This window comes from Paenibacillus sp. GCM10027628 (assembly GCF_042676385.1).
In the GTDB taxonomy this organism is placed as follows: Bacteria; Bacillota; Bacilli; order Paenibacillales; family NBRC-103111; genus Paenibacillus_E.
On the sequence record NZ_JBHTHA010000025.1, the window covers coordinates 1 to 46,726 of the forward strand.

A 46,726-nucleotide genomic window follows, 5' to 3' on the forward strand; every position below is an offset into this window, starting at 1 on the left:
ACGGCAGACTGTAAATCTGCTCTCTCCGAGTTCGGTGGTTCGAATCCATCAGCCTCCATTTCATCCATAGGGGCATAGTTTAAAGGTAGAACAAAGGTCTCCAAAACCTTTGGTGTGGGTTCGATTCCTGCTGCCCCTGCCAATTAACTACTGCGGCGGTCGTGGCGAAGGGGTTAACGCACTGGTCTGTGGCTCCAGCATTCGTGGGTTCAAGTCCCATCGATCGCCCCATTNGATATATAATGGGGATTAGCCAAGCGGTAAGGCAACGGACTTTGACTCCGTCATGCCAAGGTTCGAATCCTTGATCCCCAGTATAAATTTAATATGCGGAAGTGGCTCAGGGGTAGAGCATCGCCTTGCCAAGGCGAGGGTCGCGGGTTCGAATCCCGTCTTCCGCTCCATTTATGAATATGGCGCCATAGCCAAGTGGTAAGGCAGAGCTCTGCAAAAGCTTTACCCCCAGTTCGAGTCTGGGTGGCGCCTCCACTAATAAGCCGGAGTGGCGGAATCGGCAGACGCACAGGACTTAAAATCCTGCGGTAGGTGACTACCGTACCAGTTCAAGTCTGGTCTTCGGCACCATTGTTTTTAACTTCATATGCCGGCGTGGCGGAATGGCAGACGCGCTCGACTCAAAATCGAGTGGGAAACCGTGGAGGTTCGAGTCCTCTCGCCGGTATAAAAAAGAGTTCATGAAATCTAATGATTTCATGAACTCTTTTTTTAATGCAATATTTCTTAAGTATAATAATTGATTGCGACTCCGAGTGAGACATAAGATTGTTTTTCATCGCTACATACGAATGAGGTGTGTGAAATCGTGTCCATAATAGTGCTGAGTCAAGTTTAGGGTGAGGCATGCTAATTAGGTATGGTGATCAAATCTGTAAGAACTATAACAAATTGCTCGTTCAGTATGTGTTAGATACGTAATAGAGTCGCTGATTAACCACGAATAAATAGATTATGTAGAAGGAGCCGGAGTCAAGCGAACCCCAGCTCCTTATTTTTTGCGTTAAGCCTTAAATGAGCGCAATTAATAAGCGAACATTGTCATGCTCACGATCACAAGCAGAATGAACAGGACGAGAACAGCCGCAGAGGAAGTTCCATGACCATAACCACCAACAGCACCAGCAGCACCAGCAGCAACACCCATTTATGTCACCCCCCATCTCAAAAAATGCTCTCTGCTGAAACGGATGAGAGACGATATTATCCTATGGGGCGAGTGTGTATTTTGATTGGGTATTTCGCCTAAATACTTAGAAATAATAAACTTTAGGCACCTGCCTTTTTTCTGAATATCCGCGCATGCCCTGAACAAGAGACAATTACCCTCCATATGGTAGAAATGAGGTTGATTTGTCATATGGAGGTGCAGGGGCTATCGAGTACTTAGATATGTTGGCGAAGCTTGGGGTGGGAAATGCGCATCCTGGAGGATTCGGGGAAACGATTGAACAACTGCGCAAGTACCCGATTGATCAAGGACAGCGTGTACTGGAGGTTGGTTGTGGAACTGGAAGGACGGCCTGTTTTTTGGCTGAGCAAGGGATTGAAGTAACAGCCGTCGATATACGTCCGGAAATGATTGCGAAAGCAAGGATAAGAGCAGAGAAATTAAATGTACAGGTAACCTTCATAGAAGGTGATGCCTGTCAGTTGCCATTTGACGATAACAGTTTTGATGTCGTTATGGTGGAGTCTGTAACTAATTTTGCTGACGCTAGTAAGGCTATGGCTGAATATTACAGGGTGCTAAAACCGGAAGGGAAGCTGTACGATCGGGAAGTAATAAGAATCAAGGACATGAAGCCGGAGATACACAGTGCATTATGCGGCTTTTATGGCGTAACGAAACTTTATAGTATGAAGGAATGGCAGGAGTTGCTGGAAAACAGTAAATTCACGCAAATCAATTTCTCCGGGGTTCATCCATTCCCTCTCACGATGTTTGAAGACAAGGTCCAACACCCGGATCCTGTACATTTATCAGATAAACAATCGTTCCTAGATCCGCAAATTTGGCAGATAACTGCACAGTACGATGAGTTAGTCGATAAGTATCATAGCTATTTAGGCTATACGTTGATGATAGGTTCGAAGTAGAGAAGCAAAGACAGGCAGGAGTTTGCTCCCTTTATGCCGAATTTTTGGTGAACATGATCATTGGGGGCTGCTTCTTTTGGACTTAGCTGCTATAACAGAACGCATTCCGAACCGGAAAGCGAAGGAAATTTATGAACGGATCTGCCGGCAAACGACGATATCGAAGACGGAGCTTCTCGAACAGAGCGGCATGACGGTTAGTACGCTGACGCGATTATTAGATGAACTGACGAGTCAAGGACTTATATTGGAGTCTGGATTTGGCGCCTCCACAGGCGGTCGCAGACCCATTTTGTATGAGAAGAACCCGCGGTATGCATACGTATTCGGATTGGAAATATCCAGAACATTGTCGAAGCTCGTTCTTGTTGATTTGGGCATGAATAAGCTGGATTCCCAAATTTGGAACATGACGGTTGAGATGACGCCTGATGTTCTTATTCAATGCATCGCAGATGCAGTAAAGCGAATGCTCAGAGATCATATGCTGGATAAAGCGGATGTGCTTGGGATAGGCATTGGCGCGGTTGGACCCGTAGACCGCCAAACAGGCGCGATTTTAGAGCCTTCTTATTTCCCGGCAAGCGGGTGGCGAAATATTGAAATTTGCCGCTTCCTCACAGAGCGGCTTGGCATTCCTGCGATGCTCGATAATGGAGCCAACACGGCCATATTAGCCGAGTCATGGGCTCAGCGCTCACAAAGCTTCAAACATCTGCTTTATATACATGCCGGGGTTGGTTTGCGTTCCTCCATGGTCTCGGAAGGCAAATTGATCTATGGCGCCGTCGATATGGAAGGCTCTGTCGGACAGATGATTATCCAGACCGACGGCGTCGCACATCGGGATGCTTCCGGCAATTATGGGGCGCTGGAGTCGTATGCGTCTCTATATGCAATAGAAAAGGCGGCGCGCTCTGCGCTAAAGAAAGGCAGGGCCACCGTCTTAACCCATTTCGTGGACGATCCGGAGCATTTGACCTATGCGCATGTGCTTGAGGCGCTAAAAAAAAATGATCCCCTTGTCGTGGAGATCATGACGGAAGCAGCGACTTATTTTGGCATAGGGCTCGCCAATTTGTTAAATATTTTGCACCCTGAGAAGGTTATCCTGGGTGGGCCGCTCATCGCGGGGGGAGATTTGTTTTTCCAGACGGCTACACAGGTGGCGATTAGAAAAACGTACTATTACCCTGCGTATCAGGTCGTATTTAGCAAGGGCCAGCTAGGCGAAGAGGCGCTTGCGATAGGGGCAGCCGTGATGGTCATGGACCAACTGGTTAGGCTGTAACGGTTTGCAGAAATTCCAGAAGCAGTTTGTTAAAGGCTTCTGGCTTTTCTTGCGGCGTCAAATGAGAAGCAGCCGGTATCACGTGATAACTGGCACCTTTGATTTGATCAGCCATCTTTTTCATGACGTCGGGCGGCGTAATTGGATCCTGCTCACCGGCAATGACAAGCGTGGGAACCGCGATGGAAGCAAGCAAGTCGACGGAGTCGTCGCGGAAAGCCATCGCCAAGCTGGCATGGATGAGCCCCTCAGGCGGCATGGAGCCCATGATCTCACTAAGCTCTCCAGCCAGTTGCGGCTGTTCTTGCTTGGTTTGCTCCGTGATCAGTTTGGGGAGCATCGCATCTCTTGCTGCGGCAGCGCCTTTGTCATAAAGCGAGACGGCCATATTCATCCGATTTTTGCGGGCTTCCTGGCCATCAGCTTCAGGGCGCGTATTCGCCAGCACTAAGCCAAGGAAGCGTTCCGGAGCTTTGCGAAGCAGAGCAAATGCAATATAACCTCCCATTGAAAAGCCGCCTAGTGCGGCTTTCTGTATGTTCATTTTATCCATAAGGGCTAGAATATCATCGGCATATTGATCCAATGCAATATTCGTCACTGGTATATCTGACTGTCCCATACCCCTCAGGTCCGGCGTAATGACTCGATAGCCGTTCGATAAAGCCTCCGCCTGCAGGCGCCACATCCGGTGATCCAGCGGAAAGCCGTGCAGCAGGATTAGCGGTGTTCCTTGGCCTTTTTCCTCCACAAATAAATGTATCCCGTTTATGTTCACTTTCATCGCGAGTACGCTCCTTTTTTCATATGTTCAACTTTCCCTCTATCCTACAACAAACCATCCATGGTTTCCAATCTATTATCAGTATTTCATCTCCGGATCTGAAATATTTGTAGAACTATATCGAAATAGTTATGTCATAACAATTTCATTACGGTTAACACATACTTCCCTAACAATTGTTTGTTATTCTCAAACTATCTCGAAACTTCCTTATCTTTTACGGCAATTTTGTCACATACAGATATATGAAATGGGGTTGTTAAGATGACAAAAAAACCATGGTCTACACAAGAACTGGACAAATTAATCCGCCTTTCAAGAGAATGCCCGCCTGTCGTCATTGCCCGAGAGTTGTCTCGCCCAGTTACATCGGTGAGGAAGAAAATGCGTGAGATCGGTGTGAGTTATGTAACCGGTGAACAGTGGAAAAAACGACAAATCCAATATTTGATTTCCGATGAAGGCGGAGATTACAAAAACAACTTAAAGCACAACTCTAAAGATACGGATTTCGAATCTCCAGTACTGGATGAGTTCTGGACTACATTAGTGAAAATGGCAAGAGTTGCGAAAAAAAGAGGCAAACGAGTTGATGTGCTCTCTTTTATCGATACTTATCGCAAAATCCGAATCGGCGGTTAAAATTATAATTTCTAATCCTAAAAGGTGAAATCTATTATACTGAGATTTTACCTTTTTCTTTTGTCCGGCAGCCACTAAAATGGAAAGATCATCAAAGACTGGGGAGGCCGCATGGATAAAATGCCATTCGTTTCATTTATACGTAAATATGACACGGCGATTTGGGTAAGAGTGATCGGTACGATTTTAACCTCACTAGCCGGATTTATGATGAGGCCATATTTGGTTTATTATTTATATGATAAACTGGATGGCTCCATTGTCTTATCTATGCTGCTTGTCGGACTGCAACCGCTGGTCGGTATTTTTGTTAATTTGTATGCGGGAGGATTAAGCGACCGTTATGGGCGCAAGCCGATGATATTGGCCGCACTCGTCATTCAGGCTGTTGCCATCGGCGGTTACATGTTTGCCGGCAATGTTTGGGAGTTTGCAGCCATTTCGATCGTAAATGGAATCGGACATGCGATGTTTATGCCGGCGGCCAATGCACAAATCTCCGACGTGGTTCCGCTGGAGAAGCGAGCAGAAGTTTTTGCGCTGCTGCACACGGCTTTGAACATGGGCTCGGCGTTCGGGCCGCTGATAGGGTTGCTGCTATTTACATGGAATCCAACCGTAATCTTTCTGCTATGCTCGGTTGCGCTTATCGCTTATGCGGGGCTGGTCGTTTGGAAGGTGCCGGAGACAGTGCCGGTTAAGAACGCCAGCGAACAAGCGGAATCAAGAATAAAACCAAAAGTGAGATGGTTGGATCACAAGCCGCTGCTTTGGATTACACTACTTGGTTTGCCTGTTACGTTGCTGTATGCGCAAGTAGAATCCACGTTTCCTTTGCATTTGCAAAATCATTTTGAGAATTATAAATCGGTGTTTGCTACTATCGTTACATTTAATGGCTGTGTAGTTGCCGTGTTGCAATTGTGGGTCGCTAAACGAACGGAGCAAGTTTCCGCTTTTTTGGTCATCGCCGTATCGTATCTACTCTTTGCCATTGTTGCGCTTGGTTATGGGTTTGTTCCCATGCTCGCTATTTTGCTTATTGTTGAGTTTTTATTTACCGTTGGTGAAATGTTGTACGGTCCGCATATGCAGAAAGTCATTTCGGTCATCGCACCTATGGAGCAAAGAGGTTGGTATTTCTCCGTGTATGGGTTGAATTGGCAAGTATCACGCGCAGCAGGGCCGGTTCTGGGCGGATTGATTTTCAGCCATTTCGGCGGGGAATTTATGTTCTCGGCGCTCAGCGCGCTGATTGTGATTACAGGCATCGCGCAGACGATGTATATCCGCAATTTGCACCAGAGACAAGCAAAGTCTGCCGCTGAAGCGGTGCTGCAAGCATAAGTTAGGCATAAAGGCAGCGAGCTCCTCCACAAGTTGGGGGAGCTTTATGCTTTTGTAAGACATCCGTAAGCTTTATCCTGGTATTCTGCGGTATAATGGGACCAACATTGCGAGGAGGTTGCCTCTATGAGTTCACTCGTTCTTGTTGTTGACGACGAAACGAATATTATAGACGTATGCACGGTCTATTTGGAGCGGGAAGGCTACCGGGTGCTGTCGGCCACGAACGGCGAAGAAGCTCTTCGATTATGGCGTCAGCATAGTCCGCAGCTGATTGTACTGGATCTCATGATGCCGGGTAAAAACGGCTGGCAAGTATGCGAAGAAATTCGCAACGAGCAGGACGTGCCCATCATCATGCTGACGGCGCGAGGCGATGAGATGGATCGGCTCATGGGTTTAACCATGGGCGCAGACGACTACTTGACGAAGCCCTTTAGTCCCCGCGAGCTAGTGCTGCGAGCGAAAGCGATTTTACGCCGATCGCAGCGAAACGAAACGGAGCCGGGAACTACGGCTGCAGGTGTCAAGCCTGCGCATATCATAAAATTTCCGGGGCTGGAGATCAATGTGCTGCACCGCAGTGTTTTGGTAGACGGGAGGTCTGTAGAGCTAACCGTGAAGGAGTTTGAGCTTCTACAACTGTTCGCCGGGCATCCGGAGCAAGTTTTTTCACGAAATCAACTGTTGAACAAGATTTGGGACATCGATTTCTATGGTGATACGACGACGGTAACCGTGCATATCCGCAGACTAAGGGAGAAGATCGAACCGAGCCCGTCACAGCCGCGATTCATTAAGACGGTATGGGGGATCGGTTATAAGTTTGAAGGCAGGGAACGATCATGAAACTTCGGGTATATTTACTTATTGCAAGCGGTGTAAGCACAGGGATTATCTTGCTGTCACTATTCATTTGCTATCGATATATGCTGCTGAAATGGAAAGACGTGGAACTGCTCTCCATGGTTACCTTGGCAGCCGCAGGCGTCTCGATGCTGCTTCATTTTTTTATGACACGTCCTTTGGAGAAAGCAATCCGTGCTATTGCACAGGAAACGACGCATATTGCAGCAGGCCACTTTCAAGGACAAGTGCCTAAGATTGGTCCGGCAGAATTTCAAATGCTCGCCACACAATTCAACACGATGACAAGCAAATTGAATGAAAGTTTTCAACGGTTGAAATCGGCAGAAGCGTCCCGTAAGGAGCTTGTGGCGAATGTCTCCCACGATTTGCGGACACCAATGGCATCTATTCAGGCATTCGTGGAAGCGCTCCAGGACGATGTCATTCAAGACAGGGACACCTTCAATCGGTATTTGCAGACCATTCGCCTTGAAACGGGACGTTTGGATGGACTTATTCAAGAACTATTTAAGCTTTCGCAACTGGATGCGGGAGGGACGGAATTTACCCCCGAACTATACCATGTAGATCATCTACTATTGGATGGACTGCAGAGTCTGGCCTTTCATCTCGAAGAAAAGCAGCTGCAGGTTGATGTAGATTTGCCCGATCGTTTGCCGCCGGTAGCTGTTATGCCGGAAGAAATGAAGAGGGTGTTGTCTAACATTCTCCATAACGCCATTCGTTACTCACCGACAGGTGGGACGATCGTCATAAAAGCAGAGCAAATATCGAATCTCTTCGTGCGTCTTCAAATTGAGGATCAAGGAGAAGGCATCGAGGAACAGGACATAAACCGCATCTTCGATCGTTTTTATCGTGCCGATCCATCTCGCAACCGTGTGAGCGGGGGAGCCGGACTTGGGCTTGCTATCGCCAAATCCATCATCGAGCTGCATGGCGGAGAAATTGGTGTAGAAAGCAAAAGAAGCCAAGGCAGTCGATTCTGCTTCACGATGCCGATTTATCGCGAATGGCCGCATGAGGAGAATCTGACTTAGGTCATCATTGCAAAGTGACCTTGCTCACCTTCCATGCCTTCTTTCCCCATTTACAATGGAAACAGGAAGAATGATAAAGGAGTGGGTGAGAATGCTGTTATTTTTGCATGTCTTGGGTGCTGTTTTATTTTTGGGAAATATTATAACGGGAGCGTTCTGGAAAGTACGTGCTCACTATGGGAAACAAGACTTGCAGACCATTCATCTTACGGTTAAAAATATTATGTTGGCCGATTACGTGTTCACTGTGCCAGGCATTCTCTTGCTGCTGATACCGGGCCATTTGATGGCGTTTCGGTTAGGTTATTCGCTGATGGAATGGAACTGGGTTTCCGTCGCGCTCCTTTTGTTCTCCATTTCGGGAATCTTGTGGCTGTTCATCTTACTGCCGCTTCAGAGAAAAATGATCCGATTCAGCGAAGAGTCGCTTCGATTCGGTAAGCAAACGGAAGCATATCGAAAAGTTTCGAAAAAATGGGACGTTTATGGAACAATCGCAACGATTATCCCTCTTATAACGCTTGTTTTGATGATATGGAAGCCTGGCACTTAATGTGTCGGGCTTTTGGCATTTTGAGCGAATTCGACCCTAAAGGACGCTGAGCGAAGCTGGAAAGATGTTATTCAGCGTTAGAGACGTAAAAGTAAATGGCAACGAGTGAGTAGCGATATTTTCCATCGTTCCAGAGTAGAAAAAGGCAGTATGGTGAGTCAGAGCGAAGCAATAGCGATGTTTTGCATCGTTACAGACGTAAGAGAAAATGGAATCGAGCCCATAATGATGTTTTCTATCGTTACAGATTTGAAGCGGGCAGATGCCATACCTCATTTCCTCCTAATTCACAAACGTATGGATTTGCACATAAAAGCACCGTCTTTGAAAACGACGTCAGACATTTTCAGTGGCCTCGGAAGGCCCTTGCGGTTTTTCCTTGTAAGGGTTTGTTAATCTTTGCGTTAGTCTTTCTTAAGCTTGATAAAGTACCTTAGGAAATGTGAAGACCAAACAAAACCTTGGGAGGAAATGAAGATGAGAACTTGGAAAAAGATGATGGTTGTTACGATGGTGGCTTGTACCTTGGCGATCCCTGCTTGGGCAAACGCGGAAGAAATGATGGCGCCTAAGTTCAATTACAGCGGTATCGAGACGATGAATAAGGATGGCGTAGAACTGGTTCCTCTTCGCCAAGTGGCGGAAGCGCTAGGTTATAAGGTAATGTGGAACGGGGAGAATCGTTCCGTCATGTTGACGAAGATGAGGATGGAAGACGGTAAAACGATGGATGATAAGAAGATGGAAGACAAAAAAATGGACGATATGACGATGAAGGACGGCTCGATGTCAATGATGGACAGCATTGCAATACAAATTGACAGTAAGACGATAATGATCGGAAAAATGGAAGCCATGCTAATGTCTGCTCCCACAATTATGAACGATAAAACGTATGTGTCGAAGGAGTTCGTCGACATGTACCTGGTTAAGGAAGTGAAGATGCCGATGTAGTAAAAACAAAAGAGATTACTGGAGGAAGTAAGTTAAAAAGTTTAGTTGATTTGTAAGCCTTTTTTAACATTTATCCGTTATGCTTAGAGAATAAAACGCGAATTAAAAAGGAAGTGACGGCATGCATTCAAAAAGAAGCTGGTTGAAGCAATCTTTAGGTAAACGATTGAATGCCATCCATAGCTGGAATGCGTGGATTCTTCTCTTGCTAACGATTACAGGTATCGTGCTGAGTATTGGTGCTATAAGGGGGGATTTGGGCGGCTTTCGAGTAACGCTTAAGCAGCTTCACATCTATCTTGGCGTTGTTTCGATCTTGCTCATCGTCCTTTACGCGCCGATGCTGCGAAAACATTGGCACCAAATTCGGGCGCAGCGCAGCAGACGCGCGAATTTGGTGTTCGTGCTCGCGCTCCTGGTCGGATGGAGCGCGTCCGGGGTAATCTTGTGGCAGTTCCGCCATCTGCCGCCGGCCTGGAACAATACGGCACTCCTCATCCATGACCTGCTAACCTGGGTCGGAGTGCCGTATGCCGTGTACCACGCCATCTCGCGCAGCCGATGGCTGAAGCGCCAGCAGCGGCTGGATCAGGCCGCTGCCGCAGCTGCTGCAAGGCCGCCGGCTCAGCAGGCGGCCGCAACACCCGCCGCCAGCGCTCCTGCGGCGGCACAGCCCGAACCCGCGGCGGGCACAGACGCCGCGGGAGCGCGCTCGGCAGCGCAGGCGGTTATCGCCGCGCTGAAGGAGTCGCCGATCACACGCGCATCGTTCCTGCGGCTTGCCGCAGGACTGCTGCTCGTGATCGCGGTCGGTCCCGCCTTTTACCGCTGGGTAAAAGGCGCGTTCGACACCGGCGGCAATACGGCCGCCGAGGTTGCCGCATTGGACGGCAACCGGATGCTTCCGCCGCCGGCGCCATTGCCCGACTCCGCCGCTGTGATCGGCGGCGGGGCGCAGGGGAATTTCCGGATCTATACCGTTACGGAAATTCCCGCCTTCACCTCGGATACGTGGCAGTTCGCCGTATCCGGATTGGTGGATCATCCCAGCGTGTGGAGCTGGGAGCAGTTCCTCAAGCTAAAGCGAACCGTGCAGGTGAGCGATTTCCATTGTGTGACCGGTTGGTCGGTCTATAAATGCACTTGGGAGGGCATCCCCTTGAAGCAAATGATGGCAGAGGCAGGCGTTCAATCGACTGCGAAATATGTAAAGTTTTACTCGGGAGATAAAGTGTATACAGATGCCCTTTCATTAGATCAGGCAGAGATGGACGATGTCCTGGTTGCTGTTCTGATGGACGGCAAACCGATCCCGCAGCAGCTAGGGGGGCCGGTCCGGCTCATCGTACCGAAGATGTACGCTTACAAATCGGTCAAATGGCTGCAAGGTATCGAACTGATCGATAAGCCGCATATGGGATACTGGGAAGTGAGAGGCTACAATAACGATGCTTGGGTGAATCGGGCCTAACCGAAGTACTGGAAATACCTGACTTTCGCCGCGGTTTTTGGTATAGTAAGTGCTAATATACTGCTGGGGAAAGAGGGATTCACGGATGGAAATCGTATCAGTTAACGTAGGCTTACCGCAAACGATCATTTATCAAGGCAGAGAGCTGGTAACGGGGATCTATAAATCTCCGATCAGCTCTCCTTTGCATGTTTCGAAAGTGCAATTGGATGGAGACGGCCAAGCGGATCTGGTCTATCATGGCGGTGCAGATAAAGCGCTGTGCGTATACTGTGAAGAGCATTATGCATATTGGGAGCGCAAGTTAGACAGGAAGCTTTCATGGGGAGCATTCGGTGAGAATTTAACCGTTCGCGGACTGCTCGAGCATGATGTTTGTATCGGGGATATTTACCAAATAGGCGAGGCGATTGTACAGGTCTCACAACCTCGGCAGCCATGCCATAAGCTCGCAAAACGTCATGATGTCGTGGATTTGGCGGTTCAAGTTCAGGATACCGGCTTAACCGGATACTATTTCAGGGTGCTCCGAGAAGGTATGATCCCGGTCGAGCCAAACATTACGCTTGTGACCAAACACGATGCTGGCGTTACAGTTGCTTTTGCCAATGAAATCAAGTACCAAGATAAAGCCAATCTCAATGGCGTGGAACGAATTTTGGCAGTTGAAGCTTTATCCGCAAGCTGGAGGGAGTCATTCGACAAACGTTTGGCTGAGCTGCAAGCAAGATGACGGGAGTCATTTTGGCAGGTGGTTTGAATCGCCGAATGGGTGGGCGGCTGAAGGCGCTTCTTCTGATCGACGGAAAGCCGCTGATTCTTCGGCAGATAGCGGAAATGGCTTTATGCTGCAGGGAAGTACTTGTCGTAACAAATACTCCTGAAGCACTGTCGTCTTTAATGGCTACCGTTACCGACGTAGAGGTGCGTTTGATCCCTGACCGTTTTGTTCAAACCGGACCGCTTGGGGGTCTTCATGCGGCTTGTTTGGAAGCATCGGAGCCGCTATTTTGGGTTGTCGGCTGCGATATGCCGTACCTATCTGCGGCAGCTGCTAGAGCGATGTACGAGTTATGTACGGATGAAGGCTGCGATGCCGTCATACCCGTTATTGACGGGCGGGTTCATCCGCTTCACGGTATTTATTCGCGGCGAGTCGGTATTGAGGCCGATGCTTTGCTGGCGCATAAGCAATATCGTTTGATGGGCTTGCTTGATCGTATTGAGTGGCAGGCGGCCGAGTCAGACTTTTTTATGGAAAAAGGAATTTCCACGCAGTTCGTCATTAATTTAAACACACCCGAAGATTATGAGGATGTGCTAGGTTTTTGTTAGGAAATATGCCATAATGGACGTAGAGAGAGGGTGAACTCCTATGCCAAAATTGTTAGTTGATCGATTCGGACGCATGCACGATTACTTGCGAATCTCAGTAACGGATCGTTGTAATTTGCGCTGTGTATACTGCATGCCTGAAGAGGGAATGGAATTTGAGCCCGAAGAAAGACTGTTGTCTTTTGAGGAAATAACCGAAGTTGTCCGTGTGTTGGCAGGGCTTGGCGTACGTAAGCTAAGATTGACCGGCGGGGAGCCTCTGGTACGTAAAAATCTGGAGCAGCTCATCGGCATGCTCTCGCAAATTCCTGGTATTGAAGATATTGCTTTAACGACCAACGGCATTTATTTTGCTTCCCGGGCTGAAAAGCTCCGCGCCGCAGGATTGACCCGTGTGAATATAAGTTTGGATTCTTTAAAAGCGGACCGCTTTTCGCTCATTACTAGAGGGGGCGACATTCGTCGGGTGCTTGAAAGCATCGAGGCCGCCTATCGTGTAGGCATCGCCCCGATCAAGCTGAATGTAGTGCTGATGAAAGGCATGAACGATGATGAAATCGAAGATTTCCTGCAAATGACAATCGATCGTCCGATACAGGTGCGATTTATTGAATATATGCCTATCGGCCATCAAGACGACAGTTGGAAAAATCGTTATATACCGCTAACTACCGTGCTGGAACGTTGCGTGGCTAAAGGATGGAATGCTGTTCCTTCCGAAGCGGTCTACGGAAATGGCCCGTCACAAAACTACCGGATTGATGGAGCGCTGGGGTCTTTTGGCCTTATTCATCCTATCAGCGACCATTTCTGTGAAACTTGCAATCGGCTGCGCATCACGGCTGACGGCAATGTAAAGCCTTGTTTATATTGGTCCGATGAATTTAATGTTCGAAAATATATCGGCAATGATGCAGCGGTTGAAGATCTGTTCTTCCGCGCCCTGGACATCAAACCGCAAAATCATGAAATGGTGCAAGCGCTGATGAATGGGGAGCAGTCGCATACGCCGACACTGCGCCGGATGTCGCAAATCGGCGGTTAGGCCATGGGAGGAACAGAAGGCTTGTGAACATTGATACGAATCTTAAATTCAAGAGAACCGTGATATCTGTCGAGGAAGCCCGCGCTTCCCTCCGTGAACACATCACGCCTATGGAAATAGAAAACATCCCGTTAGGTTCCGCGTTTGGCAGAAGGCTGGCTGTAGATGTATGTGCAGATCATCCCGTGCCGCATTTTCGGCGATCTGGCGTCGATGGATACGCGGTCCGTTCGGTTGATATCAGCGAAGCTTCGCCCGAATCTCCAACGCAGCTCAAGGTTATTGAGCGTATCCCCAGCGGCACGATGCCTCAGTTACGGATTCAGGCCGACATGGCTTCGCGAATTATGACCGGAGCGCCTGTGCCGGAGGGCTCAGATTGCGTTGTCATGCTGGAGATGACGGATTCCTTGCAGGATGATATAGAAGCCGAATGGGTACGGGTCAAAAAAAATGTTCCCGCAGGAAGCAACATAACCCCCATCGCCGGTGAGATCGGTTTGGGGGACTTTTTGCTTCCTATAGGGACCCATATCGGTCCTGGGGAAGCCGCAATACTTGCAACTTTTGGATACAGCGAGGTTCCAGTATTCCGCAAGCCCAAGGTGGCCATCTTTTCTACGGGTTCAGAATTATTGAATGTAAATGCCCGCTTGGAACCTGGTCGCATTCGCAATAGCAACAGCTACATGCTGGCTGCACAAGTAGAGGCTGCAGGCGGCCTGCCGTTAATCATGCCTGCGTTGCTCGACGATGCGCACCAGGTGCAAGCCGCGGTGGAGCATGCTTTGACGCAAACGGATCTTGTCGTCACTTCCGGCGGTGTCTCCGTCGGTGATTACGATGTGCTCGTTGAACTGTTTGGCCGGTGGGCCGGCAAGCTAATGTTTAACAAAGTGGCGATGCGGCCGGGTACGCCAACAAGCGCAGCTGTTTGGAGCGGCAAGCTGTTGCTGGCTTTATCCGGTAATCCGGGTGCGTCGTATGTAGGCTTTGAACTGTTCGTTGGTCCGCTGATCAAGGCGATGCAGGGATGCAAGCATCCTTACCCGGAACCGATGACCGCAAAACTCGAAATTGACTATGGCAAAGCTTCCGCGTTTCCGCGTTATGTGAGGGGAACGACCCACGTCGAAAACAGTTGTCTATGGGTGAGACCCGCAGGAATCGATAAATCCAGCATCATGGTGTCCATTAAAGATGCGGATTGCTTGATAGAACTGCCTGCCGGCGGGCAAGGATTCCACAGAGGCGACCAAGTCGTCGTGTATCGAACAGGTGTTGTATAACAATGAAAAAAGCCAGCCTTTAGCGCTTCTGAAGAAGCTTAAAGGGCTGGCCCAATGTTGTTATCACGATGGGAGATGATACATTAGATGAACGTGCGAAGAATGATAACTAGTAAGACGTAAAGTACCAGGATCGTACCTGCTGAAGTCCAAAGTCCGCCGCCTACAGGAGTCCCGCAACCGCAACCATAGCCTGCTGCATATGACAAAAGTGTTCCCTCCCTTTATTCGTTTTTTTCGATGAGGGTTTTTACTATTAGTAAGGGAAAATTCCGCGTGTGATAATGACCAACAAAATAAACAGAACAAGAATGGCACCTGCAGATGTCATGCCGTATCCAACTGCTCCACTCATGGGTCATCCCCCTTTCCGAGAGTTCTAATACAGCATATGTCTAGGTGACATTCGCTGATTGGACGTTTGCCCTTCCCTGCAGATTTAACAATCCTGTTTGGAAAAAATTGAGTTATTGAAGAAGAGGTGACATGAATGAACGAAATTCGTAGATTACGGCAGGAGGAGCTCTCGGAGAGCTTCTCGCTGTCCGAATTTGCTTTTCAATTTGAGTTGACACCCGAGGAAAAGGCTGAACGGATTGGCTGGACGGATCCGAACCAAGTCTGGGGATATTTTGTCGATGGCGCTTTGGCTGCCAAACTAACGATTCTTCCTTTCCATACCTGGCTTGGCGGCAAGAGCTTCGCTATGGGCGGCATTGCCGGTGTGGCTACATGGCCTGAGTACCGCAGGAATGGCATGGTTGGCCAGCTTTTGAGTCAATCGCTGAAAACAATGAAAGAAGCGGGTCAAACGGTGTCTTTCCTGGCGCCTTTCAAGTTTGAGTTTTATCGCAAATACGGGTGGGAAGTGTATGTAGAATATTTGAAGTACGAGATTCCCTCGGATAAACTGCCTGAGTTCCAAGCGGCGGAAGGCAGCCGAATAGTACGCGTCGCTAAAGACTGGGAGCTTCTTCATCCGATATACGAAGCGTATGCGATCCGCTTCAACGGGATGTTGGTGCGGGATGAATTTTGGTGGAAAGAGCGCTACTTCAGGTTCAAAAAGGGGACGGTTGCCATCTACTGCAACCCGCAGGGGGAGCATAAAGGCTATGTTTTCTATCAGGTCAAAGACAAAGTGGCGACGATTCACGAAATGGTGTTTTTGGACGAGGAAGCGAGGCGCGGTTTGTGGAAATTCATTGCAGATCATGATTCTATGATCGACAAGGTAGAGTTGAATGCACCAATTGACGACGCACTGCCCTTCCTGACGCATGATCCGAAGTTCAAGCAGGAGAAGATTACATATTTTTCGGCTCGAATTGTAGATGTGGAAAAGTTTCTATCGCAATATTCGTTTAAAGTCCGAGAATCAGCAGAACCCTTGTGCTTGCGCATATCGGATTCTCATGCGGATTGGAATCATGGCGTATTTCGTTTGGAATTTGCTGAAAAAGGCAAGACAGCACGTGTTAGGAAGCTTGCCGAAGGAGAGATACCTTCTGAAACTGAGATTCTCAGCTGCTCCATTCAAACCCTGACCACACTCCTGATGGGTTATCAGAAAGCAAGCTTTTTAGCCCAGGTCGATCGGTTAGAAGGGGCTCCTGAGCTTATTCATATGTTGGAAAAGGCTGTTCCGAATAGGACTACTTATCTGGCTGACTTCTTTTAAGATACGGAAGTAAGTGGTATTGTTTGAGAAACGGCTTCAGGTTATGGCTGAAATGGAAGTGGGAAAAGGATAGAGGCGGCTTCAGTGGGACATGGACCACAAGGCCGTCTTTTGGCGGTTCAATTGTAAACCGGCCTGATAGCGAAGTGATTGACTTGAGCCAAGCTGTCGTCTCATGCCGGACCTGCTCCGTGCAGGGGAAACGCAAGATGACGCGTTCGGTGGACGGTTGGAAAACTTCAACATATGACAACTCCGTAATCGGTCTTTCCGGCTGGATTGAGCTATACATCCATTGGAAGAAAGCGAATAAGGCGATTGTTCCTATTTTGAGCACTGTCATTCTGTTACTTGTTCATCCTCGAAATCAAATCCGTCACGGTCAGAAATTGATAGCCTAGTTTCTTAAGTTCAGGCAGTACGATTTTCAAGGCTTCCACAGTCTGCGTACAATCTCCCTCTAAATCATGGAACAAAATGATGTCGCCGTTGTGAATGTTGTTCAAGACGGATTGGACGATTTTTTGAACTCCCGGCTTCTTCCAGTCTTTGGTGTCTTGGTACCATGACCACATGACCACTGTGAAACGATCCTGCTTGGCCAGCTCCAAAAGCGATTGGTTGTAGAAACCTCCAGGCGGACGGAACACATGGGGCGTTTGTTCGGTAATGTCAAAAATGATCTCCTGCGTCTGTTCAATTTCTTCCTTCAGCTTTTCCGGGCTGACGTGTTTGAGAAAATGATGGTCATACGTATGGTTGGCAATCTCATGGCCTTCGTTCACTTCGCGAATCGCAATTTGAGGGTACATCTGCACACGTTTGCCCAGCACGAAAAATGTTGCTTTGGCATCGTACTGCTTAAGCACGTCAAGCACTTGAGGGGTGTAGACGGGATTCGGGCCGTCATCAAAAGTTAGAGCGACAAGTTTTTGGTTCGTTGCCACATTCCAAACAACTTTGCTTTGGGGAACAGGCATGGCTGCTGTTGAAAATAGAAGGAGAACAACGAGTTGAATGAAAGTCAAAAACTTGGATACCGGTTTGCGCATGGGTTCCGTACCTCCAGAAATCGTGCAGATAAAGGCTAGTTTCTGGATTGCAAATGAAACCTATACGCAGGCGGAGAATGTTAAATATGGGAAGGTTTCAAAAGTTCATATGAGAAAAACCTGGCTAATAGCCAGGTCGTCTTTGTCAATCCGCCATCTTCTCGTCTGGAAAGATGAAAAATATAAAAAATTGGACCCATGATCCTTGGGAGCAACGTTTCAGTACGTTTGTCTCCATTTTTTAAGCATGCCCAGAATTTCATAGAAAGGGTATTCCTAACGTTTTTGTTCTGTAAAGGATTTAAACATTAACTAGTAAAAAAAGCTGAGCGTTGAAGAGTGAAATCTCCAGCGTTCAGCTTTTTTTGCATGGAACCTTTAGTTCGATACCCGATAGACCTTAATGGATTGAATGCCAAATTGTTTCAAGGATTCCTTGGAACCGGGAATGAAAATGTCAAGATGATTCCCTTTTACAGAACCGCCTATATCCGTGGCGTAAGCATACATTCCGCCAGCTGGCAGACCGTTAAAGCTATAGCCTTCGATATAAAGCTTGGAACCGAGCGGGATTACGTTAGGATCAACCGCAACCGTGCCAAGCGCTAGAGGATTACCAAGATAGTCCACAGCGCCAAAACCGCCGTTTTCGGAAGGATCAGCTGAATAGGCAGTCGCATCAAACTGTTCGTAGTCGGGAGCGTGATGATTGCCGTCTTTGCTCAAGATAGCAAGCTTACTGCCGGAGTCCCACTGAACAGGAATACTGGAAGCTTCGGATATAAAGCGAAGTGGCACATATACGCGGCCGTCCTGGTATTCAGCGTGAGATTCCATCTCCACAGAGGCATTATCAATTTTTGCTTCTTTTTGTCCTGAAGTCAACGTGATCGTGTGTTTCTCATTATTCAAAGTGACCTTGATCTGGTCTCCTTCTTTTTGCCACTGAAGGGCATATCCAAGTTTCTCGGTTACAAAGCGAATCGGGACCTGCGTTGTGTGATTCGTATCGATAAAAGGCTGTGCATCCGGAAAATGGATAAGATCATCGTTAACTTGAACTTTCACGTCCATTTCAGCCGCATGTGCCGAAAATGGTGAAATAAAGCCTCCTACCAAGACTGTGGCGAACACAGCAAGGCTCGTTAGCCCTTTGGCTACTCTATTCAATTGGTATTCCTCCTTCATGAGCCTCCGAGGTTAGTTGACGGGTTCGGGAAGAAGGTTCTCCCTAGTCTGCTTCAAGAATCAGCAAATATTCACCCCAAGTAAATCGTCCCCCGTACCGGCACTTTGTCTGTGCGCCGGACTCGGCTTCAAATAGTTTAGCACTATCGGCTTCAATGAAACAACGACCAAAATGTGGGAACCCAGAGTGGATACTGGACCTTGGTCTAGGTTGAAAAACAGTCGCGGGTCCGTTTTGACCTCGTTGGCTTTGGTTTACGATAGTAGCATGAAGGAAGCAAAGGTCGGCAGCGAGAGTGGAGTCAACGGCAATTACTCATTCGCAAGGCAACGATTTTAAAATAAATGGAACATGGGGTGCGGTAGATGAAAGTGTTGAATCGGATCGGGAAAATGGCGGAGGCTGCTTGGAACGAAGCGGAAGAGCGTTTGGATATGCATGAGCGCAACGGCGGAGCTGCAGGCACATCGTCATCGAAGGTAGCAGTCTTGGAGGAGCGCTATCAGGATGCGCTGCAGCGGGCGTTCGAGCTGCGCCGGCAAAGCGTGACCGCAGACGAGATGGCGCAACTGCGCAGCGAGCAGGCCGAGCTGGCGATGCGTGCCGGCGAGGAGGAGCTCGCACGGCTCGCGCTGCAAGAGAAGCTGCGCGAGGAAGCGGCGTGCGAGCACTACCGCGCGCAATACGCGAGCTGCCAGGACGAAGTCCTCGCGCTCGCGGAGGAGCTGCGGCTGCTGCGTGCTTCGCTTGCAGCAGAAGCGTCGCGCGGCGGCGGGGCCGCGCCGCACAGTGACGGCGTGCAGCCGCCGGGCGGGCCGCACGAGCAGGGCGCTCGCGACACGCTGCGCGAGCTGGAAGTCGCCGGCCGCGAGCTCGGCCGCGAAGCGCTGCAGGGGCTCCGCGAAGCGGGCCGCCTGTCGCGGGATACGCTGAAGGAGGCCGGCGGCAACCTTCAGCAGGAATGGCACGCACTGCGCGGCAAGCTGCAGCATGACTGGCAGCATCGCCGCGGTAATGAGCGCGACGAAGTGAACAAGCGCGGCAGGAAGTAGTTCTTTCTGCGGATTTTACAGTGACTCGCAACTGAAGCAAACAGGTGCACTTCTCAGTTCAAACGACCTTCATTTCGATGCTCAAGCCTTGCGGCGCAAGCATTTGCTTCTTGGAGGTCGTCCATTCTTATGGTATGCTAGGAAAGATGCAAAACGGGCTCATTTTGTGTAAGAAGTATAAATGGTTTCTTAAAAAGAATCATGAAAGATAAACGGCAGCCAGAGGAGGTGCAACGATGGGAGAAGAAACCAAAAACAACCGTAACCGGAATACAGCGCTAGTGCTGATTGGAGCCGGTCTTTTTTTGCTTCTGGATCATACGATTGGCTTTTTTCCCATTCTTGCGGTTGTCCTCATTCTGCTAGGCATTCATCGACTCCGCTCGCGCAGGGAACGCAAAGGCTACGTATTGATAGGCGTGGGGGCCGTTATTTTATTTGGCAATCATATCACGATTGTTTTATCCGTTGTCTTGATTTCGCTCGGTTTGTTCTTCATTCGTTCCAAGCAGGTGCATAGGGATGATTCGTACATCCAAAAGCAGAAGCTGGTGGATAGCGTCCGTCTAGGCAGGGAGCCTTGGATTTTACGCAACAGCAGTATATGGTACATTCTCGGGGAAACTTATATCGACCTGTCCCTGGCCATCCTGGAGCAAAAGGAAACGACGGTAATTCTACAAGGCGTTGTCGGCGATGTGGACATAAAAGTGCCGGATGATATCGGTGTTACCGTGACAGCCTCTGTGACCCTTGGTCAAATACAAATTGCAAGCGAGCGAGAAAGCGGCGTGTTGAATAAGCTCATGTGGCAGTCCGCCAATTATGACAATTGTGATCATCGGGTGAAACTTGTTCTGTCTTACATCGTAGGAGATATCAATATCAAAGTGTTATAGGAGGGTCATCGCGCTTTGGACGGCTATAAACGGAAATTAACGAATATGATATGGCGCAGCATGGGCGAATCGATCCTCTTCAGCTTGATTGTTTTTGGCGTCATTATTTATTTTCTCAATTCACGTGGCATGATCGAGCCTTTTCGAAACTGGCAGGAGGGCGTAACGTTCTCACTTATGGTGATTGGCGTTGTTATCGGCATCGGAGCCATCCACGGATTCTGGAGCAGCAATCGCATTACGCGTAGGCTGGAACCTTTGATGGAGACGATGATTTTACTTGAAAAAGGAACGTTCACCCGCAGCGGCTTTCAAAACGGTGAAGACGAGATCGGGCGGCTGGGGGAACAGCTTGGCCGTATTATGAAAAGGTGGGAGGAACAAGTAACCTCCCTTCAACGGCTTTCTAACGACAATGCCGAGCTCGCAGAAAAAGCGAAATTCTCGGCTGTTATTGAGGAACGACAGCGCCTGGCGCGGGAACTCCACGATGCTGTAAGCCAGCAGCTGTTTGCGATTTCGATGACAGCGACGGCAGTCGGGCGAACGCTGGACAAAGATTTCGAGAAAGCGCAGCGGCAAATCCACCTCATTGAGGAGATGGCTTCTGTGGCGCAATCCGAGATGAGGGCGCTGCTGCTGCACTTACGGCCGGTACATCTGGAGGGCAAGCGGCTCTCCGAAGGCCTTGTTGAGCTTCTGAAGGAGCTGGCGGCCAAGGTGCCGATGGCGATTTCATGGGATATGGACGATGAAATTCGTCTGCCTAAGGGAATCGAAGATCACTTGTTCCGTATTGTTCAGGAGGCGCTTTCCAATGCGCTGCGCCACTCCAAAGCGAACAAGTTGGAAGTGAAGCTGCTGCATCGCCCCGACGGCATCCGTCTGGCGATTCGCGATGACGGTGTCGGTTTTGAACTGGATGCGAAAAAGCATACATCCTATGGAATAGTTTCCATGAAAGAGCGCGTCAGTGAAATCGGCGGTTCTTTACATATTATCACTGCGCCGGACCGGGGAACACGCATCGAAATTCGTGTGCCGATTCTCGGCAACGATTATGCTAACGATGCAAGCTTTCCTACAGAAAACTCTTAGGAGGAGATACAATTGGATGCGAATATTAAGGTGCTGCTGGTCGATGACCACGAGATGGTGCGAATTGGACTAGCGGCCGTTTTAGGGACGGAAGACGGTATCGAGGTTGTCGGCGAAGCGAGTAATGGACAAGAAGGTATCCGTCTTGCCCAAGAATATCGGCCTGATGTTGTGTTAATGGATCTCGTCATGGAAGGGATGGACGGTATTGAGACGACGCGTAAGCTGCTGCAGCTTTATCCGGAGTGTAAGGTAATCGTCCTCACCAGCTTTTTGGATGATGAAAAAATGTACCCCGTGATCGAAGCGGGCGCTTTCAGTTATTTGCTCAAAACGTCACGGGCATCCGAAATTGCCCAGGCAATAAGAGCCGCAGCGAAAGGTCAGTCGATTCTTGAGTCGCAAGTCGCCTCCAAAATCATGAATCGCTTCCGTCAGCCGAAGGCAGCGGCGGAGCCTCATGAGGAGTTGACAGAGCGCGAGATGGAAGTTCTTCGCTTAATCGCGAAAGGCAAATCTAATCAAGAACTTGCCGACGAGTTGTTTATCGGCGTGAAAACCGTCAAATTTCATGTGACGAATGTACTTGCCAAGTTGGGCGTAGAAGATCGGACCCAAGCGGCTATATATGCGTTCAAGCATGGCTTGGCCGAATAAAGCCTAAGGCATAAAGGAGCGAGAACGATGAATCTGTTAAAGCAAATATGGAGCTGGTTCGGGTCCATTGCCATTTCATTTGTATTGGTTGTCTTTCTGGGTGTGTTCGTGTTTCAATCTACCAAGGTAATGGGTCATTCTATGGACCCTACCTTGCACGATCAGCAACGCGTATACGTGTCCAAGCTGTCGCATACGTTTAAATATGAGCCGAATTACGGCGATATTGTCATTATCGACAGCCGCGTCGATATGAAGCGTACGTTCAAGAACGATTTGCTGGACAGTCCGCTGCTTAGCTTGTTTACCCGAGGCGACGATAAGCATGTATGGATCAAGCGGGTAATCGGCAAAGCGGGAGATGAGCTGGAACTTAAAGATCATAAAATGTACCGCAATGGCGTAGCGCTAGATGAGCCGTACCTCAATGAACAAATGAGGGAAGTGGCGGATACAAAGTGGAAGGTTCCAGACGATCATGTTTTCGTTATGGGAGATAATCGCAACAACAGTATGGACAGTAGAGTGATTGGATTTATTCCGCTGGATCATGTGTTGGGGAAAAAGTTATTTTAAGCAGTCTTAACAGGGGCGTGTTCTTGGTAGTAGGGTCCATAATGGACCTTGCTGTTGGGAACTCGCTCCTTTTCGCGTCTGTAGCGGCAGAAAAGGGCGTTAAAGCGTTGACGATGATCAAAAAGTTGAACATCATTCCCCCACATGTTAATGTGAGTATTACCTACTATTTCAATGGGAATATACCAGTTACAATTGGAGGGATAAGCGATGAGGAAGATGAACATTGCTCAGAATTTAACCGAGTTGATCGGGAACACGCCCATGCTTGCGCTTGGCTCCTACGGTGCCAGCCATGAGCTCGAAGCGGAGTTGATTGGAAAGCTGGAGAATTTTAATCCGGCAGGAAGTGTAAAAGACCGAATCGGTAATGCGATTATCCAGGATGCCGAGGAGAAAGGCTTGCTTCACAAGGATTCGGTTATTATTGAGGCGACAAGCGGCAATACGGGCATCGCGCTTGCTTTTGTAGCTGCTGCAAAAGGCTATCGGCTCATTATTGTACTGCCGGAATCGTTCAGCATCGAGCGAAGGAACCTATTGCAAGCGCTTGGCGCCGAATTGGTGCTTACTCCTGGTACGGAAGGAATGCTGGGCGCGCTCCGCAAAGCCGAAGAGCTTGCCGCTCAAATTCCGCATGCTTTCGTTGCTCACCAGTTCGATAATCCGGCGAACCCTGCCATTCACCGTCATACAACAGCGGAAGAGATCTGGAGAGATACGGGGGGCGATGTCGATATATTCGTGAGCGGTGTCGGAACCGGGGGAACGATTACGGGCGTTGGCGAAGTGTTGAAACAGCGCAAGCCGTCGGTTCAGATCATTGCCGTTGAGCCATTTGAGTCGCCGGTTTTATCGGGCGGCAGTCGAGGCGTTCACCAAATTCAGGGACTCGGGCCCGGCTTCGTGCCCAGTATTTTTAATAGAGCGATCGTGGATGAGATTTATTTGGTCAAAAATGAGGAAGCGTTCGAGGCGACGCGTCAATTGGCGCGAACGGAAGGGTTGTTGGTCGGGGTCTCCTCTGGAGCTGCCATCTATGCTGCGACACAAATCGCGAGAAGACCCGAGAACAAAGGTAAACGAATTGTCACGCTGCTGCCGGATACGGGAGAAAGATATTTGTCCACGCCTTTGTTTCAATTTGGGGAGTAAATTTACATGCGCCGATCAAGCAGTAGGCCGCTCATGGGAACCGGTAAATATGCTTGAAGCTTTGAGCGGTATTGACCGTAAGGCTTGAGAGGCGAACGATTCATTTGAAATAAGGCTTCGGTCGGCAACTGTTCTAATCGCTCAAGCTGGCCAGACAAGGACTCTGCAAAATTGGCAATGCTTCCAAGGCTTTTATTCGCAAGATCATTGCGCTGTGTGACCTGTTTCTTGAGTTCATCCATCTGAACTTCTAGCCTGCCGTCGGCAAGCTCGGAAATGCCTGACCCTTCCAGTGCATGGGGCTGAGCTGCTTGCACCTGTCCATTAAGAATAGAACGCTTCAAGTAGTCTGGGGAATCGCGCAGTTGATCTTGAAACGCGTTATAGGCATCGACAAAAGCCTGAATTGGTTTGGTAATGGTCTTGGTCTCGGGCTGAGTGAGCGGAAGTCGAGATTCGGCCATTGCTCGTACGGACTGTTTGACGTTCTGAGCGGATTGGACGAGCCCTGCCAGCTCTTGTGCCGTACGCTGAGCCAATCGTTTATAGGCCGATCGATCGTAGGGTAAATCCAAGGGTTGACGAGAAGTGCTAGTCCTGCTACCTGCAACGCTTCGCACCGCGCTGACCCGGTAGTAGTCTTTATGCGTTTGATAGCTCTGTATAGCTGTAATCGGATAGGCGTTGATCATCGGAATCACCTCGTTTTCGCTTACTCCTACTATATCATTCGCAGAGATTGGGGTAAATTGGTACTTGCCGTTGAAGATTTCATTAGGTTATATAGGGAACCGGCGGAGTCAAGTGCGGAACCTTCCACATAAGATAGCATTATTGCTTTAAAAGTGGAGGCGGTGCCGTGTGATACGCAAACGTTTGGCTTCCGTTGACGATCCGGTGATTCATCGATTAATCGTGGAACAATTAGTGCCTTTCTCAAGAAAATATGACGCTAGCGCTTCGGCTACTTTCACTGCAATACGCAAGCGGTTAAACCGGAATGTGACGTATGTCGCAGCCAATGGCGTAAGGAGACCCTTCGGGTTTATTACAGTTCTCCGCAAATCACGGGTCCTTTATGTGGATATGCTTGCAGTTGACCCCCGGGAACAAAGCAGAGGCTGGGGACAAAAGCTTATGGATATTGCCGAAACCTACGGGAAGGCAGAGCGTTGCCGAACCGTAGAGCTGCTGGTTGATGACAGCAATGAAAGAGCATTCCGGTTTTATGTAACCAGGGGATATACGGCGACACAATATGTGCCGGAACTAGCCTGCTATAAGATGACGAAATCAATCCGTTGACAAATAATCAGGGCGGTGGAAGCACGTTTCCACAGCCCTGTTTAATACTCAAATAGGAAATACGAATAATGCGGCAATGGCGGTTAATTCAATGACCAAAGCGGCGCCGAAGCCCAATCCTTCGAAAGGCGGGAAACCGTAAAGGCCGTCTCCATCTCCGTAAGGAACACCGAGGGGGCCCGAAGCCTGGGGCGTGGCTGTATCTTGCTTGATTTTTGTTTTGAAGGTTTTGCCTTTCGGCTTTTTCTTTGATGAGCCGGATACCTCAGCCACCTTATCGTTCAAAATAAGACGGCCGTTTTCCACTCGACTCAAGACTCCATAAATTTCCGATCCGTCGTACAAATAGATCAAGACCGGCTTGCCATAATGAGCCTTACAGGTTTGTTCAGTAACTGGAAATATGCGCTCCATGCTTTTCCTTGCACCTCCGCGTTTGTAGACTACTGTTAGCCTATTCCGCTCCGTGCGTTTCGGTATAGACGGAAGTCTAATTTTGCATAAGAAAAAGTTATCAGATAAATTGCCTGGAAAAGTTGAATACCAAGCCCATTTTAGGTATGCTAAGCATATTACCAATTCCAATAGAGAAAGAATGATGCATAGATGAGTGGAGCTGTGTTTTATATTTTCGGAGCAACAGGGGATCTGGCAAAAAGAAAGTTATTTCCGGCTTTTTATAGTTTATACCGGGAAGGAAAATTGGGCGAAAACTTTGCTGTGGTGGGGTTGGCCCGCAGACCGCGGACGAATCAGCAGTTTCGCGATGACGTCAAGCAGTCCATCGGCGATTTTGCACGGTACAAAATTACGGATGAAGCGGAATTTGCGAATTTCGCGCAGCATTTTGAATATATGTCACTGGATATTAATAACGTGGCTGGCTTCCATGAGCTGAACGCGCTGACAGCCAGACTGGACGAACAGTTCCAAACGGGCGGCAACCGGTTATTTTATCTCGCGCTTGCACCGGAATTGTTCGGCAATGTATCTTACAACTTGCGTGAAGGCGGCTTGCTGGAGACGCAAGGCTATCACCGTCTTGTCATCGAGAAGCCTTTTGGTTATGACCTGCCATCGGCGGAGCGTTTAAACAGTCAACTGCGCCAAGTATTTGAGGAAAAAGATATTTACCGCATCGACCACTACCTGGGCAAAGAAATGGTGCAGAACATCGAATTCGTGCGGTTCGCTAACGCTTTTTTCGAGCCGCTTTGGAACAATAAATACATAGCTAATATTCAAATTACACTTAGCGAGACGGTCGGCGTTGAAGAACGCGGCGGCTATTATGACCATTCCGGCGCGCTGCGCGATATGGGTCAAAACCATATGCTGCAAATGCTCATGATGATGGCGATGGAACCGCCTAGCCGCCTGCATCCGGAAGATATTCGCGATGAGAAGGTGAAGGTGCTCCGGTCCCTCCGTCTGTTCGAGAACAGCGATGATGTGCGGGCCAATGTCGTTCGCGGCCAATACACGAATGGCACGGCGAAGGGCAAAGAGCTTCCGGCTTATCGCGAAGAAGACTCCGTGAACCCGCAATCGATGACGGAGACATATTTTGCAGCCCGCGTCCACGTCGATAATTTCCGTTGGGCCGGAGTTCCTTTCTATATTCGAACGGGAAAAAGATTGCCTGTCAAAACGACGGAAGTTGTCGTTGAGTTCAAAAATATTCCTAACAATGTGTATTTGGCGAAAAAACACGATCTGCAGCCGAACCTGCTCGTGTTCCGCGTCAATCCGATGGAAGGCATCTATTTGAAAATGAATGCCAAACAACCGGGCTCGGAAGGCGTAATCGTTCCGGTGGCCATGGATTTCTGCCAAAGCTGCCAAATCGGCATCAATACGCCGGAAGCTTATGAGCGTTTGCTGCATGATGCAACGCGCGGCGACTCCACCTATTTCACCCGTTGGGACGAAGTGGCGTTGGCGTGGTCCTATGTTGACCGCATTGCAGCCGCTTGGGCTGAAAGCTCTGCGGATCTGAAGCCGTATCCGGCGGGATCATGGGGACCGGAGGAAGCGACTCAGATGTTGACGCAAGACGGCTTCAAATGGTGGCCGATCAACGGTCAAAACGAAGGCGAAGTGGATTGGGAAACGGAGTCTCCGAAGGCTTCGGTACTGACCAAATAAGTATACAAAAGAGGCCAACGGGCATCCTTGCCCGTTGGTTTTATTATGCTTTCCGGGGGCTCCCCCAAAAGTAATGGGAATAAGCTTCGGATCGGATGCTTTCTTCTCTTTTGGGGAACCAGTTTCCGGGGGCTCGGGGTATCTGTTATAATAGAGGTTACCGAGTCATCGTCATAACAACTATTTTGAGGTGCAGCATGTCGCGAAGAGCTTTTATTAGATGGCTGATGTTGATTGGAGCAGCATTAGTCGGATTCAGCGCGTTTTTTAGCCAGCTGGTCAAGAAAAAATTTATGTCCGAAGAAGAGGCAGCTGTATCCTCGATCAAGCCGGAGCCGGCTCTTGCAGTAGCTGAGTCAACTGCTGAAACGTTGTCAACGGAGCCGCTCATGTCGTATTTTATATTGAGCGATCTTCATGTCAGCAGCGGCGACCCGCAAACCGTGAAAAAGCTGAGGCAAGCACTTGATGACATTAAGCATTTTGACGCCCCGGTCGACGCTATTATGATGACCGGCGATTTGACCGATACGGGTACGGAACGCGATTATAAGGAGCTGCATACCATTGTAAGCGAATATAAACTTCCGCCTATTCATGCGAATATGGGCAATCACGACTATTACTCGATCTGGATCAACAAAGCGAATAACTGGGATCAGGGTGCCGTTCCGAATGGGAAGACGGACGCGATGTCCAGGGAACAATTTAAGAAGTTTTTTGGCTATGAGAAGCCCTATAACGAATATAGCACGAAGGGGCACTCGATTCTTTTGCTGTCTCAAGAGGCCTATGTGCAGGAAAAGCCGGAGGTTGGAGAAGGGGCTTGGTACTCCGATGAACAGATGGCCTGGTTTAAAGAACGGCTCAAAGCGCTCTATAAGCCGGGGAGGCCATTGTTCGTAATGACCCATCAGCCGCTGCCGGCTAGTGGAACGGATGGAGGCTCCCATCAATTAATTCGGGCTATTAAGTTCCGGGAGACGCTCAAGCCTTATAAGAATGTATTCGTATTTTGCGGGCACCGCCATCAGGATTTCCAGAACGGGACTCCCCATTATGTGAAAGAAACGTTCCATTATTTTCATAACTCCTCAGTAGGAAGGCCGTTGAATCGTGCCTATCAGCAGGAAGCCAAGAGTAAAGCACAAGGACTGTATGTGCAGGTGTACGCGAATAAGGTTGTAATCCGAGGGAGAGAGTTTAGCAACCGCTCTTTTATCGCGGAAGCGAATTGGAGCATTGACCTGCAAAAAACATAGAATGAAATCAACTTGCAAGAAGAAGGGACTAAATAAAGGATGACAACGCAATTAAGCAAGCAATTAGAGACGGAAGTCGCCAAGCGGCGCACGTTCGCGATTATTTCCCACCCGGATGCGGGGAAAACGACATTAACCGAGAAACTGCTTCTGTTCGGGGGCGCGATCCGTTTAGCGGGTACGGTCAAAGGACGCAAGGCCAGCAAGCATGCCACTTCCGACTGGATGGAGATCGAGAAGCAGCGCGGAATCTCGGTAACGTCCTCGGTGATGCAGTTCGATTATGAAGGACATCGCGTCAATATTCTGGATACGCCCGGTCACCAAGACTTCAGTGAGGACACGTATCGCACGCTGACTGCAGCGGATAGCGCGGTGATGCTGATCGACGTGGCCAAAGGGGTCGAGGCGCAGACGAAGAAACTGTTCCAAGTGTGCCGGATGCGCGGTATTCCAATTTTCACCTTTATTAATAAATTGGACCGCGAGGGCCGCGATCCGTTCGAACTGCTCGAGGAGCTTGAAGAGGTGCTCGGGATTCGTTCGTATCCGATGAACTGGCCGATCGGTTCGGGCAAACAGTTCTGCGGCGTGTATGATCGGGAGAAGACGCAGTTGGAGCTCTTCCAAGGCGACGATCACAAGCAAATCGAAGTGCGCAAAGTAAGCGGCGTCGATGACCCGCTCGTGAAAGAAATTGCGGGTGAATTTCTGCATAAGCAATTAAGCCAGGATATCGAGCTGCTGGATGTAGCCGGAGATCCTTTTGATATGGAAAAAGTGCTGAAGGGCGAACTGACCCCGGTATTCTTCGGCAGTGCCGTTAATAATTTCGGCGTGCAAACGTTTCTTGAAAACTTCCTTCAATTGGCGCCGAAACCGGAGCCGCGCAACAGCTCGGCAGGACTGATCGAACCAACGAAGGAAAAATTCTCAGGCTATGTGTTTAAAATTCAAGCGAACATGAACCCGGCTCACCGCGACCGTATTGCATTCCTGCGTATTGTCTCCGGTAAATTCGAGCGCGGCATGTCCGTTAAGCATAACCGCGTGGGTAAGGAAATTAAATTGGCTCAGCCGCAGCAGTTCCTTGCGCAGGACCGCGATATCGTGGAAGAGGCGTTCCCCGGAGACATTATCGGGCTTTTTGATCCGGGCATATTCCGGATCGGCGATTCGCTAAGCCAAGGGGAAGAAGTCCTTTTCGATGAGCTGCCCACATTCTCGCCGGAGCTTTTCAGTAAAGTATCGATCAAGAATGCCTTGAAGCAAAAGCAATTCCTCAAAGGCATCGATCAATTGACTGAAGAAGGCATGATTCAAGTATTCACCACGATTGGCTTCGAAGATATGATTCTCGGCGTCGTAGGACAGCTGCAATTTGAGGTGCTGGAGCATCGAATGAAGTCTGAATATGGGGTAGATATCTTATTGCAGCGACAGAATTACCAGTTTGCGCGTTGGATTATCGACGAAAAGATCGATCCGGGCAAGTTCCGTATCAACTCGCAGCTTGTGAAAGACAAGAAAGGCAACTATGTCGGCTTGTTCGAGAGCGAATACGCGTTGCGTTCAGCCATTGAGAAAAATCCGACGGCCCAGTTTTTAACGAGCGCACCCTAAGTAAATGAATCCGCCAAAAGAGGCTGTTTCCAGATGAGTGAATCTGGGAACGGCCTCTTCTTTTTTCGAAAGTATAAATTTTCGGTTTCCGAAAAATGCTCACCTTTCTATTCGAGTTCGGCCCTAAGTGACGCTGATCGATGCGTTAACGATGGTATTCAATGTTACCGATGTAAGAGAAAATGGAATCGAGCCCAATAGCGATGTTTTCCATCGTTACAGAATAGAAAAGGGGAGTATTGTGAACCAGAGCGGAGCAATAGCGATGTTTTTCATCATTACAGACGTAAGAGAAAATGGAATCGAGCTCCATAATGATGTTTTCCATCGTTACAGAATAGAAAAGGGGAGTATTGTGAACCAGAGCGAACCAATAGCGATGTTTTTCATCATTACAGACGTAAGAGAAAATGGGATCGAGCCCCACAATGATGTTTTCCATCGTTACAAAGTAGAAGCGGGCAGATGCCAACCTAATTTCCTCCTTAGTCGCAAATGTATGGATTTAAACACAAAAGGACCATCAGGGAAGACCTAGCGAAGACCCTGTCGGTTTTTCTTTGTCTAACGGGGGACTTGTTAGTCGCCAACGGGCAGGTTGCTTCATACAATAGGTACGGATTCATATTTATGGTTCGTAAGGGAGTGACTTCTCTGCGTGCACATCTTAATCGTCGCGCCGGAACAAATTCCGGTTCCGCCCGTACTTGGCGGTTCAGTCGAAATATGCATTTATTCCATAGCGCGTCAGTTGGCTAAGCGTCATCAGGTGACAGTAATCAGCAGGCGTCACTCCGCTTATCGGCATCTTACCCGACAAGGGCCATTGACGATCATAAGAGTCCCAACCGGAAAGAAAAGCACATACTTAAAAGCTGTGCTTAGCGCTGTCAAAAAAAAGTCGTTTGATTGGATTCAAGTGGATAACAGACCGCAGTATGCCGCTGCGATGAAGAAACATTTTCCCCATACACCTGTCTCCTTGTTCTTGCATTCATTAACGTTTGTGAAACCGCCTTACGCTTCCCAGGGGGCGACCTCCCGGTGTTTGACGAATGTGGATTGGATTATAGCCAACAGCAGCTCGCTTACGCGGGAGCTTTCGGCCCTGTTTCCAAAGAAGCGGCGCAAGATTCACACCATCCACCTCGGCACAGATATTTCCCGTTTTCGACCGGTTTCCGCCGCAACGAAAGCGCGCTGGAGAAAGAAATATCGCTTAAGCCGGGGTTTTTATGTCCTGTACGCCGGACGCTTGATCCAGCGAAAAGGGATTCCGCTGTTGATCAAAGCCGTTTATTTGGCCAGGAAAAAAGTCCCAGACATAAAATTGCTTATCGCAGGAGGCGGACGCAAAGGATTCACGTCCAGTCTGCGCAAGCGTGCCGCCAGGTTGGGGGTGACTACAAGGTTTCTAGGCAATATTGCACATCGGCGCATCCATAAAGTATATGGGCTTGCGGATTGTTTTGTATGTCCATCGCAGGGACATGAGGCATTCGGTTTAGTCAATGTGGAAGCCATGGCTTCCGGGCTTCCAGTCATTGCTTCAGCCAATGGCGGCATTAAAGAAGTGATCCGGACTGGGCGTAACGGCATTTTGATCAAGGCGTATCGGAGCCCTCGGCCCTTCGCCGAAAGCATCGTAGCGGTAGCCAGACGTAATGCTTGGGCAAGCGCTCTAGCTAAACAGGCCCGAAAAGATGCAGTGAAACAGTTCAGCTGGCAGGCCACAGCGCGATCGTTGGCCGACTTCTACAATCTGAAGCTGGGGGCTAGTAAATGAAAAACATTCTGAAGATCAAGAACATGAAGAGAAAGTTCAACATCAGCAGAGCCAGATATGTCCATAGCAAGTGGAGGAAAACAAAGGCCGTAGAGAGCTTTCAATCGCTGCGACAATATGTGCCTGTTACAAAGCGAATGACCCGAGAGACACTCCAGCAGATGTTGCAGGAATACAAAATGGTTTATGTTAAACCGAATATAGGTATGTTTGGCAGAGGGGTAATCAGGGTCGAGTGGGCTAAGGACGCTGAGACGCACCCTTATTCCTATCAGTCCGGAGTTCGATTGAGGCGATTTGGCACCTTTGATGGGATGTACGCGTCGATTCGGAAGTTAACAAATGACCGCCACTACTTGGCGCAAAAAGGGATACATTTATTAAAATACAAAGGAAACCGTTTTGATTTGCGAGTGATGGTGCAGCAAACGCCGAAGCATAATTGGGAGACGACCGGCATTATTGGCAGGGTCGCGCATCCAAGTAAAATTGTGACCAATTTCCATAGCGGAGGCACTTTGAAACCTCTGGAAGTACTGATTGCAAAGTATGTTCCCGCTAAGGAGAGGAAGAACTATGCAAAGAAGCTTAACGTACTTGGCGTACAAGTAGCCAAAGCGATCCACTCTCGATACAAAGGCGTTAAGGAGATTGGCATCGATGTTGCTCTGGATAAAGAGCTGCATCCATGGATTCTTGAAGTGAACACGTGTCCAGATCCTTATATATTCCAGAGACTGAAGGATAAACGGATTTTCGCAAAAATGCGGAGATATGAGAGATCGTATGACCGGTTATGACCCCATAACCGGTTTGTTTTGCCGCAGTTGAAACAAACCGCTTCCCTCTTCCAATTCTTGTACGGAGACGGGAGGACTTAACAGATAGCCTTGAATCGTGGTACAAGTCGTACCTTTCAAAATTTCCAGCTGACTCATTTCCTCGACGCCTTCCGCAACAACTTGCAGATTAAGAGTATGGCCGAGTTGAATGATGGCATGCGTAATGGCCAAATCATTTTGATCGCTATGTATGTTTTTGACGAAGGAACGGTCAATTTTCAGGCAGTTGATGGGAAAATGCTTAAGATAGCTCAAAGACGAGTAGCCGATACCGAAATCATCGATCGAGATGGAGATCCCTTTATCGCATAATTTTTCCAAGATGGAAACCGTCTTATCCATGTCGTGCATAATGGAACTCTCTGTAATTTCGAACTCCAGAAAGGAAGGATCGATCCCCGTTCGTTCAATGATTTGAATGACCTTATCGGCAAAAGCTTCTTCTTGAAATTGGCGGGGCGAGATGTTGACGGCCACTTGATAATCGACGATGCCGGCTTGGAGCCATTTCATCTTTTGCAGACAAGCTTGGCGCAGTACCCATTCGCCGAGCGGAACAATAAGTCCGCTTTCTTCGGCCATTGGAATGAAATCGTTCGGAGGGATAATCCCATGGACCGGGTGATTCCACCTGACAAGCGCCTCCAGACAAATGATGTTGCCGCTGGAAAGCTCAAGACGCGGTTGATAATATAGCATCAATTGATCGGCAAATATGGCTTGGCGCAGTTCGGTTTCCATCTGCATATGCCCCGAGTAACGCTGTTCGAAAGAGGAATCAAAGGCAAGCGATTTGTTTTTACCCGTATGCTTGGCGGCACACAGTGCCAGATCAGCTTGATTCAGCGCTTGGAGAGTGGTGTCAGGTTGCAAATCAATCGTGCTAAATCCGATGCTGGCATTGATGTAATACGCCTGATCGTGCATATAAAAAGGCATCATAAATACGCGCTGTACGCGATCGATACTATCCGCAAGCTCGTCTTGTGAGCCTGCATGTAAAAGAAGAAGGAATTCATCGTCTCCCGATTGTACAATGAGTTCGCAATGCTTGCAGGAGGTTAATCTGGCTGCGGCTTCTTTCATAAGAAGATCACCCGAAGCGTAGCCGAGCGAGAAATTCACTTGGCGAAATCGATCGATATCAAGAAAGAGAAGAGTGCTGTGGGAGGACGGTTTAGTCAGATGTAAACGACGCATCGAAGCGTTAATTAACGCTTGTAGTTCATGACGATGCCTAATTCGAATGATTGTATTCCTGTTCCGTAAAGCTCCTAAGGCTTTTGATGCAGCGGAGCGAAAAAGGTGCCAGACTGGTTTCAAATGCGATCACTCTTCCTACATCATAATTAGGCATATGTTATTCATCATAAAACGGAGAGCAATTGGTGTACAAGATTATAAAAAGGTTCTTTTTACATATATTGATAGGTTTTTACGAAATTCTGGCCCGCTGAGTTTGGCGAATATAGGTGGACTTCCTATTTTCTCATTTTATATTGACAGAAAGCAGAATGAAATGAGAAAATGTACGCGTGTACATTTTTGACTGATAGATTCATTTGGAGGCTTTTGACATGGTAACAAGAAAAGAGGTCGCTGAACTGGCCGGTGTTTCCGAAGCGACCGTATCCCGGGTGTTCAATGGGCTCGGTCCTATGAAACCGGCAACCAAGGAGCGTGTGCTGCAAGCGGCCAAGCAGCTGGATTATCATCCCAATGCCATTGCGCAAAGCTTCGCCCGCAGACGCAGCGGAAATCTGGGTGTGGTTCTGCCTTATATGCCGAAGGTGCATCTCTTTTCGACGTATTATTTTTCGGAAATATTGAGCGGCATTGGCGAACAAGTGAGGGAGCAGGGCTACGATATGCTGCTGACGCTGCTTACGCCGGATGAAAGTCAGGACTATACTCGACTTTATCGTTCGCAAAAGGTGGATGCCTGCGTCATTCTTGGCTCCCGGGATACTCCGGAGCAGCGTCATTCTCTGCAGGAGCTGCAAGCTCAGCAACTGCCCTTCTGCCTCGTGAATCAGCACTTTGAAGGTTTGATGCTCAGTGAGGTTGATGCGGATCATGAAAATGGCAGTTATGCGGCTGTTCGTCACCTGCAGGATGCGGGCTATCGCAAAGTCGCGTTCCTCAACGGCTCGCCGCATTATTCGAACAGCCGGGATCGGTTGTTCGGCTACACCGCTGCGATGCGGGATGCGGGCCTGGACGTGCCGTCGCAGCTGCTACTGGAAGGAAACTACAGCCGCAAAAGCGGTTATGAGGCGGCAGCGAAGCTGTGGGAGCGACGCGATGAGGTGGAGGCGGTATTCGCCGCCAACGACCGGATGGCGATCGGTCTCATGCAGGGGCTGCGCGAACGCGGATGGGTCGCCGGCCTCGATTATGCCGTCGTCGGCTGCGACGATTCGGATGCGGCGAAGCTGAGCGATCCGCCGCTGAGCAGCGTGACCGTGCCCTTCTATGAGATGGGCAAAGAAGCCGCGCGCAGGGTACTGGCCCAGGTCCTCGGCGAAGCAAACGGTGAACCTTTTCACATCAAGCTGCCGACAGGATTGGTAGTTCGTCAATCGTCGAAAAGAATGGAAAATGGATAAGTTGATAAGGAGGCATTCATCATGAATTCTTACAATATCGGCATGGTCGGTTATAAATTTATGGGCAAGGCGCACAGTCATGCTTATCGGGATTTACATATGTTTTTCCCGCGGACAGCGGTGCCAAAGATGAAGCTCATCTGCGGCAGAGATGAAAGCGGTGTCGCCACAGCGGCCGAACAGTTCGGCTGGGAAGGGCACGTTACCGACTGGCGTGAGCTGGTCTCGCATCCGGATATCGACGTCGTCGATATCAATGCGCCTAGCGACGCGCACAAGGAAATCGCGCTTGCCGCGGCGAAAGCCGGCAAGCATCTGTTCTGCGAGAAGCCACTGGCGTTGACGCTTGCGGATGCAAGGGAAATGCTGGAGGCGGCTGAGGCGGCCGGGGTGAAGCACATGGTCGGCTTCAACTACAGGTTCGCTCCAGCGGTGCAGCTCGCGAAGAAGCTGGTGGCCGAGGGGCGACTCGGCCAGATCTATCATTTCCGCGCCTGGTTCCTGCAGGATTGGATCGTGGATCCAACCTTCCCGCTCGTCTGGCGCCTGCAAAAAGAGATCGCCGGCTCCGGCTCGCACGGCGACCTCGGTGCGCATCTGATCGATCTCGCGCACTTCCTGATCGGCGACATGACGGAAGTCATCGGCATGAGCGAGACATTCGTGAAGGAGCGGCCGCTGCCGACTTCGATGACCGGCCTTAGCGCCAAAGGCAGCGCCGATGCGCCGCGCGGCGAGGTCACCGTGGACGATGCGACGCTGTTTATGGCGCGCTTTGCGAACGGTGCGCTCGGCAGCTTTGAGGCAACTCGTTTTGCGCCGGGGCACCGCTGCACAAATTCTTTTGAGATTAACGGCAGCAAAGGCAGCGTGAAGTTTGATTTTGAACGGATGAACGAGCTCCAGGTTTATTTCACCGACGATGCCGAAGATGTGCAGGGTTTCCGCCGCGTGTTGGCGACGGATCCGTCCCATGCCTACATGGATGCTTGGTGGCCGCCAGGGCATACGATCGGTTATGAGCAAACGTTCATTCACGAAGTCGTTGAGCTAATGAACGCATTGTCGGAAGATCGTCAGCCGGTTCCGAATTTTGTGGACGGTGTCAAATGTCAAGAGGTGCTGGAAGCTGTCGATCAATCGATCGCACAGCGGCGTTGGGTGCGTATTAGCGAAGTATGAAAGAGTGAAGGTGCAAAAGGAGAGGGGAGAAGCCGATTATGAGCAAACAAGCATTAATCGTATGGGGCGGTTGGGATGGCCATCAACCTGAGGAAGTTGCCGGCATCTTCGCAGGTGTGCTGCGCGAAGAAGGTTTTCAGGTAGAAGTTTCGGATACCCTGGACAGCTTCAAGGATGCGGAACGGCTGGCCGGTGTGGATTTGATCGTTCCAGTCTGGACGATGGGCAAGATTGAGAATGAGCAATTGACTCCGCTTCTGGCTGCGGTGAAGGAAGGCGGGACAGGGATTGCCGGCTGTCATGGCGGTATGGCCGATTCTTTCCGCAATGAAGTTGAGTATCAGTATATGGTAGGCGGCCAATGGGTTGCTCATCCCGGCAATGACGGCGTCACCTACACCGTGCGCATCAAGGATCGCGAACAGCCGCTAACGCAAGGGATTGAAGATTTCGTCGTCGTTTCTGAAAAGTACTACATGCACATCGATCCGGCGATTCAGGTTCATGCAGTGACTGATTTTGGCGATGTGGAAATGCCGGTAGTTTGGACGAAAACATACGGTACCGGCAAGGTATATTACAACTCGTTGGGGCATCAAGCCAATATTGTCCGGATGCCGCAAACATTGGAATTGATGCGCCGCGGCATGCTGTGGGCTGCACGATAAAGAAGGGAGTTCAGTGATGAGTACGAAAAAAATCGGCATTATCGGTTGCGGCAATATTAGCGCGATTTATATGAAGAATATCCCGTCATTTGCGCATCTGGAGCTGGTTGCTTGCGCGGATCTTGACTTGACCCGGGCTCAAGCTAGGGCTGCGGAATTTGGAATCGCCAAAGCGTATACGGTAGATCAGCTTTTGGCCGATCCGGAGATCGATATCGTCATTAATCTGACGATTCCGGCGGCGCATGCCGAGGTGTGCATCCAGGTGCTTGAGGCAGGGAAACACGTCTATGTGGAAAAACCGCTTGCAGTCACCCGCGAGGAAGGCTTGCACATTCTGGACGTTGCACGCCGCAAAGGATTGCTTGTTGGCAGCGCTCCCGATACGTTCCTTGGGGGAGGCATCCAAACGTGTTTGAAGTTGATCAATGATGGCTGGATCGGCACGCCTGTTGCGGCAACCGCGTTTATGATGAGTCGCGGCCACGAGCATTGGCATCCGGATCCGGAGTTTTATTATCAAAAAGGCGGAGGACCCATGTTCGATATGGGGCCGTATTACTTAACGGCTCTTGTCGCCTTACTAGGTCCGATCCGCCGAGTGACAGGCTCTGCGGGTATTAGTTATCCTGAGCGTACGATTTCGAGTGAGAAAAAGTACGGGCAACGGATTGCCGTTGAAACGCCGACGCATATCGCGGGTGTGTTGGATTTTCACAGTGGAGCGATTGCCACACTAGTGACGAGCTTTGATATCAATGGCGGGACACAGCTGCCGAATATCGAAATTTACGGAAGTCACGGCTCTCTGCGCGTTCCCGACCCGAATACGTTTGGCGGCCCCGTTTATATCCGCAAAACGGGAACCGACTGGGAGCCCATTCCGCTCACTCATGGGTACGCGGATAACTCCCGCGGGCTAGGTGTTGCCGCCATGGCGCAGGCGCTATTGACAGGACAAAACGATGCTCATCGGGCGAATGGCGAACTGGCCTATCACGTGCTCGAGGCCATGCACGGATTCCATGACGCCTCGGACACAGGAACGCATTATAAGATGAAAAGCAGCTGCGAGAAACCCGAGCCACTGCCTGTTCATTTCGTGTTATAATAAAACCTAAGTCATTATTAGCATCCTCCTCTTTCCTAAGAGGGGGATGTTCATTTTGCCGGGAAGGAAGGATGGAGAGATGCAGAAAATTGCGATTGTCACAGATTTCGATGGGACTTTAATGGAACAGGACGTCGGCAATGTGCTGATGCGCGAATTGGGTATCGATGTCGAGCCCCGAGTCGTGGAACTGATTCAACAGTTTCGGGAGAAAAAGATCGGTTCATTGCCTTGGATCGAAACCGCCTATCCGATGTTAGCGGGCAAACAGCGTGAGGTAGATGAGATTTTGACACGTGTTCACTTGCGAGAAGGGGCGCGGGATTTCATTGGATTTTGCCGAGAACAGGAAGTTCCCATCACGGTCTTGAGTGACGGTATGCTATATTACATACAGCAGATCCTAGCCCAGCAACAGGTTGCAGTAAATAGGATCATTGGCAATCCTATCACTTATACGGAAGATGGGCAGTTTCAATTCGGTGTGCAAAATGAGAATCCGGCCTGCAAATGGTGCGGGTGCTGTAAAGCGGGCGTTGTGAAGCAATTGAAAGAAGAAGGTTGGAAAATCGTCTACATCGGCGATGGCAGCAGCGATTACTTTGGTTCGGGGTTCGCGGATTGGATCTTTGCAAGATCGAGCTTGGCGCGGTATTTAACTGAGGAGGGCACGGCTTTTTATCCGTTCCAAACGTTTCACGATATCCTGAAGGTTCTTATTGCAGATTGGGAGGCTTTTGTGAATGGTTCGGCAGCCCGGCGGTTGACGGGGAGAGTTCCCGCTTTTTGTAAATTCTAGGGATATGTTTTAGTCAGCTAAGGGCGTACGGTAACCGCAAACCCCTAGCTGTTCAGATAACGTGTAATCCATTATTCCAAATGGCCTTTGAGTGTTTCAACGAGCTCGTTTTGAATGTTGGCTTCGCTATGCTGCCAAATAATTTCGAACAGCACGCCAAGACCCGGGAGTACCCTTTCCTCCCCGCCGATGGAATCCTCAATGATCTCCTGGATCTCGTCATTCGATTTATTTTGGACGCGCTGGATGATGGCCTGTCTCAGGTTGATGTTCATGTGGGTGCCTCGCTTCCATTTCGTTATCTTTCTTAATATGCGCAACTTGCCAATGCTTCATGCTGCCACACTTATCCACCTTATCAGGGGAGGATACGGCTGAAAAGTGAGATGCTACAGTAAGTATGCTATAATTGAAAGACTTTGAAGGAACCGGAGGATAGAACGAATGAGAAAACAATTCGCTATTATTGGCATGGGGCGTTTTGGCTCCAGCGTTGCTAAAACCTTGTCGCAGTTCGACTTTGAGGTACTCGCCATCGATCAATCGGAAGAAACCGTCCAAGAGATTTCATCGATTGTCACTCATGCGGTTCAAGCGGATTCCACCGATGAGGAAGCGCTTCGGGCGCTGGGCATTCGTAATTTCGATGTCGTCGTTGTGGCGATTGGCGAAGACATTCAGGCCAGTATTTTGACTACTTTAATACTCAAAGAAATGGGTATTGGAACGATTGTGGTCAAGGCCGTTAATGATTTGCATGGCAAAGTGCTGAAAAAAATCGGCGCCGATAAAGTCGTCTATCCCGAAAGGGATATGGGGCAGCGTGTGGCTCATCATTTGATTTCATCCAACATTCTGGATCATATCGAACTTTCCGCCGATTACAGCATCGTGGAAATCAAAGCGTCCAGACAAATGATCGGCAAAAACTTAAAACAGCTCGACATTCGCGCCAAATATAATTGTAATGTGATCGCTCTCAAACAGAATGAGAAGTTGATTATCCCGCCTAGCGCGGACGAACCGCTTAGTACGGACGACATTTTAGTTATTGTCGGAAAAAATACCGATCTTCAAAATTTTGAAGTGACATTCGCGGAGTAGATAACGTGCATACAGAAATTATGTCGGTACAAAATAATAGAGTCAAAGAGTGGGCTCAGCTGCTGGAGCGCCGCGGCAGAGACAAGCAGGGCAAGTATATGATCGAAGGGTATCATTTGATTGAGGAAGCGCTGCGTGCAGGAGCTCCGGTTGAGACCATCGTATTCAGCTTGGAAAAAGGGATGCCGGACGGGTTAGTTCCATTGTCGGGAGATCGCATGGAGTGGGTCGGCGTCAGCCAAGCTGTGCTGGAGAAATGCTCGGATACGCAAACGCCCCAAGGCGTCTTTGCGATCGTAGCGAAACAAGGTCTTGGTGCGGACGAGCTGCTCTCGGACGCATATGATTTAGCCGTCGTGCTGGACGGGGTCCAGGACCCCGGCAATCTCGGCACGATCATCCGCAGCGCGGACGCCGTCGGCGCCAGCGCCGTCGTGATCGGCCGCGGCACGGTCGATTTGTACAATCCTAAGACGATCCGTTCGACGATGGGATCGATGTACCATCTGCCGATCGTGGAGGCGGATCTGCTGGAGCTGCTGCCGCGTGCGCGTGAGCGCGGCGTGCGGCTTGTCACCACGAGCCTGCAGGCGCAGCGCTCGTGTTACGACACGGACCTGCGGCAGCCGACGTGGCTAATCCTCGGCAACGAAGCCAAGGGCGTGTCGCCCGAGGTTGCCGCGCAGTCGGATGTGCAGGTGATTATTCCGATGCAGGGCAAAGCGGAATCGCTTAACGTCGCGATGGCTGCGACGGTGCTGCTGTTTGAGGCTTCGCGGCAGCGTTTGGTTTAGAAGATAAATAGCTTCAATCAAACACAACAAAAACGTAGGTATACAAAAAATCCGTCATTAAATAAAACCCGCGAAGGCTTGATGCTAAGCGGTTTTTTGCTATTTATAGACAGAATCTTTCATTATTCTTTTATTAGGATGAACGAATATTAAGTTATAGTCAATTAAGTTAGATATGCCTAATTGCTTTGGAACGGCTCGACGATGTATTCGAGACGGAGGAGGAGGAATCCGATCCGACCCGATTGACAGCGCTGCCGAAGCTGCAGGGAGTGATTGAATTCGATCGTGTATCGTTTCGTTATCATTCCGACGGGAAGAATGTGCTGCAGAACATTTCCTTCGAGATGGCAGCAGGTCAGACGGTTGCCATCGTCGGTCGAAGCGGGTCAGGGAAATCAACACTGGCGAATTTGCTGCTTAAGCTATATGCGCCAAGCTGCGGGACGGTTCGCATCAATGGGTACGACCTGAAACAAGTGCAGGCAGCTACGCTCCGTAAGCAAATCGTTGTCGTACAGCAGGAAGCAGGACTTTTTAGCGGAACGATTCATGATAATATTGCTTATCAAATACCCGGTGCTTCGATGGACGAGGTGATGGCCGCATCCATGCTTGCGGGAGCGCATGAATTCATTATGACATTTCCAAATGGCTACGATACACAGGTTGGGGAGCGGGGGGCGAGCTTATCCGGAGGGCAGCGCCAGCGTATCGCCATTGCGCGCGCGCTAATATCGGCAATCCGCGCGTTCTCATATTCGATGAAGCGACGAGCGCGCTCGACAATGAATCCGAGAAGATGATACAGCGGAATATGAGCACGATACTCAAAGATCGAACGACCCTTATCATCGCGCATCGACTGAGCACGATCCGGCATGCGGACCGCATTCTCGTGCTGGATCAAGGGGTTATTGCAGAGTCGGGTACTCATGAGCAGTTAATGGCTGCTTAAGGTCTTTATCACATGTTGGTCAGTCAACCGCTGGATTGATGCCTATATTCTTTTTTTGATCTAGGGGAGAGCTGCGACCGTGGACACAAAATAGAGAAGATGATATCCTAATTTTAGTAGATTTCGATATAAGGGAGACGCGGCCGTGGACACAAGACATTGGATGGCGATAACACTTATTCTCGCAACGGCGCTGATGGTGTACGTCTCTTTCTTGTCTTACCGCAAACGCCATCTGCCAGTTGCCAGAACGATGGTTCTGATCATGCTCGCAGCGGCTTTCTATGCGCTCGGCTACGCGTTTGAAGTATTGAGCCGAAACCTGATCGAGGTGAAGCTATCGCTGCAAATCGAATATCTAGGTATTCCATTTGTCACTACGCTCTGGCTTTTTCAGGTTATTCAATTTACAGGGACGGCAGCCCGCTATCGCAAGCTTCTCGCGATAGTGCTGTTTGCTGTGCCCGTCGCAGTCTTTGTCTTACATTTGACCAACGACTGGCATCATTTGGTCTATGAGCGATATAACCTGAATGACGAAGCTACGATTCCTTTGTATACAACGGACAAGGGACCCTGGTATAAGGTCCATGCTATTTATAATTATTTCGTTTTGCTGTGCGGGATATTGCTGTTTATTCCCATGTATTGGCGGGCTTTGCCGATTGTGCGGAAGCAAATCGTCGCCCTCCTTATGGGGGCAGTAGCGCCAATGGTTTGCAATTTGTTCTTTTGGACCGGCATAAGCGTTGATTTAACTCCATTCGGATTCGCCGTATCGGGTGTCGCCTACGTATGGGGGATTTTGCGGTTTAATTTGCTTCGTCTAACGCCGCTTGCGATGGCCAAGGTGTTCGAAACGATCCGGGACGGGGTCGTCCTGATCGATTATGAGGACCGAATTGTCAGTTACAACCACGCAGCCGAAAAGGTGCTTCCCGAACTCGGTTTGACGAAACACTACCCCGTCTATATGGGGAAGGTTTTGCCATCTAGTCCGGAACTTATTGAACGCATTCGTACCGCAAGTGACGAGGACGAACGCTTCCCGTTCCACAGATTGGATGCGAACAGGAACCGGTATTATACCTGCAGTTTGTCGTCCATCTACGATTCGGGCAAGGTCCTGATCGGTAAGATGCTGATGTTTAACGATATTACGGAGTTGAAAGAGAGCGAGGTCCGGTTGCGCGAGAACGCCCGGCAATTGTCCGAGCTGAATGCGTTTAAAGACAAGCTGTTCACCGTCGTTGCGCACGACATTCGCGATCCGATCGCACTGCTCGTTAGCTTGACCGAGCTCCTGGGCGATGAACTGACAGCCGCCGACTTCGAGCATGCCGAATTGGTGCGGGAACTCAAAGGACAAGTGCAAAGCACGTTCAACCTCGTCGAAAATTTGCTGGACTGGTACCGCAGTCAAAAAGGGAAGGTCATGTTTCGCCCGGTTGGTTGGAATTTGCAGCAGGTTGTCCGGCAAGCTTTGATGCTTTCCGGCATAAAGGCTGACATGAAACAAATTCGGATGACGGAGCGAATTGACGAGAAGCTTACTGTCAGAGCAGATAAAGAGATGCTGGACCTCATTTTGCGGAATTTGCTATCGAATGCGATTAAGTTTACAGGCATTGGCGGGGCAATTGAGATCGCGGCCGTTCTGGAAGGTGATCTGATCGTTGTTTCCGTGCGCGACAACGGAGTGGGAATCGATGATCAGACATCGGAAGTGCTGCGTCAGGAGGAGCCGTTTTTAAAGGCAACGGTTGCCGGGGATGATTCGGGGGATACGAGGTTCGGATTGGCGCTGACCCGCGAATTCGTACGCATCCATGGGGGCAATCTTTGGTTCGAGAGTGAGCCGGGCATTGGAGCGACCTTCTCATTCACTTTGCCCGGCTCCGCCGGAGGGCGGGACGAATTCGACAGCGGTGGAATGGAGGAGGAAGCGGGTTGATGAAAGTGATTTTAGTGGACGATGAGCCGACGATGCATTTGATTCTGCAAAAAATGCTGGCCAAGCTGCCTGGGGTTCATGTCGCGGGCGCTTTTACGGATGCGTTGTCCGCAGCCTCCTTTTTAAAAGAGAACGCCGACATTGGACTGGCTTTCGTAGATCTCTCTATGCCGGGCGAGAGCGGAATGGAGTTCGCCGCCAAGATAGAAGCCTCCGGTTCTCCGGTGCAAATCGTTTTCGTTACGTCGCATAAGGAATTTGCTTTGGAGGCTTACGAACTGTCCGTGCTGGATTACTTGGTCAAGCCCGTTTCCCAGGAGAGGCTGCAGCGTTCGGTAAATCGTGCGTTGGCGAACCAGCGGATCGTCCGCGCTTCATCGCTATCCGCTCAGGTTGCCGCTGCGCCCGGTAATCTTGTCCTGACGATGCTTGGGGACGTCACCGTGGCTAGCGATGCGGGCCGCGTCAAGTGGATCTCGCGGAAATGCGCGGAGCTGTTCGCTTATTTGCTGCTTTACCGCGGCAAACGAATTCCCCGTTCAAGGCTGGTTACGGATATTTTCGGAGGCATGCAGCAAACGGGTGCGGAGAACTACCTGAACACGACCGTCTATCAATTGCGCAAGTCCTTGGAACCGCTTGGCATGCGCGAGGTCGTACGCTTGGAGAACGATGGCTACACGCTTGAATTGAAGAATCCCGTGATCGATTACGTGGAATTTGAAAAGCAGGCGGAGCAGTTGAAGTCAATTGACGCCGGGAATGTAGAAAGAGCGCAGCAAATCGAACGTTTGTATACTGGCGATCTGTTCGGGGATAAGGCGTATGTATGGGCCATTCACGAAACGGAGCGCTATACGGAGTTGTACGCTTCGTTCGTAAAACGGCTTGCCGAAGCGCTTATTTCTATGCGAAATACGGTCCCTGCGTCGAAGCTGCTGCTCAAGCTGAAGGAGCGCAATCCGCTGGACGAATCGGTTATGCGTCATCTTATGACGATACGTGAGATGACGGGTGATAAAAAAGGACTGACGGCTCTGTATACCGATTATGTTAGGCTTCTCAGCCGGGAGCTCGGCATTCGTCCGTCTGAGGACCTGATACATTTATATGATAAGCTGCTAAGTCGATTCTCCGATAAAAAATAAATATTTGCGTCAGTCCAAACAACCGCGAAAGCTTGATGCTGCGCGGTTTTTCTTCTATCTTTACCTTTTTGGGAATCAAGGAAGGAGAAATGGGCAAGTTAACCATTGGATGTATAACTGATAAGAGAAAAGGAAGGGCAAAAGTGGAGAAATCAGAAACTCTGTACGAAAAAATTGGTGGGGATTCAGCCATTGATAAAGTTGTGGATTACTTTTATGAGTTAGTTTTAGCTGACGACACTGTAAAACATTTTTTTGAGAAGACGGATATGGAGAAACAAAGGAAACATCAGAGTAAATTTATTAGTTTTGCATTAGGGGGTCCCAATCAATATACTGGTTTGTCGATGTCGAAGGCTCATGAAGGAATGAATTTACAACCCGATCATTTTGATGCGATTGCTAGGCACCTTCATGATGCTCTTGCACATTTTAATGTTAATGAGGCCGAAATCAATCAAGTCATCAATCATGTTGCTACACTGAAAGAGGATATCCTCTATAAATGACTGTGACGAAATGTTCCAACACCATTGTTGACATAGTTCTGTTATAAATAGTATATTTATTACTATGAAAACCGACAAAAAAATTCAACGATCTCCATTGGCAATTGCCATACTTGCGCTTCTTGCAGAGGAACCAATGCATCCGTACCGGATGCAACAGCTCATCAAAGAACGAGGAAAGGATGAAGTGATTAACGTACGCCAGCGTACGAATATTTATCAGACCATCGAACGTCTGCTGCGGGACGATCTTATCGCAGTTCGGGAGACCTTGCGGGAAGCGGGGCGTCCTGACCGTACTGTGTATGAAGCGACAGAGGAAGGACAGACGGTGCTCCGGGAATGGCTGCGGGATATGCTATCCGTTCTACCTCAGGAGTTTCCGGAATTTCCTGTGGCTATTTCTTTTCTCGGTATGCTCCAGTTCGAGGACGTTCAACGGCAGCTTGAGAAGAGGACGATCGTCCTCGAGGAGGAACTCGGGCGAATCGATTCGTCGCTTCAAACTTACAAAGACACGATCCCCAGACTTTTTATGCTCGAATCGGAGTATAAGCGGGCGGTAATTGTGGCTGAACTTGAGTGGGTACGCTCCATTATCGGCGATATGCGGTCCGGCGAGCTTGTATGGGATGAGGAGTGGCTGAGCGAGATCGTGCAAAAGCTCAGTTCTCACGAATAATAGATCCGGCCCCCAACGTAATTTTGGCGAAAATTTAAAACTACTTTTTTAGGTACTGACCCTTATGCGAATCATGCATAAGGGTCTTTTGTGTGCGCCACGCATGGTGATTAACTAGGCGGTGAAAGTCCGCTGTGGGGGTTTGTA

Annotated in this window: 51 protein-coding genes, 7 tRNA genes and 1 riboswitch; of the genes, 47 read left to right on the forward strand and 11 right to left on the reverse strand. The window is 49.4% G+C overall.

Annotated elements, in window-relative coordinates; all coding sequences use genetic code 11:
* The first annotated feature begins 68 nt into the window (after positions 1 to 68).
* From ACFQZT_RS18265 to ACFQZT_RS18295, 7 genes are all read left to right on the forward strand, one after another.
* Positions 69 to 142, forward strand: a tRNA-Trp gene (locus ACFQZT_RS18265).
* Between the two features lie 13 nt (positions 143 to 155).
* Positions 156 to 231: transfer RNA gene (locus ACFQZT_RS18270), tRNA-His, on the forward strand.
* 12 nt (positions 232 to 243) lie between these two features.
* A tRNA-Gln gene (locus tag ACFQZT_RS18275) sits at positions 244 to 315 on the forward strand.
* Positions 316 to 329: 14 nt separating this feature from the next.
* Positions 330 to 404, forward strand: a tRNA-Gly gene (locus tag ACFQZT_RS18280).
* Between the two features lie 11 nt (positions 405 to 415).
* Positions 416 to 489: transfer RNA gene (locus tag ACFQZT_RS18285), tRNA-Cys, on the forward strand.
* A 7-nt stretch (positions 490 to 496) separates the two neighbouring features.
* Positions 497 to 585 (forward strand) — tRNA-Leu (locus ACFQZT_RS18290).
* Between the two features lie 18 nt (positions 586 to 603).
* Positions 604 to 682 (forward strand) — tRNA-Leu (locus ACFQZT_RS18295).
* A 357-nt stretch (positions 683 to 1,039) separates the two neighbouring features.
* Here ACFQZT_RS18295 and ACFQZT_RS18300 read toward each other — a convergent pair.
* The gene (locus ACFQZT_RS18300; RefSeq protein WP_379302286.1) at positions 1,040 to 1,162 is read right to left on the reverse strand and encodes a YjcZ family sporulation protein; all 123 of its coding nucleotides are present in this window, start codon (positions 1,160 to 1,162) and stop codon (positions 1,040 to 1,042) included.
* A gap of 245 nt (positions 1,163 to 1,407) precedes the next feature.
* On the opposite strand from ACFQZT_RS18300, the gene ACFQZT_RS18305 reads away from it, so the two are divergent.
* A complete protein-coding gene (locus tag ACFQZT_RS18305) occupies positions 1,408 to 2,115 on the forward strand; it encodes a class I SAM-dependent methyltransferase (RefSeq protein ID WP_379302287.1) in 708 nt (235 codons plus the stop codon).
* Between the two features lie 76 nt (positions 2,116 to 2,191).
* Positions 2,192 to 3,406: an ROK family protein gene (locus ACFQZT_RS18310; protein ID WP_379302288.1), complete on the forward strand. Its 1,215-nt coding sequence runs from the start codon at positions 2,192 to 2,194 to the stop codon at positions 3,404 to 3,406.
* Here the strand turns inward: ACFQZT_RS18310 and ACFQZT_RS18315 are convergent.
* Positions 3,396 to 4,190, reverse strand: coding sequence for an alpha/beta fold hydrolase (locus tag ACFQZT_RS18315; RefSeq protein WP_379302289.1), 795 nt, complete (start codon positions 4,188 to 4,190; stop codon positions 3,396 to 3,398). The genes ACFQZT_RS18310 and ACFQZT_RS18315 overlap by 11 nt on opposite strands.
* A 264-nt stretch (positions 4,191 to 4,454) precedes the next feature.
* Here ACFQZT_RS18315 and ACFQZT_RS18320 point away from each other — a divergent pair, with 264 nt between their 5' ends.
* The 11 genes from ACFQZT_RS18320 (at position 4,455) to ACFQZT_RS18370 (ending at position 14,736) form a co-directional block, all read left to right on the forward strand.
* Positions 4,455 to 4,832, forward strand: a complete 378-nt coding sequence (locus ACFQZT_RS18320) for a hypothetical protein (RefSeq protein ID WP_379302290.1) — start codon at positions 4,455 to 4,457, stop codon at positions 4,830 to 4,832.
* 111 nt (positions 4,833 to 4,943) lie between these two features.
* A complete protein-coding gene (locus ACFQZT_RS18325; RefSeq protein ID WP_379302291.1) occupies positions 4,944 to 6,179 on the forward strand; it encodes an MDR family MFS transporter in 1,236 nt (411 codons plus the stop codon).
* A 126-nt stretch (positions 6,180 to 6,305) separates the two neighbouring features.
* Positions 6,306 to 7,028 (forward strand): response regulator transcription factor, encoded by a 723-nt coding sequence (locus tag ACFQZT_RS18330; protein WP_379302292.1) that lies wholly within the window; start codon positions 6,306 to 6,308, stop codon positions 7,026 to 7,028.
* On the forward strand, positions 7,025 to 8,089 hold the full coding sequence (locus tag ACFQZT_RS18335) for a sensor histidine kinase (RefSeq protein WP_379302293.1): 1,065 nt from the start codon (positions 7,025 to 7,027) through the stop codon (positions 8,087 to 8,089). Before ACFQZT_RS18330 ends, ACFQZT_RS18335 begins: the two co-directional genes overlap by 4 nt.
* Before the next feature lie 91 nt (positions 8,090 to 8,180).
* A complete protein-coding gene (locus ACFQZT_RS18340) occupies positions 8,181 to 8,642 on the forward strand; it encodes a DUF2269 family protein (RefSeq protein WP_379302294.1) in 462 nt (153 codons plus the stop codon).
* 477 nt (positions 8,643 to 9,119) lie between these two features.
* Positions 9,120 to 9,596: a stalk domain-containing protein gene (locus ACFQZT_RS18345; protein WP_379302295.1), complete on the forward strand. Its 477-nt coding sequence runs from the start codon at positions 9,120 to 9,122 to the stop codon at positions 9,594 to 9,596.
* Positions 9,597 to 9,717: 121 nt separating this feature from the next.
* On the forward strand, positions 9,718 to 11,067 hold the full coding sequence (locus tag ACFQZT_RS18350) for a molybdopterin-dependent oxidoreductase (RefSeq protein ID WP_379302296.1): 1,350 nt from the start codon (positions 9,718 to 9,720) through the stop codon (positions 11,065 to 11,067).
* An 85-nt stretch (positions 11,068 to 11,152) separates the two neighbouring features.
* A complete protein-coding gene (locus ACFQZT_RS18355; protein WP_379302297.1) occupies positions 11,153 to 11,800 on the forward strand; it encodes an MOSC domain-containing protein in 648 nt (215 codons plus the stop codon).
* Positions 11,797 to 12,402, forward strand: coding sequence for a molybdenum cofactor guanylyltransferase (gene mobA, locus ACFQZT_RS18360; RefSeq protein ID WP_379302298.1), 606 nt, complete (start codon positions 11,797 to 11,799; stop codon positions 12,400 to 12,402). The genes ACFQZT_RS18355 and mobA overlap by 4 nt, the downstream gene beginning before the upstream one ends.
* A 40-nt stretch (positions 12,403 to 12,442) precedes the next feature.
* On the forward strand, positions 12,443 to 13,447 hold the full coding sequence (gene moaA / locus ACFQZT_RS18365) for a GTP 3',8-cyclase MoaA (protein ID WP_379302299.1): 1,005 nt from the start codon (positions 12,443 to 12,445) through the stop codon (positions 13,445 to 13,447).
* A 23-nt stretch (positions 13,448 to 13,470) separates the two neighbouring features.
* Entirely contained in the window at positions 13,471 to 14,736 is a 1,266-nt protein-coding gene (locus ACFQZT_RS18370; protein WP_379302300.1) for a molybdopterin molybdotransferase MoeA, read from the forward strand.
* 83 nt (positions 14,737 to 14,819) lie between these two features.
* Here the strand turns inward: ACFQZT_RS18370 and ACFQZT_RS18375 are convergent, their stop codons facing one another.
* Positions 14,820 to 14,945 (reverse strand): hypothetical protein, encoded by a 126-nt coding sequence (locus ACFQZT_RS18375; RefSeq protein ID WP_379302301.1) that lies wholly within the window; start codon positions 14,943 to 14,945, stop codon positions 14,820 to 14,822.
* 47 nt (positions 14,946 to 14,992) lie between these two features.
* Complete coding sequence (locus tag ACFQZT_RS18380) at positions 14,993 to 15,091, reverse strand: dihydroorotate dehydrogenase (protein WP_379302302.1); 99 nt, start codon at positions 15,089 to 15,091, stop codon at positions 14,993 to 14,995.
* A gap of 135 nt (positions 15,092 to 15,226) precedes the next feature.
* Between ACFQZT_RS18380 and ACFQZT_RS18385 the strand changes: the two genes are divergently transcribed.
* Positions 15,227 to 16,417: a GNAT family N-acetyltransferase gene (locus ACFQZT_RS18385; protein WP_379302303.1), complete on the forward strand. Its 1,191-nt coding sequence runs from the start codon at positions 15,227 to 15,229 to the stop codon at positions 16,415 to 16,417.
* On the opposite strand, the gene ACFQZT_RS18390 is transcribed toward ACFQZT_RS18385, so the two are convergent.
* From ACFQZT_RS18390 to ACFQZT_RS18400, 3 genes are all read right to left on the reverse strand, one after another.
* Complete coding sequence (locus tag ACFQZT_RS18390; protein ID WP_379302304.1) at positions 16,392 to 16,760, reverse strand: hypothetical protein; 369 nt, start codon at positions 16,758 to 16,760, stop codon at positions 16,392 to 16,394. The two genes, ACFQZT_RS18385 and ACFQZT_RS18390, sit on opposite strands and share 26 nt — an antisense overlap.
* Positions 16,761 to 16,764: 4 nt before the next feature.
* Entirely contained in the window at positions 16,765 to 17,469 is a 705-nt protein-coding gene (locus tag ACFQZT_RS18395) for a polysaccharide deacetylase family protein (RefSeq protein ID WP_379302305.1), read from the reverse strand.
* A 378-nt stretch (positions 17,470 to 17,847) separates the two neighbouring features.
* On the reverse strand, positions 17,848 to 18,639 hold the full coding sequence (locus tag ACFQZT_RS18400) for a stalk domain-containing protein (RefSeq protein WP_379302306.1): 792 nt from the start codon (positions 18,637 to 18,639) through the stop codon (positions 17,848 to 17,850).
* Positions 18,640 to 18,643: 4 nt separating this feature from the next.
* Positions 18,644 to 18,795, reverse strand: a riboswitch (cyclic di-AMP (ydaO/yuaA leader).
* 228 nt (positions 18,796 to 19,023) lie between these two features.
* On the opposite strand from ACFQZT_RS18400, the gene ACFQZT_RS18405 reads away from it, so the two are divergent.
* From ACFQZT_RS18405 to cysK, 6 genes are all read left to right on the forward strand, one after another.
* Positions 19,024 to 19,710 (forward strand): PspA/IM30 family protein, encoded by a 687-nt coding sequence (locus ACFQZT_RS18405; protein ID WP_379302307.1) that lies wholly within the window; start codon positions 19,024 to 19,026, stop codon positions 19,708 to 19,710.
* Positions 19,711 to 19,946: 236 nt separating this feature from the next.
* On the forward strand, positions 19,947 to 20,609 hold the full coding sequence (gene liaF / locus ACFQZT_RS18410; RefSeq protein WP_379302308.1) for a cell wall-active antibiotics response protein LiaF: 663 nt from the start codon (positions 19,947 to 19,949) through the stop codon (positions 20,607 to 20,609).
* Between the two features lie 15 nt (positions 20,610 to 20,624).
* Positions 20,625 to 21,707 (forward strand): sensor histidine kinase, encoded by a 1,083-nt coding sequence (locus ACFQZT_RS18415; protein ID WP_379302309.1) that lies wholly within the window; start codon positions 20,625 to 20,627, stop codon positions 21,705 to 21,707.
* 12 nt (positions 21,708 to 21,719) lie between these two features.
* Positions 21,720 to 22,364, forward strand: coding sequence for a response regulator (locus ACFQZT_RS18420; RefSeq protein WP_379302310.1), 645 nt, complete (start codon positions 21,720 to 21,722; stop codon positions 22,362 to 22,364).
* A gap of 27 nt (positions 22,365 to 22,391) precedes the next feature.
* A complete protein-coding gene (lepB, locus tag ACFQZT_RS18425; protein ID WP_379302311.1) occupies positions 22,392 to 22,940 on the forward strand; it encodes a signal peptidase I in 549 nt (182 codons plus the stop codon).
* Positions 22,941 to 23,150: 210 nt separating this feature from the next.
* Positions 23,151 to 24,095 carry a cysteine synthase A gene (gene cysK, locus ACFQZT_RS18430; protein ID WP_379302312.1) on the forward strand — a complete coding sequence of 315 codons (945 nt, stop codon included), beginning with the start codon at positions 23,151 to 23,153 and terminating at the stop codon, positions 24,093 to 24,095.
* 2 nt (positions 24,096 to 24,097) lie between these two features.
* Here the strand turns inward: cysK and ACFQZT_RS18435 are convergent, their stop codons facing one another.
* Positions 24,098 to 24,787 carry a hypothetical protein gene (locus ACFQZT_RS18435; protein WP_379302313.1) on the reverse strand — a complete coding sequence of 230 codons (690 nt, stop codon included), beginning with the start codon at positions 24,785 to 24,787 and terminating at the stop codon, positions 24,098 to 24,100.
* 169 nt (positions 24,788 to 24,956) lie between these two features.
* Between ACFQZT_RS18435 and ACFQZT_RS18440 the strand changes: the two genes are divergently transcribed.
* Positions 24,957 to 25,400, forward strand: a complete 444-nt coding sequence (locus tag ACFQZT_RS18440) for a GNAT family N-acetyltransferase (protein ID WP_379302314.1) — start codon at positions 24,957 to 24,959, stop codon at positions 25,398 to 25,400.
* Between the two features lie 48 nt (positions 25,401 to 25,448).
* On the opposite strand, the gene ACFQZT_RS18445 is transcribed toward ACFQZT_RS18440, so the two are convergent.
* The gene (locus ACFQZT_RS18445; protein ID WP_379302315.1) at positions 25,449 to 25,814 is read right to left on the reverse strand and encodes a hypothetical protein; all 366 of its coding nucleotides are present in this window, start codon (positions 25,812 to 25,814) and stop codon (positions 25,449 to 25,451) included.
* A 192-nt stretch (positions 25,815 to 26,006) separates the two neighbouring features.
* Here ACFQZT_RS18445 and zwf point away from each other — a divergent pair, with 192 nt between their 5' ends.
* From zwf to ACFQZT_RS18475, 6 genes are all read left to right on the forward strand, one after another.
* Positions 26,007 to 27,548, forward strand: a complete 1,542-nt coding sequence (gene zwf, locus ACFQZT_RS18450) for a glucose-6-phosphate dehydrogenase (protein WP_379302316.1) — start codon at positions 26,007 to 26,009, stop codon at positions 27,546 to 27,548.
* Between the two features lie 197 nt (positions 27,549 to 27,745).
* On the forward strand, positions 27,746 to 28,810 hold the full coding sequence (locus ACFQZT_RS18455; protein ID WP_379302317.1) for a metallophosphoesterase family protein: 1,065 nt from the start codon (positions 27,746 to 27,748) through the stop codon (positions 28,808 to 28,810).
* A 39-nt stretch (positions 28,811 to 28,849) separates the two neighbouring features.
* Positions 28,850 to 30,433, forward strand: a complete 1,584-nt coding sequence (locus ACFQZT_RS18460) for a peptide chain release factor 3 (protein ID WP_379302318.1) — start codon at positions 28,850 to 28,852, stop codon at positions 30,431 to 30,433.
* Positions 30,434 to 30,560: 127 nt separating this feature from the next.
* Complete coding sequence (locus ACFQZT_RS18465; RefSeq protein ID WP_379302319.1) at positions 30,561 to 30,971, forward strand: hypothetical protein; 411 nt, start codon at positions 30,561 to 30,563, stop codon at positions 30,969 to 30,971.
* A 120-nt stretch (positions 30,972 to 31,091) separates the two neighbouring features.
* Positions 31,092 to 32,219: a glycosyltransferase family 4 protein gene (locus ACFQZT_RS18470; protein ID WP_379302320.1), complete on the forward strand. Its 1,128-nt coding sequence runs from the start codon at positions 31,092 to 31,094 to the stop codon at positions 32,217 to 32,219.
* On the forward strand, positions 32,216 to 33,019 hold the full coding sequence (locus ACFQZT_RS18475) for a YheC/YheD family protein (protein ID WP_379302321.1): 804 nt from the start codon (positions 32,216 to 32,218) through the stop codon (positions 33,017 to 33,019). The genes ACFQZT_RS18470 and ACFQZT_RS18475 overlap by 4 nt, the downstream gene beginning before the upstream one ends.
* Here the strand turns inward: ACFQZT_RS18475 and ACFQZT_RS18480 are convergent.
* Complete coding sequence (locus ACFQZT_RS18480) at positions 33,014 to 34,384, reverse strand: putative bifunctional diguanylate cyclase/phosphodiesterase (protein ID WP_379302322.1); 1,371 nt, start codon at positions 34,382 to 34,384, stop codon at positions 33,014 to 33,016. The two genes, ACFQZT_RS18475 and ACFQZT_RS18480, sit on opposite strands and share 6 nt — an antisense overlap.
* A gap of 254 nt (positions 34,385 to 34,638) precedes the next feature.
* Between ACFQZT_RS18480 and ACFQZT_RS18485 the strand changes: the two genes are divergently transcribed.
* From ACFQZT_RS18485 to ACFQZT_RS18505, 5 genes are read left to right on the forward strand one after another with little or no spacing between them, the layout of a single operon-like run.
* Positions 34,639 to 35,670, forward strand: a complete 1,032-nt coding sequence (locus ACFQZT_RS18485; RefSeq protein ID WP_379302323.1) for a LacI family DNA-binding transcriptional regulator — start codon at positions 34,639 to 34,641, stop codon at positions 35,668 to 35,670.
* A gap of 21 nt (positions 35,671 to 35,691) precedes the next feature.
* Positions 35,692 to 36,852 carry a Gfo/Idh/MocA family protein gene (locus ACFQZT_RS18490; RefSeq protein ID WP_379302324.1) on the forward strand — a complete coding sequence of 387 codons (1,161 nt, stop codon included), beginning with the start codon at positions 35,692 to 35,694 and terminating at the stop codon, positions 36,850 to 36,852.
* 38 nt (positions 36,853 to 36,890) lie between these two features.
* Complete coding sequence (locus tag ACFQZT_RS18495; protein WP_379302325.1) at positions 36,891 to 37,520, forward strand: ThuA domain-containing protein; 630 nt, start codon at positions 36,891 to 36,893, stop codon at positions 37,518 to 37,520.
* A 16-nt stretch (positions 37,521 to 37,536) separates the two neighbouring features.
* Complete coding sequence (locus ACFQZT_RS18500) at positions 37,537 to 38,631, forward strand: Gfo/Idh/MocA family protein (RefSeq protein ID WP_379302326.1); 1,095 nt, start codon at positions 37,537 to 37,539, stop codon at positions 38,629 to 38,631.
* 55 nt (positions 38,632 to 38,686) lie between these two features.
* Positions 38,687 to 39,430 carry an MtnX-like HAD-IB family phosphatase gene (locus ACFQZT_RS18505; protein WP_379302327.1) on the forward strand — a complete coding sequence of 248 codons (744 nt, stop codon included), beginning with the start codon at positions 38,687 to 38,689 and terminating at the stop codon, positions 39,428 to 39,430.
* Positions 39,431 to 39,501: 71 nt separating this feature from the next.
* Here ACFQZT_RS18505 and sspI read toward each other — a convergent pair whose 3' ends face one another.
* Positions 39,502 to 39,705, reverse strand: a complete 204-nt coding sequence (gene sspI / locus ACFQZT_RS18510) for a small acid-soluble spore protein SspI (RefSeq protein WP_379302328.1) — start codon at positions 39,703 to 39,705, stop codon at positions 39,502 to 39,504.
* Between the two features lie 169 nt (positions 39,706 to 39,874).
* On the opposite strand from sspI, the gene ACFQZT_RS18515 reads away from it, so the two are divergent.
* The 8 genes from ACFQZT_RS18515 to ACFQZT_RS18550 all read left to right on the forward strand — a co-directional run bounded on the left by ACFQZT_RS18515 (position 39,875) and on the right by ACFQZT_RS18550 (position 46,579).
* Complete coding sequence (locus ACFQZT_RS18515) at positions 39,875 to 40,534, forward strand: potassium channel family protein (protein ID WP_379302329.1); 660 nt, start codon at positions 39,875 to 39,877, stop codon at positions 40,532 to 40,534.
* 20 nt (positions 40,535 to 40,554) lie between these two features.
* Positions 40,555 to 41,328: a TrmH family RNA methyltransferase gene (locus ACFQZT_RS18520; RefSeq protein ID WP_379302336.1), complete on the forward strand. Its 774-nt coding sequence runs from the start codon at positions 40,555 to 40,557 to the stop codon at positions 41,326 to 41,328.
* Positions 41,329 to 41,516: 188 nt separating this feature from the next.
* Positions 41,517 to 42,134: an ATP-binding cassette domain-containing protein gene (locus ACFQZT_RS18525; protein WP_379302330.1), complete on the forward strand. Its 618-nt coding sequence runs from the start codon at positions 41,517 to 41,519 to the stop codon at positions 42,132 to 42,134.
* Between the two features lie 11 nt (positions 42,135 to 42,145).
* Positions 42,146 to 42,286 (forward strand): hypothetical protein, encoded by a 141-nt coding sequence (locus tag ACFQZT_RS18530; RefSeq protein ID WP_379302331.1) that lies wholly within the window; start codon positions 42,146 to 42,148, stop codon positions 42,284 to 42,286.
* A 145-nt stretch (positions 42,287 to 42,431) separates the two neighbouring features.
* A complete protein-coding gene (locus tag ACFQZT_RS18535; RefSeq protein WP_379302332.1) occupies positions 42,432 to 44,240 on the forward strand; it encodes a sensor histidine kinase in 1,809 nt (602 codons plus the stop codon).
* A complete protein-coding gene (locus tag ACFQZT_RS18540; protein WP_379302333.1) occupies positions 44,240 to 45,388 on the forward strand; it encodes a response regulator in 1,149 nt (382 codons plus the stop codon). The genes ACFQZT_RS18535 and ACFQZT_RS18540 overlap by 1 nt, the downstream gene beginning before the upstream one ends.
* Positions 45,389 to 45,477: 89 nt before the next feature.
* Positions 45,478 to 45,897 carry a group I truncated hemoglobin gene (locus ACFQZT_RS18545; RefSeq protein WP_379302334.1) on the forward strand — a complete coding sequence of 140 codons (420 nt, stop codon included), beginning with the start codon at positions 45,478 to 45,480 and terminating at the stop codon, positions 45,895 to 45,897.
* A 64-nt stretch (positions 45,898 to 45,961) separates the two neighbouring features.
* Positions 45,962 to 46,579, forward strand: coding sequence for a PadR family transcriptional regulator (locus tag ACFQZT_RS18550; protein ID WP_379302335.1), 618 nt, complete (start codon positions 45,962 to 45,964; stop codon positions 46,577 to 46,579).
* Positions 46,580 to 46,726 lie beyond the last annotated feature (147 nt).

Excerpts from the sequence above, each read along its gene's own strand:
- ACFQZT_RS18455 (WP_379302317.1), top strand. The coding sequence starts at position 27,746 with ATGTCGCGAAGAGCTTTTATTAGATGGCTGATGTTGATTGGAGCAGCA.
- ACFQZT_RS18345 (WP_379302295.1), top strand. The coding sequence starts at position 9,120 with ATGAGAACTTGGAAAAAGATGATGGTTGTTACGATGGTGGCTTGTACC.
- moaA (WP_379302299.1), top strand. The coding sequence starts at position 12,443 with ATGCCAAAATTGTTAGTTGATCGATTCGGACGCATGCACGATTACTTG.
- ACFQZT_RS18305 (WP_379302287.1), top strand. The coding sequence starts at position 1,408 with ATGTTGGCGAAGCTTGGGGTGGGAAATGCGCATCCTGGAGGATTCGGG.
- zwf (WP_379302316.1), top strand. The coding sequence starts at position 26,007 with ATGAGTGGAGCTGTGTTTTATATTTTCGGAGCAACAGGGGATCTGGCA.
- ACFQZT_RS18490 (WP_379302324.1), top strand. The coding sequence starts at position 35,692 with ATGAATTCTTACAATATCGGCATGGTCGGTTATAAATTTATGGGCAAG.
- cysK (WP_379302312.1), top strand. The coding sequence starts at position 23,151 with ATGAGGAAGATGAACATTGCTCAGAATTTAACCGAGTTGATCGGGAAC.
- ACFQZT_RS18530 (WP_379302331.1), top strand. The coding sequence starts at position 42,146 with ATGAGCACGATACTCAAAGATCGAACGACCCTTATCATCGCGCATCGA.
- ACFQZT_RS18300 (WP_379302286.1), bottom strand. The coding sequence starts at position 1,162 with ATGGGTGTTGCTGCTGGTGCTGCTGGTGCTGTTGGTGGTTATGGTCAT.
- ACFQZT_RS18390 (WP_379302304.1), bottom strand. The coding sequence starts at position 16,760 with ATGACAGTGCTCAAAATAGGAACAATCGCCTTATTCGCTTTCTTCCAA.
- ACFQZT_RS18340 (WP_379302294.1), top strand. The coding sequence starts at position 8,181 with ATGCTGTTATTTTTGCATGTCTTGGGTGCTGTTTTATTTTTGGGAAAT.
- ACFQZT_RS18500 (WP_379302326.1), top strand. The coding sequence starts at position 37,537 with ATGAGTACGAAAAAAATCGGCATTATCGGTTGCGGCAATATTAGCGCG.
- ACFQZT_RS18325 (WP_379302291.1), top strand. The coding sequence starts at position 4,944 with ATGGATAAAATGCCATTCGTTTCATTTATACGTAAATATGACACGGCG.
- ACFQZT_RS18495 (WP_379302325.1), top strand. The coding sequence starts at position 36,891 with ATGAGCAAACAAGCATTAATCGTATGGGGCGGTTGGGATGGCCATCAA.
- ACFQZT_RS18445 (WP_379302315.1), bottom strand. The coding sequence starts at position 25,814 with ATGGAGCGCATATTTCCAGTTACTGAACAAACCTGTAAGGCTCATTAT.
- lepB (WP_379302311.1), top strand. The coding sequence starts at position 22,392 with ATGAATCTGTTAAAGCAAATATGGAGCTGGTTCGGGTCCATTGCCATT.
- ACFQZT_RS18475 (WP_379302321.1), top strand. The coding sequence starts at position 32,216 with ATGAAAAACATTCTGAAGATCAAGAACATGAAGAGAAAGTTCAACATC.
- ACFQZT_RS18515 (WP_379302329.1), top strand. The coding sequence starts at position 39,875 with ATGAGAAAACAATTCGCTATTATTGGCATGGGGCGTTTTGGCTCCAGC.
- ACFQZT_RS18350 (WP_379302296.1), top strand. The coding sequence starts at position 9,718 with ATGCATTCAAAAAGAAGCTGGTTGAAGCAATCTTTAGGTAAACGATTG.
- mobA (WP_379302298.1), top strand. The coding sequence starts at position 11,797 with ATGACGGGAGTCATTTTGGCAGGTGGTTTGAATCGCCGAATGGGTGGG.
- ACFQZT_RS18395 (WP_379302305.1), bottom strand. The coding sequence starts at position 17,469 with ATGCGCAAACCGGTATCCAAGTTTTTGACTTTCATTCAACTCGTTGTT.
- ACFQZT_RS18550 (WP_379302335.1), top strand. The coding sequence starts at position 45,962 with ATGAAAACCGACAAAAAAATTCAACGATCTCCATTGGCAATTGCCATA.
- ACFQZT_RS18540 (WP_379302333.1), top strand. The coding sequence starts at position 44,240 with ATGAAAGTGATTTTAGTGGACGATGAGCCGACGATGCATTTGATTCTG.
- ACFQZT_RS18380 (WP_379302302.1), bottom strand. The coding sequence starts at position 15,091 with ATGAGTGGAGCAGTTGGATACGGCATGACATCTGCAGGTGCCATTCTT.
- ACFQZT_RS18335 (WP_379302293.1), top strand. The coding sequence starts at position 7,025 with ATGAAACTTCGGGTATATTTACTTATTGCAAGCGGTGTAAGCACAGGG.
- ACFQZT_RS18545 (WP_379302334.1), top strand. The coding sequence starts at position 45,478 with ATGGGCAAGTTAACCATTGGATGTATAACTGATAAGAGAAAAGGAAGG.
- sspI (WP_379302328.1), bottom strand. The coding sequence starts at position 39,705 with ATGAACATCAACCTGAGACAGGCCATCATCCAGCGCGTCCAAAATAAA.
- ACFQZT_RS18405 (WP_379302307.1), top strand. The coding sequence starts at position 19,024 with ATGAAAGTGTTGAATCGGATCGGGAAAATGGCGGAGGCTGCTTGGAAC.
- ACFQZT_RS18385 (WP_379302303.1), top strand. The coding sequence starts at position 15,227 with ATGAACGAAATTCGTAGATTACGGCAGGAGGAGCTCTCGGAGAGCTTC.
- liaF (WP_379302308.1), top strand. The coding sequence starts at position 19,947 with ATGGGAGAAGAAACCAAAAACAACCGTAACCGGAATACAGCGCTAGTG.
- ACFQZT_RS18330 (WP_379302292.1), top strand. The coding sequence starts at position 6,306 with ATGAGTTCACTCGTTCTTGTTGTTGACGACGAAACGAATATTATAGAC.
- ACFQZT_RS18460 (WP_379302318.1), top strand. The coding sequence starts at position 28,850 with ATGACAACGCAATTAAGCAAGCAATTAGAGACGGAAGTCGCCAAGCGG.
- ACFQZT_RS18355 (WP_379302297.1), top strand. The coding sequence starts at position 11,153 with ATGGAAATCGTATCAGTTAACGTAGGCTTACCGCAAACGATCATTTAT.
- ACFQZT_RS18320 (WP_379302290.1), top strand. The coding sequence starts at position 4,455 with ATGACAAAAAAACCATGGTCTACACAAGAACTGGACAAATTAATCCGC.
- ACFQZT_RS18315 (WP_379302289.1), bottom strand. The coding sequence starts at position 4,190 with ATGAAAGTGAACATAAACGGGATACATTTATTTGTGGAGGAAAAAGGC.
- ACFQZT_RS18520 (WP_379302336.1), top strand. The coding sequence starts at position 40,555 with ATGTCGGTACAAAATAATAGAGTCAAAGAGTGGGCTCAGCTGCTGGAG.
- ACFQZT_RS18485 (WP_379302323.1), top strand. The coding sequence starts at position 34,639 with ATGGTAACAAGAAAAGAGGTCGCTGAACTGGCCGGTGTTTCCGAAGCG.
- ACFQZT_RS18435 (WP_379302313.1), bottom strand. The coding sequence starts at position 24,787 with ATGATCAACGCCTATCCGATTACAGCTATACAGAGCTATCAAACGCAT.